This is a genomic window from Kocuria rhizosphaericola, from assembly GCF_044462205.1.
GTDB lineage: Bacteria > Actinomycetota > Actinomycetes > Actinomycetales > Micrococcaceae > Kocuria > Kocuria rhizosphaericola.
On record NZ_JBISWK010000024.1, the window covers coordinates 1 to 54971 of the forward strand.

Consider the following 54971-nt stretch of genomic DNA (forward strand, 5'->3'; position numbering starts at 1 on the left):
TGTCGATGTCGAACGCAGTGGTCCAGGCCGTCGCGCCTGCCGTGCCGATCCCCCTGTCCACCGTCTTCTGGTCCGAGGTCGCGGGCACCGCGATGCTGCTGCTGCTCGGCTGCGGCGTCGTCGCCAATGCCGTGCTGCCGAGGACCAAGGGGCTCGGCGGCGGGTTCCTGATGATCAACTTCGGCTGGGGCCTGGGCGTGTTCGCCGGTGTCTACGTGGCCTACCAGTCCGGCGCCCACATCAATCCCGCCGTGACCGTGGGCCTGTGGGCCAGCGGGGCCGAGGAGTACGCCCCCGGTGTGGCCATCACCGTGGTCAGCACGCTCGTCTACTTCGCCGGCGAGCTCGTCGGCGGCATCCTGGGCGCCGTCGTGGCGTTCCTGGCCTACAAGAAGCACTTCGACGAGGAGATCGAGGAGGAGGTCCTCGGGGCGACGAAGCTCGCCGTGTTCTCGACCGGGCCGGCGGTGCGCTCCTACGGCTGGAACGTGGTCACCGAGGTGGTCGGCACCTTCGTCCTCGTCGCGGTGATCCTGCTGTTCGGCAACACCCCGTCCCAGCTCGGCCCGCTGGCCGTGGCCCTGCTCGTGGTCGGCATCGGCGCGAGTCTCGGCGGGCCCACGGGCTACGCCATCAACCCGGCCCGTGACCTCGGGCCCCGCATCGCCCACGCCCTGCTGCCGATCCGCGGCAAGGGCTCCAGCGACTGGGCCTACGCCTGGGTCCCGATCGTCGGCCCGGTCCTCGGCGCCCTGCTCGCCGGCGGCTTCTACCAGCTCTACTCCAACCCGCCGGCCTGAGGCCCGCACCCGCCCACCACCGCCCGACCCGTGCACGACACCACCACGAAGCGAGGTACCACCCATGAGCACCGACCAGAAGTACGTCATGGCCATCGACCAGGGCACCACGAGCTCCCGCGCCATCATCTTCGACAAGCAGGGCAACATCGTCAGCACCGGCCAGCTGGAGCACGAGCAGATCTTCCCGCGCGCCGGGTGGGTCGAGCACGACCCCCTGGAGATCTGGGTCAACGTCCGCAAGGTCGTCGCGGAGGCGGAGGCCAGCTCGGAGGTCAACGCCCGGGACATCGCCGCCGTCGGCATCACCAACCAGCGCGAGACCACCGTGGTGTGGGACCGCACCACGGGCAAGCCGGTCCACAACGCGATCGTCTGGCAGGACACCCGCACCCAGGCGCTCGTCGACGAGCTCGCCGGGGACGAGGGCACGGACCGGTACAAGGACCGGGTGGGCCTGCCGCTGGCGAGCTACTTCGCCGGTCCCAAGGTCACCTGGATCCTCGACAACGTCGAGGGCGCCCGCGAGGCCGCCGAGCGCGGCGACCTGCTCATGGGCACCACCGACTCCTGGCTCGTGTGGAACATGACCGGCGGGGTCGACGGGGGCGTGCACGTCACCGACGTCACCAACGCCTCCCGCACGATGCTGATGAACCTCGAGACGCTGGACTGGAACCCGGAGATCTGCGCCGACATGCGCATCCCCATGTCGATGCTGCCGGAGATCCGCTCCTCCTCCGAGGTCTACGGCAAGGGGCGCACCCGCGGCTTCCTCAAGGACGTGCCGATCTCCGGGATCCTCGGGGACCAGCAGGCCGCCATGTTCGGGCAGGCCTGCTTCGAGAAGGGCATGGGCAAGAACACCTACGGCACCGGCAGCTTCGTGCTCATGAACGTCGGCACGGAGGTGGTCCGCTCGGAGAACGGGCTGCTGAGCACCGTCTGCTACAAGATCGGCGACCAGGACGCGGTCTATGCCCTCGAGGGCTCCATCGCCGTGACCGGGTCCCTGATCCAGTGGCTGCGCGACAACCTCGGGATCATCGCCTCCGCGCCGGAGGTCGAGCCGCTGGCCGCGTCGGTGGAGGACAACGGCGGGGCCTACTTCGTGCCGGCCTTCAGCGGCCTGTTCGCCCCGCACTGGCGCCCGGACGCCCGCGGCGCCCTCGTCGGCCTGACCCGCTACGTGACCAAGGCCCACATCGCCCGGGCGGCCCTCGAGGCGACGGCCTACCAGTCCCGCGAGGTCGTCGAGGCGATGAACGCGGACGCCGGGGTGGACATCACCGAGCTCAAGGTGGACGGCGGCATGACCGCCAACGAGCTGCTCATGCAGTTCCAGGCCGACCAGCTGGGCGTGCCGGTCGTGCGCCCGGCGGTCACCGAGACCACGGCCCTCGGCGCGGCCTACGCGGCCGGCATCGCGGTGGGCTTCTGGTCCGGCACCGACGAGGTCACCGCGAACTGGGCGGAGGACACCCGGTGGGAGCCGGCGATGGAGGAGGATCGGCGCGGCAGGCTCTACCGCAACTGGCAGAAGGCCGTGACCAAGTCCTTCGACTGGGTCGACGAGGACGTCGACTGACGCCGTCCCCTCCGCGGGGACGGAGCGCCGCCCGGGCTCCCCGGGCGGCGCTCCGTAGCACGGGGCCCGGACAGGCACGGGAGCAGGGGCCAGGAGCAGGGACCGGCGTGCGCGGACCGGGGCGCGGAACGGCCCGCGCACACGCTATAGTGGAACGTCGGCCGGCAAGGCCCGTGCTCCCGCACGCCCGGCGCACCGCCTCAACCACGGTGCACGGCGCGCGGTCACGGCGCTTGCAGGACAGGAGGATTGCGGCTGATCCTCACCTCTCCGGCGGGACCGATCCCGTCCTCGGAGGCCGGACCGAACAGAACACGCTCCCCCCGCACCGGAGACCGGACGGGGGAGAGCACCGCATTGTGAAAGGTAAACGTGGCTAACAACACGCGTGCGCGCCGCCAGGTGCGCAAGTCCCGCGCCCTCGGGATCGCCCTGACCCCGAAGGCCGAGAAGTACTTCGAGCGCCGTCCCTACGGCCCCGGTGAGCACGGCCGTGCCCGCCGGAAGGCCGACTCGGACTACGCCGTCCGGCTGCGCGAGAAGCAGCGTCTGCGGGCGCAGTACAACATCCGCGAGAAGCAGATGCACATCGCCTACGTCGAGGCCAAGCGCCAGGAGGGCCAGACCGGTGAGAACCTGGTCGCCCTGCTGGAGTCCCGCCTGGACGCCCTGGTCCTGCGCTCCGGCTTCGCCCGGACCATGGCCCAGGCCCGCCAGATGGTCGTGCACCGCCACATCCTGGTGGACGGCGAGCGGGTGGACCGCCCCTCCTACCAGGTCAAGGAGGGTCAGCTGATCCACGTGCACGCCAAGTCGGAGAAGATGGTGCCCTTCCAGGTCGCCGCCGCAGGCGCGCACCAGGCCGTGCTGCCCGACACCCCGGGCTACCTCGACGTGCAGATCGAGAAGCTGCAGGCCAAGCTGGTGCGCAAGCCCAAGCGCGCCGAGGTCCCCGTGACCTGCGAGGAGCAGCTCGTGGTGGAGTACTACGCCCGCATGGCCTGATCCTGCGGGCTCCTGCCCCCGGGACACCCCGGAGGCAGGGCCTTCCCTGCGAAGAGCCCGCGGCGCCTGCGCCGCGGGCTCTTCCGTTCGGTACAGTTGATCCCCGGGCACCGCGCCGGTGCCCGTCCCCGCACGCCCGGGCGGTTCCGCCGCCCCGGCACCGTCGACCCGACCAGCAAGGAGCGCGCCGCCCCATGACCGGTGGAGAAATCGCAGGACTGCTCGCCGCGGGGGTGTTCGCCGTGCTGGTGCTCCTGCTCGCGGTGCCGATCCTCAAGCTCGGCAAGGTCTTCGACGAGCTGCGGCTGACGATCCGCTCGCTCAACAACGAGACCGTCCCCCTCATCGACGAGGTCACCCGCACCGTCTCGACCACCAACTCGCAGCTCGAGAAGGTGGACGGCATCACGACCAACGTCTCCGACGCCTCCGCGAACGTCTCCGCGCTGTCCTCCCTGGTGGCCTCCACCGTGGGCCAGCCGCTGATCAAGGTCGCCGCGTTCTCCCACGGCGTGCGCCGGGCGTTCACGGGCGACACGCCCACGGAGGGCTCCCACCGCGCCGACCGCTTCGGGGACGCGGACGGGCAGGCCCCCGGGACCCCGGGGGAGGACCGGCCATGAGCTTCTGGGGCCGGCTCGCCCTCGTGGCCGCCGGCGGGGTGCTCGGCGCCGCCGCCACACGGTTCGCCCGGTCACCCGGCCAGGACCTCTCCGTGCGCGAGGCCTCCGGCCCCGCCCGCACCCCCCGCGCCGGGGACTGGCGCTCCCGGCTCTACCGTTTCGCGGCCACCGTGCGGGCGGGCATGGACGAGCGGGAGGCCGAGCTGCGGGAGTCCTTCGGCGTGGCCGCGCCCCGGCCGTCGGCCCCCCGACTGGCCGCCCGGGACGCCGCCCCGCCGGTGCTCGACGGCACCGCGGCCGAGGCCGCGACGGACCCCACCGACCCCACGACACCCCCCTCGACCCACCGCGAAGGAAAGCACCGGTAATGCTGTCTCAGGAAATCACCAAGCGCTGGCTGGACTACTTCGAAGGCCAGGGCCACACCGTGGTGCCCTCCGCCTCGCTGATCTCCGCCCAGCCCGGTGCCATGTTCACGATCGCGGGCATGGTCCCGTTCATCCCGTACTTCCTCGGCCAGGAGACCGCCCCCTACCGGCGCGCCACGTCCATCCAGAAGTGCATCCGCACCCTCGACATCGACGAGGTGGGCAAGACCGCCCGGCACGGCACGTTCTTCCAGATGGCCGGCAACTTCTCCTTCGGGGACTACTTCAAGGAGAAGGCCATCCCCATGGCCTGGGAGCTGCTCACCGGGCCCGTGGACGAGGGCCGCTTCGGACTGGACCCGGACCGGCTGTGGATCACCGTCTACCAGGACGACGAGGAGTCCTACACGCTCTGGAAGGACACGGTGGGCGTGCCCGCCGAGCGGATCCAGCGGATGGGCCGGGACGAGAACTACTGGGACACCGGCCAGCCCGGTCCCGCGGGCCCCGACTCCGAGATCTTCTACGACCGCGGCCCCCGATACGGCCGGGAGGGCGGGCCGGCCGTCGACGACGACCGGTACATCGAGATCTGGAACCTCGTCTTCATGCAGTACCAGCGCGGAGAGGGCCCGGGCAAGGACTACGAGATCCTGGGCGACCTGCCCGAGAAGAGCATCGACACCGGCCTCGGCGTGGAGCGCCTGGCCATGCTCCTGCAGGGCGTCGAGAACTTCTACGAGACCGACCAGGTCCGGCCCGTCCTCGACCGGGCGGCCGAGCTCTCCGGGAAGCGCTATCGCGGCTCGGAGAAGCCGGAGGAGGAGGGCTACGACGACGACGTGCGGATGCGCGTGGTCGCCGACCACGTCCGCTCCTCGCTGATGCTCATCGCGGACGGCGTGAGCCCGTCCAACGAGGGCCGCGGGTACATCCTGCGCCGCCTGCTGCGCCGTGCGATCCGCGCGATGCGCCTGATGGGAGTCACCGAGCCCTGCCTGCCCGTGCTGCTGCCCGCGTCCCGGGACGCCATGCGCGGCGTCTACCCCTACGTGGCCGAGGACTTCGAACGGATCTCCCGGATCGCCTACGCCGAGGAGCGGGCGTTCCTGAAGACCATCGAGTCCGGGACCACCCGGCTCAACGAGGCGGTGGCCGGCGCCAGGCGGCAGGGGCGGACCGTGTCCGGTGCGGAGGCCTTCGCGCTGCACGACACCTACGGCTTCCCCATCGACCTCACCCTCGAGATGGCCGCCGAGGCCGGGGTCGCGGTCGACGAGACGGCGTTCCGCGGTCTCATGGAGGAGCAGCGCCACCGCGCGCAGCAGGACGCCCGCGCCAAGAAGGGCGCCCACGCCGACCTGTCGGTGTTCCGCCGGCTCGTCGACGAGGGCGGCTCGGTGTTCACCGGCTACACCCGGCTGGGCCACGAGACGGTGCTGCGCGCCCTGCTGCAGGACGGCGTGACCGTCCCCGCCGCGCCGGCGGGGACGCACGTCGAGGTCGTCCTGGACGAGACGCCGTTCTACGCCGAGGCCGGCGGCCAGGCCGCCGACCGGGGCACGATCGCCGGCGACGGCTTCGTGCTCGAGGTCACCGACGTCCAGCAGCCCGTGAAGGGGCTGTCCGTGCACCAGGCGGTCGTGCGCGAGGGCGAGGCCCTCTCCGGGGCCACGGTGCTCGCCCAGGTGGACGTCGCGCGGCGCCGGGCCGCCGAGGCCGCCCACACCGGCACCCACATCGTCCACGCGGCCCTGCACGACATCCTCGGGCCCGAGGCCGTCCAGCGCGGCTCCTTCAACAAGGAGGGCTACCTGCGCTTCGACTTCGCGTGGGGCGAGGGACTCGGCGAGGCCCAGCGCCAGGAGATCGAGGAGGTCTCCAACGCGGCGATCCACGCCAACCACGAGGTGGTCACCCAGGAGATGGCCCTCGCCGAGGCGAAGGCCATGGGCGCCATGTCCCTGTTCGGCGAGAAGTACGGGGACCGGGTGCGCGTGGTCGAGCTGAACGGCCCGTGGTCCCGGGAGCTGTGCGGTGGCACGCACGTGGGCGGCACCGCCCAGATCGGCTCGCTCACCCTGCTGACCGAGCAGTCCGTGGGCTCGGGCAACCGCCGCGTCGAGGCGCTCGTGGGCCTGGACTCGTTCCGGCACCTCGCCGCCGAGCGCACCCTCGTGAACCAGCTCACCGGCATGCTCAAGGTGCAGTCCACCGCGGAGCTGCCCGAGCGCCTCGCGGGCACCCTCGAGAAGCTGAAGACGGCCGAGAAGGAGCTCGCGGTCCTGCGCCGGGAGAAGCTCCAGGCGCAGGCCGGCTCCCTGCTCGACGGGGTGCGCCAGGTCGGACCGGTCAAGGTCCTCGCCCACGACATGGGCGAGGTCGCCGGGGCCGACGACGTCCGCTCGCTCGCGCTCGACCTGCGCGGCCGGATGACGGCCGAGCCGTTCGTCGTCGCCGTCACCGGCACCGCCAAGGGCCGGCCCCTGGTCCTCGTGGCCACCACGGAGGGCGCCCGCGACTCCGGGGTGCAGGCCGGCAGGCTCGTGCGCACCGCCGCCAAGGTCCTCGGCGGCGGCGGCGGCGGCAAGGACGACATCGCCCAGGGCGGAGGTCAGGACCCCGCCCAGGTCGGGGCCGCCCTGGACGCCGTGCTGTCCGACGTCGCCCGGGCGACGGGCGGCGCCGCCGCGTGAGCGACGCCTTCGCCCGGGGACGGCGGATGGGGGTCGACGTCGGCCTCGTCCGCGTCGGGGTCGCCCTGTGCGACCCCGACGGCATCCTCGCCACGCCGCTGACCACGCTGCGGCGCGACCCCCGGAAGGGCTTCGACGTGAAGCTGCTGGCCGGGCTGGTCCAGGAGCACGACGTCGTCGCCGTCTACGTCGGTCTGCCCCGCAGCCTCGACGGCGGGGAGAACGCCTCGACCGCGATGGCGCGCGACTACGCGGAGGCCCTCGTGCGGCGGCTGCGGGTGAAGGGCCGTGAGGTGCCGGTGCGCCTGGTCGACGAGCGCCTCAGCACGGTGGACGCCCACCGGGTGCTCCTGGAGGCCGGGGTCTCCCGCCGCGACCACATGGACAAGGTCGACCAGGTGGCCGCGGCCACCATCCTGCAGAGCGCCGTGGACCGGGCCAGGGCGACCGGCGCCGAGCCCGGCGCGCCGGTGGACCCGACGGTCCCCGGCGCCGCGGATCCCGCCGTCCCGCATAATGGGGGGGACCTCGACGGGCACGGTACCGTTGTGGCGCACGGCGGGCAGCCATCCACCGAGGCCGCGAACACGGCCGCGGACGCCGCCGGGGACACCGCCGGAGCGCCCGACCGGGCGCGGACGGCACCGTTGACGACCACCGATCCGGACGGAGAGCATTCGTGAGCGACGATCCGTACGACCAGTCGGCGTCCCGCCGACCCGAGGCGCCCCGCGAGTCGTCCGGCGGCGCCGGCGGTCTGGGCAGCCTGCTGGACGCCCCGTCGTCGCGGGAGTCCTCCTCGGGCCTGCGCGGCGTCTTCGAGCACGAGGAGCTCACCCCCGAGCAGGTCAAGCGGCGGCAGCGCCGCGGCCGCGTGTCCCTGACCACGGCCATCGCCCTGTTCCTGCTCGCCGCGCTGATCACCGTGTCCGTGCTCGGCTCCACCTTCGGGTGGTTCGAGGTCCGCGACTACCGCGGCGACGGCGAGGACCCCGTGACCTTCTCCGTGGCCGAGGGCGCCACCACCGGGCAGATCGCGGTGGCCCTCCAGGAGCGGGGGATCGTGGCGGACGCCGAGACGTTCGTGGACACCTACCAGGAGGAGCACGCCGAGCAGTTCATCCAGCCCGGCGAGTACGAGCTGCGCACGGAGATGAGCTCCGAGGCCGCCGTGGACGCGCTCATGGAGGAGGAGGAGGCCACCCACTACGCGGCGGTCAACCGGACCCTGCGGATGTCCGACGTGTTCGGCGTCCTCAGCGAGTCCACGGGCATCCCCGTCTCCGAGTTCGAGGCCTACGAGCGAGACACGGCGGCGTTCGGGATCCCCGGCCGCTTCCCGACCCTCGAGGGCTGGCTGCACCCGGGCGAGTACCGGTTCCCGCTGGACGCCACGGCGGAGGAGATCCTGCGCGCCATGGTGGACCGCACCCGGACGACCCTCGAGGACAACGGCGTCACCGGCGAGGACAGGATCTTCGAGGTGCTCACCATCGGCTCGATCATCGAGTTCGAGGTCCAGCCCGAGCACTACGACGTGGTGGCCGGCGCGATCCAGAACCGCCTCGACAACCCCGAGGGCGAGACCTCCGGGTTCATCCAGTCCGACGCGTCCGTGACCTACGGCCTCGACCGCCGCAGCTACGACTTCTCCGAGGAGGAGCGCCGCGACGAGTCCAACCGGTACAACACCTTCGCCAACCCGGGGCTGCCGGTGGGGCCGATCGGGTCCCCGGGCGACGCCGCCATCGCGGCGGCCGCCGACCCGCAGGACAACGACTACTACTTCTGGGTGACCGTGAACCTGGAGACGGGCGAGACGAAGTTCTCCGAGACCTACGCCCAGCACCTCGAGTACGTGGAGGAGTACAACCAGTGGTGCAGCGAGAACGAGGGCCGGTGCGGGTGAGCCCCGCCCGCGCCGCCGTGGTGGGCCACCCCATCGGGCACTCGAGGTCCCCGGACCTGCACCGCGCCGCGTACGCCGTGCTGGGCGAGGACGTGCACTACGACGCCCACGACCTGGTCGAGGAGCAGCTGCCGCCGTTCGTCGACGACCGCCGCGGCGACCCGGCCTGGCGCGGGCTGTCGGTGACGATGCCCCTGAAGTCGGTCGCCGCCGCGTGCGCCGACGAGCTGACGGGCCTCGGGGACGCGGTCGGCGCGGTCAACACCCTGCTCTTCCGCCCCGACGGGACGGTGCTGGGCCACAACACCGACGTCACGGGCATCGTCGGCGCGGTGCTCGCGGCGGGCGCGGTGCCGGACTCACCCCGGGCCGCCGTCCTGGGCGGGGGAGGCACGGCCACGGCCGCGGTCGCCGCCGCGCAGCTGCTCGGGGCCGCCTCCGTGGACGTCTTCGTGCGAGCCGCCGCCCGCGCCGGGCGCGCCGTCGAGGCGGGGCGCCGGCTCGGGATCCCCGTGCGCCTGCGGGCGTGGGACGAGGCGCCGGACCGCCTGGCCGGCTACGACGTGGTCGTCTCGACCCTCCCGCCGCACGGCGCGGACGAGCTGGCCGCGCAGCTGGAGGCCGGTTCCCCGGAGACCACGGGCGTCCTCCTGGACGCCGCCTACGACCCGTGGCCGTCGAAGGTCGCGGGGGCCTGGGCCCGGGCCGGGGGAGCGGTGGCCCCGGGACTCGATATGCTGATCTTCCAGGCGGTGGACCAGATCCGTCTGTTCACCGGCCGCGATCCGGGCACACCCCTGCCCCGCGAGCAGGACGTGATCGCCGCGATGTGCACGGCGGTGGGGCGGCCCATCCTCGCAGCCCCGTCCCTGCCCCGCCCCTGAGACCTGTCGGCGGCCGCGCCCTCCGGGCCCTGCCGCCGAGACCCCGAAACGGAAAGAGTTGTTATGTTGCGTTGGCTCACGGCCGGCGAGTCACACGGCGAGGCGCTCGTCGGGATCATCGAGGGCGTCCCGGCGGGGGTGAACCTGACCAGCCAGGACGTCCGCGACGCCCTGGCCCGCCGCCGGCTCGGCTACGGCCGCGGCGCGCGGATGAAGTTCGAGCAGGACCAGGTGCGCCTGCTCGGCGGCGTGCGCCACGGCGTGACCCAGGGCGGGCCGGTGGCGATCGAGATCGCCAACACCGAGTGGCCCAAGTGGCGCGAGGTGATGTCCGCGGACCCTGTGGACGCGGAGGTGCTCGAGGGCCGCGCCCGCAACGCCCCCCTGACCCGTCCCCGCCCCGGCCACGCCGACCTCACCGGCATGCAGAAGTACGGCTTCGACGAGGCCCGGCCCGTGCTGGAGCGGGCCAGTGCCCGGGAGACCGCCACGCGCGTGGCCCTCGGCGCCGTCGCCGCGAAGATCCTCGAGGCCCTGGACGTGCACCTCGTCTCCCACACGACGGCCGTGGGCGCCGTGAGCGCGCCGGTGGACGCCCCGCGCCCGCTGCCCTCCGACGTCCCCGGCCTCGACGCCGACCCCCTGCGCTGCTTCGACCCCGCCACGGCGGAGTCCATGGTGGCGGCGGTGGACGCCGCGCACAAGGACGGGGAGACCCTCGGGGGCGTCGTCGAGGTCCTCGCCTACGGTCTGCCCCCGGGACTCGGCTCGTACGTGCACTGGGACCGCCGGCTGGACTCCCGCCTGGCCGGGGCCCTGATGGGCATCCAGGCCATCAAGGGCGTCGAGGTCGGGGACGGCTTCCTGACCGCGGCCCGGCCGGGGTCCGAGGCCCACGACGAGATCTCCCGCGGCGCCGACGGCGTCGTGCGGCGCGTGAGCAACCGGGCGGGCGGGATCGAGGGCGGCATGTCCATCGGGGACGTCCTGCGCGTGCGCGCGGCCATGAAGCCCATCGCCACCGTGCCCAGGGCCCTGCGCACCGTCGACGTCGCCACCGGCGAGGCCGCCCGGGCCCACCACCAGCGCTCGGACGTCTGCGCCGTGCCCGCCGCGGGCGTGGTCGCCGAGGCGATGGTGGCCCTCGTGCTCGCCGACGCCGTGACGGAGAAGTTCGGCGGGGACTCGATCGCAGAGACCGCCCGCAACAAGGACGCCTACCTCGCCGCCATCCCGGAGACCCTGCACTCCTCCGGCGAGCTCGGGGCGTTCGAGGACGACGCCGCCGCGGCGCGCGGCGACCACATGGGCGACCCGCTCGTGGCGCCCGCCGAGACCGGGGAGGGCCAGGCGTGAACGCGCAGTTCCCCGCCCCGGCCGACGCCGCCGCGGTCCCGCAGCGGCCCGTGGTGCTCATCGGCCCCATGGCCGCCGGCAAGTCCTTCCTGGCCCTGCACATGTCCAAGTTCTACGGCTACGACTTCGTGGACGCCGACCAGGTCATCGTCTCCCGGTACGGCGTGATCTCGAGAATCTTCGCCGAGCACGGCGAGAAGTACTTCCGCGACCTCGAGGCGGACACCGTCGCCGAGATCCTGCGGGACCCCGACCACGCCAACGCGATCTTCTCCGTGGGGGGCGGCGCCCCCATGACCCCGTCCACCCGGGAGCTCCTGCGCCACGAGCTGGTCGCCTACCTCGAGGTGGACACCGAGACCGTGCTGCCCCGGATCAGCGGCAACCGGACCCGGCCCATGCTCCAACCGGACCCGGAGCGGCGCTGGCTGGAGCTCTACGAGTCCCGGCGCGCCTGCTACGAGGAGCTCGCCGACATCACGCTCGACGGCACCCACAACCGCCCTGTCGCGGAGATCGGCGCCGACCTCGAGGCGGAGCTCACCCGCCTGCGGTCCCCGCGGGCGGCCGGCGGCACCACCGAGAGCACCCAGGAGGTCCAGGCATGAGCGAGTCCGCTCCCCGCACCGTCACGACCATCTCCGTCACCGGGGACCGTCCGGCCGAGAACTACGACGTCCTCGTGGGCCACGGCCTGCTGGGGGAGGTCCCCCGCGTGCTCGGCGACCGGGTCCAGCGCGTGCTGGTCATCCACCCGAGGGCGCTGCGCAGCACCGGCGACGTGGTCATGGAGGAGCTGCGCGGCCAGGGGTACCAGGCGTTCACCGCCGAGATCCCGGACGCCGAGGAGGGCAAGCACGTCCAGGTGGCGTCCTTCTGCTGGCAGGTCCTCGGCCAGAACGACTTCACCCGCTCGGACGCGATCGTCTCCGTGGGCGGGGGCGCGGTCTCCGACCTCGCGGGCTTCGTGGCCGCGACCTGGCTGCGCGGCGTGCGCGTGGTGCACGTGCCCACCACGTTGCTCGGCATGGTGGACGCCGCCGTGGGCGGCAAGACGGGGATCAACACCGCCGAGGGCAAGAACCTCGTGGGTGCCTTCCACCCGCCCGCGGCCGTGCTGTGCGACCTCGACACGCTGAAGACGCTGCCGGAGAACGAGCTGCTCACCGGCATGGCGGAGGTCGTCAAGTGCGGCTTCATCGCCGACGAGCGGATCCTCGAGCTCATCGAGGCCCATCCGGAGGCGGTGCGCGACTCGCAGTCCGAGGTGGTGCGCGAGCTCGTGGAGCGCGGCATCCGGGTCAAGGCCGAGATCGTCTCCGGCGACCTGCGCGAGGCCGGCCGCCGCGAGGTCCTCAACTACGGGCACACCCTCGGGCACGCGATCGAGCACAACGAGCGCTACCAGTGGCGCCACGGCGCCGCGGTGTCGGTGGGGATGGTCTTCGCCGCGGAGCTCGCGCGCACCGCCGGCAGCCTCGCCGACGACGTCGTCGAGCGCCACCGCGACGTCCTGGGCTCCCTGGGCCTGCCGACCGCGTACCGGTGGGACCAGTGGCCGCGGCTGCTCGAGGTCATGAAGCGGGACAAGAAGACCCGCGGGAACCTGCTGCGCTTCGTCGTCCTCGACGCCGTGGGCAGGCCCCGCGTCCTCGAGGTCCCCGACCCCGCGATCCTCTTCGCGACCTACCAGGAGATCGCCGAGGGCGCGCCCAGCTAGACTGGTCCGCGGTCCGGGACGACACCCGCCTTCCGCGCCGACCTGCCGACTTCGCAGACAGACAGAGAGAGAACCTGTGGCTACCACGAACGACATCAAGAACGGCACCGTCCTGAAGCTGGAGGGCAACCTCTGGAACGTCATCGAGTTCCAGCACGTCAAGCCGGGCAAGGGCGGGGCGTTCGTGCGCACCAAGATGCGCAACATCACCTCCGGCAAGGTGGTCGACAAGACCTTCAACGCCGGCGCCAAGATCGAGACCGCCACGGTGGACCGCAGCGAGTACCAGTACCTGTACCAGGACGGCGCCGACTACGTCTTCATGGACAACAAGACCTACGACCAGATCACCGTCCCCGGTGAGGTCGTGGGCGACGCCGCCAACTTCATGCTCGAGAACCTCAACGCGACCATCGCGCTGCACGAGGGCGCCCCGCTCTACATCGAGCTGCCCGCGTCCGTGGTCCTCGAGATCACCTACACCGAGCCGGGCCTGCAGGGCGACCGCTCCACGGGCGGCACCAAGCCCGCCACCGTGGAGACCGGCTACCAGATCCAGGTGCCGCTGTTCCTCGAGCAGGGCACCAAGGTCAAGGTCGACACCCGCACGGGTGACTACCTGGGCCGCGTCAACGAGTGAGCGCCCGGGGCAAGGCGCGCCGGCGCGCCGTGGAGATCCTCTTCGAGGCCGAGCAGCGGCACGAGGACGCCCGCGAGGTCATGGAGCGGCGCCGGATGCACAGCGACTCGCTCGTCTCCCCGTACGCCGAGGAGCTCGTGCTCGGCGTCACGATGCGCCGCGGTGAGCTCGACGAGTACCTCGAGACGTACTCCCAGGGCTGGACCCTCGAGCGGATGCCGGCCGTGGACCGCAACGTGCTGCGCGTGGGCGCCTGGGAGCTGCTGTTCAACGACGACGTCCCGGACGGGGTCGCCGTGGCGGAGGCCGTGAACCTCGCCAAGGAGCTCGCGGGGGACGACTCCCCGCGCTTCGTCAACGGCCTGCTGGGCCGGCTGCAGAAGATGAAGCCGACCCTGCTGGGCTGAGCGGCCCGCCACCCGGAGCGCTATCATCGCGGGACCACGACCGGCCGTTCCGGGGAGGTCCGCGTGACAGCTCCCGCGCTGCGCCTGCAGGGCGTCTCGAAGCACTACGGGCCCGTGTGCGCGGTCGACCGCGTCTCCTTCGAGGTGCGCCCGGGGGAGCTCTACGCGCTGCTGGGGCTCAACGGGGCCGGCAAGACCACCGTGATGCGGATGGTCCTCGGCATGGTCCGCCCCGCGGCCGGCTCCGTCACGGTGCTCGGGCGCGGGCGCGGCGACCGGTCCGTCTGGGCCGAGGTCGGCTACCTCGTGGAGGCCGCCTCCGCCTATCCGGAGCTGACCGTGCGCGAGAACCTGGAGGTCGCCCGCAGGCTGCACCGGGTGCGGTCGCCGGGCGCGGTCGAGGACGCCGTGGAGCTCTTCGGACTGCGCGAGCACGCCGACCGCCGCGCCCGCGTCCTCTCCCTGGGCAACCTGCAGCGGCTGGCCCTGGCCCGGGCCGTGCTGCACCGGCCGTCCCTGCTGGTCCTGGACGAGCCGGTCAACGGCCTGGACCCGGCCGGTGTCGTCGAGGTGCGCACCCTGCTCGAGCGCCTCGCCCGTGAGCACGGGACCGCCGTGCTGCTCTCCAGCCACATCCTCGGCGAGGTCGCCCGCGTCGCCACCCGGATCGGGGTCCTGCACCGGGGCGGGCTGCTCGACGAGTTCGCCACGGCGGCCCTGCCCGACCGGGTCCGCCGCCACCTGGAGCTCACCACGCGCGACGACGCCCGCGCGGTGCGGGTGCTGGCCGCCGCCGGCTTCGCGTCCCGCCGCGGGCCCCGTGGCGTCGTGCTCGAGGAGGACCGCGCCACGGACCGGCCGGACACCGTGGCCGCCGCCCTGGTGCACGGCGGCGTGCCGCCCACGGGCCTCACGGTGGTCCACGAGGACCTCGAGGCCTACTTCCTGCGCCTGGTCGACGCGCAGCCCCCGGAGGCGCAGGAGCGGTCCGGTGCCCGGTGAGCTGGCGGCCGCGGTGCAGGCGGAGGCGCTGAAGCTGCGCCGCTCCCGGGTGCCGTGGGCGACCGTCGGGGCCGTCCTCCTCGCCGGTGCGGTCGGGGCGTTCTTCATGTTCGTGCTGCAGGACGCCGACCGGGCCCGGTCGCTGGGGCTGCTGGGGACCAAGGCCCAGCTCACGGGCGGCACCGCGGACTGGCCCGGGTACTTCTCCCTCACCGCGCAGACCGTCTCGGTGGGCGGGCTCATCATCTTCGGGACCGCCGCGATCTGGCTCTTCGGCCGGGAGTTCTCCGACCGTACCGCTGCCGACCTGCTGGCCCTGCCCACCTCCCGCACCGCCGTGGTGCTGGCCAAGCTGCTCCTGCTGCTGGCCTGGTGCGCCGCGCTCACCGTGCTCCTCGTGGCGCTCGTGCTCGTCCTCGGCGCGGCCCTCGGCCTGCCCGGGTGGTCGGGCGGGGCCGCCCTGCGCGGCGCCGGCGGCGTCCTCGGCACAGGTCTGCTGACGGCGGGCCTGGCCGTGCCGTACGGGCTGGCCGCGAGCGTGGGGCGGGGCTACCTGCCCGCCGTGGCTGTCCTGTTCCTCACCGTCCTCGTGGCGCAGGTGCTCGCCGCCGTCGGCCACGGCGCATGGTTCCCCTGGGCGGTGCCCGCCCTCCTCGCCGGCACCGCGGGACCGGCCCCCGCGGACACCGGCTGGGGCGGACCCCTGGGCGTCGTGCTCGTCGCCCTCGGCTCGGCGGCGGCCACCGCGGCGTGGTGGGAGCGGGCCGACCACAGCGCCTGACCCGGGCGGGGCCGCCCGGGGTGGCGGACGTCACGTGCGGCCCGGCGCGGGAGGGCCGCTGTGCTAGGTTGGGGCGAGCAAGCAACCTTTAAGTCCGTCCTGTGAGGCGGGGAAGGAGGCGGCACCCATGATCGACGACACCTCCACGGCCGGCCCCTCGACGGGACCCGCAGCCGCGCGCGTCATCCTCTCGGCAGCCGACATCGACCGCGCGCTGACGCGCATCGCCCACGAGATCCTCGAGGCCAACAAGGGCAGCTCGGACCTCGTCCTGCTCGGCATCCCGCGCCGCGGCTATCCGCTGGCCCAGCGGATCGCCGCCAAGATCGCCGCGACCGACCCCGGCTTCGACGCCGCCGCGAGCCTCGGCCAGCTCGACGTCACGATGTTCCGCGACGACCTGCGCAAGAACCCCGCCCGCGCCCCCCAGCCGACCCGCATCCCCGTGCAGGGCATCGACGGGCGCACCGTGGTCCTCGTCGACGACGTCCTGTACTCCGGGCGCACCGTGCGCGCCGCCCTCGACGCCCTCGTCGACGTCGGGCGCCCCCGCGTGGTCCGCCTCGCCGTCCTCGTCGACCGCGGCCACCGGGAGCTGCCCATCCGCGCCGACCACGTGGGCAAGAACCTGCCCACCTCCTCCCAGGAGAAGGTCCGGGTCCGCCTGGCCGAGACCGACCCGGAGCCGCGACCCGCCGAGAACGCCGACTGCGTGGTCATCGAGACCACCGCCCCGGGGGCCGGCGCATGAGGCACCTGCTGTCCACGAAGGACCTCTCCTACGACGCCGCCCTGACGGTCCTGGACACCGCGGACCAGATGGCCGCCGTGGGCCAGCGCTCCGTCAAGAAGCTCCCCGCCCTGCGTGGCCGCACCGTGGTCAACCTCTTCTTCGAGGACTCGACCCGCACCCGCATCTCGTTCGAGACGGCCGCCAAGCGGCTGTCCGCGGACGTCATCAACTTCTCCGCCAAGGGGTCCTCGGTCTCGAAGGGGGAATCGCTCAAGGACACCGCCCAGACCCTCGCGGCGATGAGCGCCGACGCCGTGGTGATCCGGCACTCCGCCTCCGGCTCCCCGCAGCAGCTCGCCGAGTCCGGCTGGATCGACGCCCCCGTGGTCAACGCCGGCGACGGCACCCACGAGCACCCCACCCAGGCCCTGCTCGACGCCATGACGCTGCGTCAGCACCGCGCCCGCACCGAGGGCCGCGAGAGCACCCGCGGACTCGACCTCGAGGGCATGCACGTGGTGATCGTCGGCGACGTCCTGCACTCCCGGGTGGCCCGCTCCGACCTGTGGCTGTTCACCACCCTGGGCGCCCGCGTCACGTTCGTGGCCCCGCCCACCCTGTTGCCCGTGGGCATCGCGGACTGGCCGTGCCGGGTGGTCTTCTCGCTCGACGAGGCGCTGGAGCCCGCCCCGGACGCCGTGATGATGCTGCGCGTGCAGCGCGAGCGCATGCACGCCGCCTTCTTCCCGACCGCCCAGGAGTACGCCCGGGAGTGGGGGCTGACCCCCGAGCGGGTCGCGGCCCTCGACGACGCCGGGGCGACCACGGCGATCATGCACCCCGGACCCATGAACCGCGGGCTGGAGATCTCCTCGGCGGCGGCGGACTCCCCGCGCTCCACGGTCCTGGACCAGGTGCGCAACGGCGTCTCCGTGCGGATGTCGGTGCTCTACCTGTTGCTGTCCGGCGACGACCTCGACCCCACCTCGACCCCGCACCCCCAGGAGCGCTGACCTCTCGTGACCTCGTACCTCATCCAGGGCGCCCAGCTGCTCGGCGAGCAGACCGCCGACATCCTCGTCGAGGACGGCGTGATCCGGCGCATCGGCCCCGACCTCGCCGCGGAGGCGGGCGGCGCACGCCTCGTGGACGCCTCCGGGCTCGTGGCCCTGCCCGGTCTCGTGGACATCCACACGCACCTGCGCGAGCCGGGCCGGGAGGACGCCGAGACCGTCGAGACGGGCACTCGGGCGGCCGCGCTCGGCGGCTACACCGCTGTCTTCGCGATGGCGAACTCCGATCCCGTGGCGGACACGGCCGGTGTCGTGGAGCAGGTCCACGAGCTGGGCCGCACCGCGGGCTGGGTCGACGTCCGTCCCGTGGGCGCCGTGACCGTGGGCCTCAAGGGCGAGCGGCTGTCCGAGATCATGGCGATGGCCGAGTCCCGCGCCGGCGTGCGGATGTTCTCCGACGACGGCATGTGCGTGCACGACCCCGTGCTGATGCGGCGGGCTCTCGAGTACGTCAAGGGCTTCGACGGCGTCGTGGCCCAGCACGCCCAGGAGCCGCGGCTGACCGAGGGCGCCCAGATGAACGAGGGCTCCGTGTCCGCCGAGCTCGGGCTGACGGGCTGGCCCGCCGTCGCGGAGGAGGCCGTCATCGCCCGCGACGTCCTGCTCGCCGAGCACGTCGGTTCCCGCGTGCACATCTGCCACCTCTCCACCCGGGGCTCCGTGGACATCGTCCGCTGGGCCAAGCAGCGCGGCATCGACGTGACCGCCGAGGCCACCCCGCACCACCTGCTGCTCACCGACGAGCGGGTCCGCAGCTTCGACCCGGTGTACAAGGTCAACCCGCCGCTGCGCACGGACGAGGACGTGCAGGCCCTGCGCGAGGCCGTGGCCGACGGCACCATCGACGTGATCGGCACCGACCACGCGCCGCACCCGGCCGAGGACAAGGAGTGCGAGTGGTCGTGCGCGGCCAACGGGATGACCGGGCTCGAGACCGCGCTGTCCGTGGTCCAGCTGAGCCTCGTCGACACCGGCCTCCTGACCTGGCGCGACGTCGCCCGGATCACCTCCGCGACCCCTGCCCGGATCGGCCGCCTCGCCACTCAGGGCCGGCCGCTCGCCGAGGGCGAGCCGGCGAACATCACCCTGTGGGACCCGGCGGCGACCACCGTGGTGGACCCCGCCCGGCACGCGTCCAAGGGCCGCAACAGCCCCTACCGCGGCATGGAGCTGCCCGGCGCCGTCCGGGCCACCTTCTTCCGCGGCCACCCCACCGTCCTCGACGGGAAGCTCCACGCCCCCGCCCCGGCGCCCGCCGCCTGACCGCTCCGACCCCTTCCACCGCCCGGAGGCCCCCGTCCCATGGACCAGCTCACCACCGTGCTCGTCACGGTCATCCTCATCGCCGTGATCTTCGCCCTGCTCCGCCGGGGCTGGACCACGCGCGTGCGACGCCAGTCGGGGATCGCCGCGCCGGCCGAGCCGCCCGCGGGGATCGAGGAGCGCGAGCCCCGGCTCGTGGTCCCGGGCATGTACGTGAGCACCACGGAGACCGGCGCCCCGCTCGAGCGGATCGCCGCCCACGGGCTGGGCGTCCGCGCCCGGGCGACGGCCCTGGTCCTCGACGACGGCGTGCTGTTCGACCGGCAGGGCGCCCCGGCCCTGTTCGTCCCCGCCGCGGACGTCGTGGCCGTGGGAACCAGCTCCGGGATGGTCGGCAAGTTCGTGGAGAAGGACGGGCTCGCCGTGCTCACCTGGTCGCTGGGCTCCACCGTGGTGGACACCGGCTTCCGCACCCAGCGGGCCGAGGACAAGCAGCGCCTCCTGGCCGCCGTGGAGGCGATCGTCCCGGCACCGCACTCCTGACCCGCCGGCGGCACCCCGCCGCCGCCACGCCTTCCCGACCCGCAGACCTGAACGTGAGGACGACCTTGACCTCGATCACCACTGAATCCGCCGTGCTCGTGCTGGAGGACGGCCGCGTCTTCCGCGGCCGCGCCTACGGCGCGCTCGGCACCGCCCTCGGCGAGGCCGTGTTCTCCACCGGCATGACCGGCTACCAGGAGACCATCACCGACCCCTCCTACGCCGGCCAGCTCGTCGTGCAGACCGCCCCGCACATCGGCAACACCGGCGTCAACGCCGCCGACGCCGAGTCCCGCCGGATCTGGGTGTCCGGCTACGTCGTGCGCGACGCGGCCCGCCGCCCGTCCAACTGGCGCTCCGAGGGCTCCCTCGACGAGCAGCTGGCCGCGCAGGGAGTCGTCGGCATCCAGGACGTCGACACCCGGGCCATCACCCGCCACCTGCGGGACCGCGGCGCGATGCGCGGCGGGATCTTCTCCGGGGACGCCGCGCTGCGCCCCGACGCCGAGCTCGTGGCCGAGGTCGGCGCCGCCGAGCGGATGGAGGGACGCCGGCTCGCCGAGACCGTCTCCGCCGCGGAGGCCTACGTCGTCGAGCCCGCCGAGCACGGCTGGACCGGCGAGGTGCTGCACGACCTCGTGGCGGTGGACCTGGGCATCAAGTCGATGACCCCGCACCGCTTCGCCGAGCGCGGGGTGCGCGTGCACGTGGTGCCCGCCGACACCGGCTTCGAGCAGATCAGGGCCCTGGCCCCGCGCGGCGTGTTCTTCTCCAACGGCCCCGGCGACCCCGCCACCGCCGAGCGGCAGATCGAGACGCTGCGCGAGGTGCTGCGCGCCGGCATCCCGTTCTTCGGCATCTGCTTCGGCAACCAGCTGCTCGGCCGGGCTTTGGGCTTCGGCACCTACAAGCTCGTCTTCGGCCACCGGGGGATCAACCAGCCGGTGCTGGACCGGAAGACCGCGCGCGTGGAGATCACCGCCCACAACCACGGCTTCGCCGTCGACGCGCCCCTGGACGGCCCGGTCGAGGCGCCCCTGGGGGAGTTCGGACGCGTCGAGGTCAGCCACGTGTGCCTCAACGACGACGTGGTGGAGGGGCTCAACTGCCTCGACCTGCCCGCGTTCTCGGTGCAGTACCACCCGGAGGCCGCCGCCGGCCCGCACGACGCCTCCTACCTCTTCGGCCGGTTCATCGAGCTGATGGACAGCCACCGGGACGGCCGCGCCGACCCGACCATCGACAACGCCGTCCCCGGCGGCGCCCAGAGCGCACAGGACGCACAGGAAGAAGGGCAGAACTGACATGCCGCGCAGGACAGATCTCACCAGCGTTCTGGTCATCGGCTCCGGGCCGATCGTCATCGGGCAGGCCGCGGAGTTCGACTACTCGGGCACGCAGGCCCTCCGGGTGCTCAAGGAGGAGGGCCTGCGGGTGATCCTCGTGAACTCCAACCCGGCGACCATCATGACCGACCCCGAGTTCGCCGACGCGACCTACGTGGAGCCCATCACCCCCGAGGTGGTGGAGAAGATCATCGCCAAGGAGCGCCCCGACGCCCTGCTGCCCACCCTGGGCGGTCAGACCGCGCTCAACACGGCGATCGCCCTCGACGGCAACGGCGTGCTCGAGAAGTACAGCGTGGAGCTGATCGGCGCCAACGTCGAGGCCATCAACCTCGGCGAGGACCGCGAGAAGTTCAAGGGCGTGGTGGAGCGCTGCGGCGCCGAGTCCGCCCGCTCGGTCATCGTGCACTCCATGCCCGAGGCCCTGGCCGCGGCCGAGGAGCTGGGCTACCCCATGGTGGTCCGCCCGTCCTTCACGATGGGCGGCCTGGGCTCGGGGATGGCCTACGACGAGGAGGACCTGCACCGCATCGCCGGCGCCGGCATCCAGTACAGCCCGACCTCCGAGGTGCTCCTCGAGGAGTCCATCCTCGGCTGGAAGGAGTACGAGCTGGAGATGATGCGCGACAAGCACGACAACGTCGTGGTCGTGTGCTCCATCGAGAACTTCGACCCGGTCGGGGTGCACACCGGGGACTCGATCACCGTGGCCCCGGCCATGACGCTGACCGACCGCGAGTACCAGAACCTGCGGGACATCGCGATCGCCGTGATCCGCGAGGTCGGCGTCGACACCGGCGGGTGCAACATCCAGTTCGCGATCGAGCCGGACACCGGCCGCGTCGTCGTCATCGAGATGAACCCGCGGGTCTCCCGCTCCTCGGCCCTCGCCTCGAAGGCCACCGGCTTCCCGATCGCCAAGATCGCCACGAAGCTGTCGCTGGGCTACACCCTCGACGAGATCCCCAACGACATCACCCGCAAGACCCCGGCGTCCTTCGAGCCGACGCTGGACTACGTCGTCGTGAAGATCCCGCGCTTCGCGTTCGAGAAGTTCCCGGCCGCGGACCCCACGCTGACCACCACCATGAAGTCCGTGGGCGAGGCCATGGCGATCGGGCGCAACTTCACCGAGGCGCTGCAGAAGGCCATGCGCTCCCTCGAGCAGAAGGACTCCAGCTTCTCGTTCGTGCGCCCCGAGCTCGACGACGACGCCCTGGCGCGGCTCGTCGACGCCACGCGCACGCCCACCACGGAGCGCATCCGGCAGGTCCAGCAGGCCCTGCTGGCCGGCGCGTCCGTGGAACGGCTCTACGAGGCCACGGGCATCGACCCCTGGTACCTCGACCAGCTGGTGCTGCTCAACGAGGTCGCCGACGTCGTGCGCCAGGACGGCGACCTCACGGTCCGCACCCTGCGCCTGGCCAAGCGGCACGGCTTCTCCGACGCGCAGATCGGCGAGCTCGCCCACCTGGCCGAGGACGTGGTGCGCGGCGTGCGCCACGCGCTGGGCATCCGCCCGGTGTTCAAGACCGTCGACACGTGCGCGGCGGAGTTCGAGGCGTTCACCCCCTACCACTACTCCTCCTACGACGAGGAGAACGAGGTGGGCCGGCACGAGCGTCCCTCGATCATGATCCTGGGCTCCGGGCCGAACCGGATCGGGCAGGGGATCGAGTTCGACTACTCCTGCGTGCACGCGTCCATGGTGCTGCGCGAGGCCGGGTACGAGACCGTCATGGTCAACTGCAACCCGGAGACCGTCTCCACCGACTACGACGTCTCCACGCGGCTGTACTTCGAGCCGCTGACCTTCGAGGACGTCATGGAGGTCGTCGAGACCGAGCGGCGCACCGGCGGGCTGCTCGGGGTGTTCGTGCAGCTGGGCGGACAGACCCCGCTCAAGCTCGCCGCCCAGCTCAAGGCCGCGGGGGTGCCGATCCTCGGCACCACCCCGGAGGCCATCGACCTCGCCGAGGACCGCGGGGAGTTCGCCCGCGTGCTCGGCGAGGCCGGCCTGCGCCAGCCGAAGAACGGCACGGCGTCCACCTTCGCGGACGCCAAGCGGATCGCGGACGACATCGGCTACCCGGTGCTCGTGCGCCCCTCGTACGTGCTCGGCGGCCGCGGCATGGAGATCGTCTACGACGAGCCCGCCCTGGCCCGCTACCTGCAGAACGCCACCGAGGTCTCGTCCTCGCGGCCCGCGCTGATCGACAAGTTCCTCGAGGACGCCATCGAGATCGACGTGGACGCCCTCTACGACGGCCGGGAGCTCTACGTGGGCGGGGTCATGGAGCACCTCGAGGAGGCCGGCATCCACTCCGGCGACTCCGCGTGCACCCTGCCCTCCATCACCCTCGGCCCGGACGTGGTCGAGCGCGTGCGCGAGGCCACCCTGGCCATCGCCTGCGGCGTGGGCGTGTGCGGGCTCATCAACATCCAGTTCGCCGTGGCCTCCGACATCCTCTACGTCATCGAGGCCAACCCGCGGGCCTCCCGCACCGTGCCGTTCGTCTCCAAGGCCACGGGCGTGCAGCTGGCCAAGGCCGCGGCCCTGATCGGCACCGGCACGACCATCGCCCAGCTGCGGGCCCAGGGGCACCTGCCCCAGCGGATCGACGGGAGCACGCTGCCGGCCTCGGCCCCGGTGGCCGTGAAGGAGGCCGTCCTGCCCTTCGCGCGGTTCCGCACCGCCGAGGGGGCCGTGGTCGACTCCCTGCTCGGCCCGGAGATGCGCTCCACCGGCGAGGTCATGGGCCTGGACAAGTACTTCGACACCGCCTTCGCCAAGGCCCAGGCCGCGGCGAACGTCTCCCTGCCCACGTCCGGGCGGATGTTCGTCTCGGTGGCCAACAAGGACAAGCGCTCCTCGATCGCCTACGTGCGGATGTTCCGCGACCTGGGCTTCGAGATCCTCGCCACGGGCGGGACCGCCGACGTGCTGCGCCGCAACGGCATCGAGTCCACCGTGGTCCGCAAGATCCGGGAGACGGCCCCCGGTGAGCGGACCATCGTGGACCTCATCGCGGACGGGGAGATCGACCTGATCTTCAACACGCCGGCCGGCGGTGCCGCCCGCGGGGACGGCTACGAGATCCGCGCCGCGGCCACCAGCGTGGGCGTGCCGCTGATGACCACGGTCTCCGTGCTGGGCGCCGCGTTGCAGGCCGTCACCGCGCTGCGCTCCTACACGTGGGACGTGACGAGCCTGCAGGAGCACGAGCAGCGCCTGGAGGCGCTCCTGCGCGCCGACGAGCCCGAGGTCGTGCGTGCCTGAGCCCGCCGCCCCGGCGCCCTCCGCGCCCGGCCGCACGCCCTTCGGCGCGCGGCTGGGCGCGGTGATGGACGAGCACGGCCCCCTGTGCGTGGGCGTCGACCCGCACCCGGGCCTGCTGGACGCGTGGGGCCTGCCCCGCTCCGCCGAGGGCCTGCGCCGGTTCACGCTGACGGTCCTGGAGGCGGCCGCCGGCCACGCCGCCGCGCTCAAACCCCAGGTGGCGCTGTACGAGCCGTACGGCGCCGCCGGGTTCGCCGTGCTCGAGGAGCTGCTCGCGCAGGCGCGGCAGGCGGGCCTGCTGACCGTCGCCGACGCCAAGCGCGGAGACATCGGCTCCACGATGGAGGCCTACGCGGCCGCGTGGCTGGGGGAGGGGTCCCCGCTCGCGGCGGACGCCGTGACGCTGAGCCCGTACCTCGGCTTCGAGTCGCTGCGCCCGGCCCTGGACCTGGCCGCCCGCACCGGCCGCGGCACGTTCGTGCTGGCGCTCACCTCCAATCCCGAGGGCCGCTCCGTCCAGCACGTCGGGGGCCAGGAGTCGGTGGCGGGATCCGTGTGCGCCGCGGCCGCGGCCGAGAACGCCCGGCTCCTCGGGGCCGGGGGCGGGCCCGCCGCCCGGGCCGGCCTGGGCTCCTGCGGACTCGTGGTGGGCGCCACGGTCGGCAACGCCCTGACCGAGCTGGGCATCGACCTCACGGCCGTGCGCGGCCCGCTGCTCGCCCCCGGCTACGGCGCGCAGGGCGCCCGCGCCGAGGAGCTCCCGGCCGTGTTCGGCGCCGCGGCCGGCCAGGTGCTCGCGGCCTCGAGCCGGGCCATCCTGCGCCGCGGACCGGACGCCGCGGCGCTGCGGGAGGCCGTCCGCCGCTCCGCCGGGGAGCTGGCGGTCGCGCTGGGCTGAGCCCCGGATCCCTCCCCGCGGACGCTCCGCCCCGGTCCCCGGCGACGACACCCCTGGTCACGCCCCGGTCGTGTCGCGTGGCAGAGCATCGATCTTCATGTAGTTTCTTTAGCAAACGGGCTGTCCGTCCTCTCGTGGGACGGGGGCTGCAGTCCGTGGCGACGAGGAGGAACCACATGGCACTGCGTCCGTTGACCGATGAGGAGCGAGCCGCCGCGCGGGAGAAGGCAACCAGGGCACGGACGGCGCGCGCCGACGTGAAGAAGGGGCTGCGCGAACGCCGCCTGACGGTCGCCGAGATCCTCGACCGCGCGGACCGGGACGAGGCCGTGAGCCGGCTGAAGGTCTCGGACCTGCTCGAGGCCACCCCCGGCATCGGCAAGGTCCGTTCCGCGGCCATCATGGACGAGATCGGCATCGCCCGCACCCGGCGGCTGCGCGGGCTCGGCGTGCACCAGCGCAAGGCGCTCATCGAGCACCTCGACCGCTGAGGCCCGCGGGCGGGGCGCGGGGGCCCGGGCGCGATCCGATAGATTGGGGGAAACACCCCAGTCCCAGGAGGATGCCCGTGAGCCCCGACGCGCCCCGCGCCGCGCGCCCGTCCCTGACCGTGCTCGCCGGACCCACGGCCGTGGGCAAGGGCACGGTCTCGACCTACGTCCGGGACCACTACCCCCAGGTGTGGCTGTCCGTGTCCGCGACCACCCGGGACCCCCGCCCGGGGGAGATCGACGGCACCCACTACTTCTTCGTCTCCGACGAGGAGTTCGACGCGATGGCCCGCGACGGCCAGCTGCTGGAGTGGGCCGTGGTGCACAACTCGCACCGCTACGGCACGCTGCGCTCCACCGTGGAGCAGGCCCTCGAGCGCGGGCGCAGCGTCCTGCTCGAGATCGACCTGCAGGGCGCCCGCCAGATCCGCAACACCATGCCGGAGGCCAACTTCGTGTTCCTCGCCCCGCCCAGCTGGGACGAGATGGTCGCCCGGCTCGTCGGCCGGGGCACCGAGACGGCCGCGGAACAGCGGGTCCGGCTGGAAACCGCTAAACTGGAGCTCGCGGCAGAGCCGGAGTTCGACCACACCGTGATCAACGACCGGGTCGAGCGCGCCGCCGCCGAACTCGTGCAGCTCATGGGGGTCGACCCCGAGCAGGCATCCTGATACCCGTCCACCCCGTCTGGAGCAATCGCTTGTCTACCCACACCGAAGGCATCATCAACCCGCCGATCGACGCCCTGCTGAAGAAGTCCGACTCCAAGTACGGGCTCGTGATCTTCGGCGCCCGCCGGGCCCGGCAGATCAATGCCTACTACTCGCAGCTGCACGAGGGCCTGTTCGAGTACGTCGGTCCCCTCGTGGACACCCAGCTCAACGAGAAGCCGCTGTCGATCTCGTTCCGCGAGATCGACGAGGGCCTCATCGAGGGCCGCCCGGTCGAGCACGCCGGGTTCGCCGAGAACGGTCAGCTCACCACGGAGGCCGACCTCGCCGCCGACGTCTTCGGCGCCGACTTCTTCGCCCAGGGCACCGAGGAGAGCGCCGTGGACTTCTCCGCGGACGCCGCCTTCTCCGGCGGCACCTCGGTGGACTTCTCCTCGGGCTCCGAGGCCCCGGCCGAGCCGCTGGGCGACCTGCCCGGCAGCGGCGAGGACAACACCGCCGACGGCGCCGGCGACGCCGCGGACGCCGCTCCGGAGGAGCCGGGGCGGGAGCCCGGGGACCTCCGGGACCTGTGAGCCGGCCGGCACCCCAGCGACGGGGCGCGGCGGCATGAGGATCGTCCTCGGCGTCGGCGGGGGCATCGCCGCGTACAAGGCGGCGCTGCTGCTGCGGCTGTTCACCGAGAGCGGCCACACGGTGGTGCCCGTCCCCACCGAGGCCGCACTGCGCTTCGTGGGCGCCCCCACCTGGGAGGCGCTCTCGGGCCAGCGGGTCAGCACGGACGTCTTCGACCGGGTCGAGGAGGTCAACCACGTCCACCAGGGCCAGGCCGCCGATCTCGTCGTCGTCGCCCCGGCGACCGCCGACCTGCTGGCGCGAGCCGCCCACGGGCACGCCGACGACCTGCTGACCACCACGCTGCTCGCCACCCGCGCCCCGGTGCTGTTCGCCCCGGCGATGCACACCGAGATGTGGCTCAACCCCGCCGTGCAGGCCAACGTCGCGGTGCTGCGCGCCCACGGGCACACCGTCCTGGAACCGGCCGACGGACGGCTCACCGGACCCGACTCCGGCCCCGGCCGGCTGCCCGAGCCCGAGGTCGTCCGTGACGCCGCGCTGGCCCTTGCCGGCCGCGGTGACACCTCCGGCGGCCCGCTGGCCGGCACGCGGGTGCTCGTGAGCGCGGGCGGCACCCGCGAGCCCCTCGACCCCGTCCGGTTCCTGGGCAACCGCTCCTCCGGCAAGCAGGGCGTGGCGATCGCCGCCGCCGCCCGGGACGCCGGCGCCGCGGTGACGCTCGTGGCCGCGCACCTGGAGACCCCGGTGCCCGCCGGTGTCGAGGTCGTGCACGCCGGCACCGCCGAGCTGCTGCGCCGGGCCTGCGTGCGCGCCGCGGTGCGCGCCGACGTCGTGGTGATGGCCGCCGCGGTGGCCGACTACCGCCCGGCCCGGATCGCCGACGCCAAGCTGAAGAAGGCCGAGGACGGGTCCAACCCCGTGATCGAGCTGGTGCGCAACCCCGACGTCCTGCGGGAGCTCGTGGACCTGCGCAACACCGCCCGGCGCCGTCAGCTCCTCGTCGGCTTCGCCGCCGAGACCGGTGACGCCGAGACCGACCCGCTGACGTTCGGGCGACAGAAGCTCGTGCGCAAGGGGTGCGACCTGCTGGCCGTGAACCACGTGGGGGAGAACCTGGTGTTCGGCCAGGACACCACCGCCCTGACCGTGCTCAGCGCCGACGGCACCCCCGAGCAGCTCCTGGAGGGGTCCAAGGCGGACGTGGCCCGCGGGCTCGTGGCGCGGATCGCGCAGGAACTGGCCGGCGCCCGCGCCTGAACCGGCCGCGTCCGTCCCTCTGCCGACCGCGTTCGCCGCCGGTCCCGACGGGCCCGAGCCGGGGCGGCGCTGCGCCGTCCGGGCCGCCCGGTAGTGTGGTCTCCCGTGAGCGAGACGACCCAGCACCTGAGACTGTTCACCTCCGAGTCCGTCACGGAGGGACACCCCGACAAGATCTGCGACCAGATCAGCGACTCCATCCTGGACGATCTGCTGCGCCAGGACCCCGAGTCCTCCGTGGCGGTCGAGACCATGGTGACCACGGGGCTGGTCCACGTCGCCGGCGAGGTGAAGACCCGCGGGTACGTGGAGATCCCCAACGTGGTGCGCAAGACCCTGCTGGACATCGGCTACAACTCCTCGGTGCACGGCTTCGACGGCGAGTTCTGCGGGGTGTCGATCAGCGTGGGGGAGCAGTCCCCGGAGATCTACGAGGGCGTGTTCCAGTCCCTCGAGGTCCGCGAGGGCACCGCCCGCGACGCCCGCGACGCCCAGGGCGCCGGGGACCAGGGCATCATGTTCGGATACGCGTCCGACGAGACCGAGGTGCTGATGCCGGCGCCGATCTTCATCGCCCACCGCCTCTCCGAGCAGCTCACCCGCGTCCGCAAGACCGCCGTGCTGCCGGGCCTGCGCCCCGACGGCAAGACGCAGGTCACCCTCGGCTACGACGGCCACCGGCCGGTGGCCGTGGACACCGTGGTGGTCTCCTCCCAGCACGTCGAGGGCTACGACCTCGACCAGCTCGCCTCCGACCTGCGGCAGAGCGTGATCACCCCCGTGCTCGAGGACACCGGGCTGGACCTGTCCGGGACCCAGATCATCATCAACCCGGCCGGCAACTTCGTGCGCGGCGGCCCCGTCGGGGACGCCGGCCTGACCGGGCGCAAGATCATCGTGGACACCTACGGCGGCATGGCCCGCCACGGCGGAGGCGCCTTCTCCGGCAAGGACCCCTCGAAGGTCGACCGCTCCGCGGCCTACGCGATGCGCTGGGTGGCCAAGAACGTGGTGGCGGCCGGCCTGGCCGACCGCGTGGAGGTCCAGGTCGCATACGCGATCGGGCGCGCCGCCCCCGTGGGCCTCTACGTCGAGACCTTCGGCACCGAGAAGGTCGACCCCGTGCGGATCGAGCGCGCCATCGACGAGGTCTTCGACCTGCGGCCGCTGGCCATCATCGAGGACCTCGACCTCAAGCGCCCCATCTACGCGCGGACCGCCGCGCACGGGCACTTCGGCCGCCCCGAGCCCGAGTTCACCTGGGAGCGCACCGACCGCGTCGCGGACCTGCGGTCGGCCGCCGGGATCTGACCGTGGACCCGGAGGACCCCGGGGCAGCCGCGGAGGGCCCGCGGCAGCTGTCGCTCCTCTCGGGTTTCCCGCCCCTGCCGCCGCGTGCGGACGCGAAGGGCGTGGGCGCGGTCCGGCCGGCCGAGCACGACCCCGTGGCCCGGGTGCTGCTGGACACCCACGTCCCGCACCTGGACCGGCCGTTCGACTACCTCGTGCCGGCCGAGCTGGCCCAGGCGGCCGTGCCGGGCGCCCGCGTCAAGGTCGGCTTCGGGGGCCAGGAGCTGACGGGCTACGTGCTCGAGCGCACCGCCGACTCCGAGGTCATGCACCGGATCCAGCCCCTGCGCCGGGTGATGTCCCCGCTGCCGGTGCTTGCCCCCGAGATCGCGAGGCTGGCCGAGGACGTCGCCGCCCGCTCGGCCGGCACCGCCGCGGACGTCGTCCGGGTGGCCGTCCCGCCCCGGGTCGCCCGCGTCGAGAAGGAGGTCGAGCAGCGGCTGGCCGAGGCGCCGGGCCACTCCACCGGTCTGTCCCCGCAGGCCCCGGGCCCCTCCCACGACGCCGCGCTGGCGGACTACGCCGGTGGGCCGGCGTTCCTGGCGGAGCTGGCGGCCGGGGCCTCCCCGCGGGCCGTGGCCGAGGTGCTGCCCGCCCATCCCGCCCACGACTGGACGGACGTGCTGGCCGCGGCGATCGGCGCGGCCTGGCGGGCCGGGCGCGGAGCGGTCGCCGTCGTGGCGGACCAGAAGGCGCTGGCGCGGCTGGAGCGCTCGGTCGTGGACGAGATCGGCGGTGAGCACCTCGTGCGCCTGCACGCCGAGGACGGCCCCACGCCCCGCTACCGGGCGTTCCTCGCCGCGGCCACCGGCCAGGTCCGGGTGGTCCTGGGCACCCGCTCCGCCGCCTACGCCCCCGTGGACGACCTCGGCCTCGTGGCCTGCTTCGACGACGGCGACGAGAACCTCGTCGAGCAGCGCGCCCCCTACCAGCACGTCCGGGACGTGCTGCTGCTGCGGGCCGGGCGCAGCGGGTGCGCGGCCCTGTTCGCCGGGCACGCCGTCAGCCCCGAGGCCCAGCGGCTCGTCGTCTCCGGGTGGGCGCGCCGGATCGCCCCCGCCCGGGACGTGCTGCGCCTCCACACGCCCCGGATCGTGTCCACCGCCGACTCCTTCCACGCAGCCCGGGACCCTCTCGCCTCCCGGGCGCGGCTGCCCGAGACCGCCTACCGCGCCGCCCGCGAGGCCCTCGAGCGCGGCCCCGTCCTGGTCCAGGTCGCCCGCGCCGGCTACGCCCCGCACCTCGCGTGCAAGCGCTGCCGGGAGCCGGCCCGCTGCACCGCCTGCGAGGGGCCTCTCGGGGTCGTGTCCCGGCGCGGGGTGCCCCGGTGCGGGTGGTGCGGACGCTCGGCGCACTCCTGGGCCTGCGCCGCGTGCGGGTCCCCGCGGATGCGCCTGGTCACCGTGGGAGCGCTGCGCACCGCGGAGGAGCTCGGGAGGGCGTTCCCGCAGGTGCCCGTCGTGGCGTCCTCGGGCGACGCGGTGCGCGCGGACGTCGCCGGGACCCCCGCCCTCGTCGTGGCCACCCCCGGCGCCGAACCGGTCGCGGAGGGCGGCTACGCCGCGGCCCTGCTGCTGGACGGCAACCAGATGCTCATGCGCCCCGCCCTGCGCGCCGCGGAGCAGACGCTGCGCCGTTGGTTCAACGCCGCCGCGCTGGTGCGCCGGGCCCGGGACGGCGGGATCGTGGTGGTCACCGCGGAGCACGAGGCCGCCGTGGGCGCGCTCGTGCGGTGGGACCCGGCCGGCTACGCCGAGCGCGAGCTGGTGGAGCGCCAGTCCCTGGGCCTGCCCCCGGCGGTGCGCTCGGCGGCCGTGACGGGCCCGGCCGCGGCGGTCGCGGCGTTCCTGGCCGACCTCGAGCTGCCGCCCGCGGTGCGGGTCATCGGGCCCACGCCCCTGGAGGACCACGAGCCCGGCCCGGAGGGGGAACCGGCCCCGCACCGGGCGCTGCTGTTCTTCGGCTACGGCGTGGCCGGCGAGGTCACCCGCCGGCTGCGGGCCGCCCGGTCGAAGGCCTCCGCGCTGCGCAAGCACCCTCCGGTGCACGTGCGCTGCGACGTCACCGACCTGCTCTGAGTCCCGCGCGCCCCCTCGCATCCGTGCAGAGCCGCACCCGCCCAGGACGGGTGGGTGTTGGCGCGCGGGCCGCGGTGTGGTTGGTTGGTGTCCTGGGGCCGCACCGCGGCCGGAATTCGGAGGCCACCGTGGGCGAAGAGGTCAGTTCCCGCAGCTACACGCGCGAGCAGCGCCAGCGCTACCGGGCGAAGGTCCGGGAGAACCTCGACGTGTTCGAGCAGATGCTCGCCCGCGCGTCGTTCGAGTTCGACCGCCCCATGACGGGCCTGGAGATCGAGCTCAACCTCGTCGACGGGCGGTTCGACCCGCACTTCCACAACGACGAGGTGCTCGCCGCGATCGCGGACCCCGGGTACCAGACCGAGCTGGCGCGGTACAACATCGAGCTCAACGTCCCCCCGCGCCCGCTGCCCGGGCGGGCCGCCCTCGACCTCGAGGAGGACCTGCGCGCCTCGCTCAACGCCGCGGACGCCGCGGCCCGCGGAGTCGGCTCGAGGATCGTGACGATCGGGATCCTGCCCACCCTGCGGCCCGAGCACTACGAGCAGGAGTGGATCAGCGACAACAACCGCTACACGGCGCTCAACGACTCGATCTTCGTGGCCCGCGGGGAGGACATCCGCCTCGAGATCGACGGACCCGGCGGCGAGCGGCTCGACACCTGGTGCGACTCGATCGCCCCCGAGTCGGCCTGCACGAGCGTGCAGCTGCACCTGCAGGTCGCCCCGGCCGAGTTCGCCGCGCACTGGAACGCCGCCCAGGCCCTGGCCGCCCCGCAGATCGCCCTGGGCGCGAACAGTCCGTACTTCTACGGCCGGCGGCTGCACGCGGAGACGCGGATCGCGCTGTTCGCCCAGGCCACGGACACCCGCCCGGTCGAGCTGAAGAACCAGGGGGTGCGCCCGCGGGTGTTCTTCGGCGAGCGCTGGATCACCTCGATCTTCGACCTGTTCGAGGAGAACGTCCGCTGGTTCCCGGCGCTGCTGGCCGAGTGCTCCGAGGAGGACCCGGCGGCGAAGCTGCGGGCCGGGCTGGCCCCGGACCTCTCGGAGCTGCGGCTGCACAACGGGACGGTCTACCGCTGGAACCGGCCGATCTACGACGTGGTCGGCGGCCGCCCGCACCTGCGGGTCGAGAACCGGGTGCTGCCCGCGGGCCCGACGATCACGGACGTGATGGCCAACGCCGCGTTCTACTACGGGGCCGCGCGGGTGCTGGCCCGGCAGGAGCGGCCGGTGTGGACCCGGATGAGCTTCCCGGCCTGCGCCGAGAACTTCTCCCGCGCCGCCCGGCACGGCCTCGACGCCCGGTTCTACTGGCCGGGCTTCGGGGAGGTCAGCGCCGACGAGCTCGTGCTGCGCCACCTCCTCCCGCTGGCGCACCAGGGTCTCGAGGAGTGGGGGGTGGCCCCGGAGGTGCGCGAGCGCTACCTGGGCATCATCGAGGGCCGGTGCGTCTCGGGGGTCAACGGCGCGGTGTGGCAGACCCGGGCGGTCGAGCACTTCGAGCGCCACGGCGTCGACCGGCCCACCGCCCTGCGCCGGATGCTGCAGACCTATGTCGAGCACATGGACGGCAACGAGCCGGTGCACACCTGGCCTGTCCCGTAGACCGCTCCCCGGCCGGTCCGAGGCTCCGGGGTCCGGCCCCGGCAGCAGCAGGGCCAGCGCCAGGCCGAGACCCAGGGTGGTGCCGAGGGGGCGGTCGGCGGCCCAGCCCAGGTGGTGCGTGAGGCCGGCCGCGGCACGGGGAGCGACCACGGCGACCATGACCCGGGCGCTGGGACCGATGGCCCAGGGCCGCGGCGACGGCGCTGGGGAAGGTGCCTTCGTCCGTCGTGGCCGTGGCCGTGGCCGTGGCGGTTCGGCTGCTGCGGGCGGTGCAGCGGCGTCGTCTACGGGCAGGTCTTCCTGGGCGGCGTCCACGCCTGGATCGTGACATGAGGAGAAAAGACGTGGGGGCCGACCGGGAACGGTCGGCCCAGATCTTGGCCGACAAGAGCAACCCGCTGTCGAACACCCTGCGCACCGAAGCAGGGGAGCCCTACGACTTCGCCGCGATCCAGCAGGGCCTCAAAGACCGCGGCGTGGCCATCTCACGGACGAAACGGCACGGCCACAGGACGGCAGACACCCGCGTGCGCCCCGACGAGAAACTGCTCCGAGCCCTGGGGGACGTGTTCGGAGGGGACCCGAGACACCTCGTGCAGGAGGACGGCCCCCTGCCGCAACAGGTGGAGCAGGAACGGCACACGGTGCGAGCCCTCCGGCGAGCCGAGGTTCGCAACTCCGCAGCGCGGGCTCTCGTTCAGATCGACCCCGACGGGCTTCGAGCGATCCTCGAGGTCATCGACACGAATGGAGCGGCCACCATGGACGATCCGACACAGCAGGCGGACTGCAGGCACATTCCGTCCGAGTCGCCACACGCGCCCCGAGTCACCCGTCCTTCGGCGGCCGCTTCGTGAGCCATGGGTTGTGGCACCCGGCCCTTGCACGGCGGGGTGCTGAGGCGGACAAGGAGCAGCGCGCACCCGCGGGGTGCATCGGCCGGTGAGGACACCCGGGATGAGCGAGAAGAGGGCCAATGTCCTACGGCTGTCGAGCCGACGGTCTGCGGGCTAGTGTGAAGTGCGTCTCGTTGCAGCCTGCCCCAGGAGTCCACGATGTCCGCTCAAAATCATCCCTTGTCACGGCGCACGGTGCTCGGCGGTCTCGCCGCTGCCGGGGCAGTTCCGCTCCTGACGCCGGCCGCCGCGGCTTCGGCTGCGGGGTCCAGGGCGCCGTTGCGCTCCGACGCGCGGACCAAGGTCGTCCTTCTGGGCACCAGTGGTGGGCCGGGCTGGGGCACCACCGAGCCGCCGCGGAGGGGTATCGCCAGCGCGCTGGTCGTCGGTGACCGCTACTACCTGGTCGACACCGGCGAGGGCGTCGGATTCCGGCTGATGGACGCCAAGCTCGGGAACTGGCAGGCCAGGGCCGCACTGAGCGACCTGCGCGCGATCTTCCTCACCCACCTGCACTCGGACCACATCAACGACCTGTCGAACATCCTCAGCCTGGGCGCCTACAACGGTCTGGTGGCCGCGGACCGCCCCGTCCCGGTGTGGGGACCCGGCAACCGCGGGATCCTGCCGCCGAAGACCGGCACCCACCCGATGCCACCCATCACCGCCCCCGACAATCCCACCCCGGGCACCGAAGAGATGATCGGGATGCTCGTGCGCGCCTTCGCCACGGACTTCAACGACCGAGCCATCGACGGTGGCATGCCTGCCCCGCAGGACATGTTCGCCGGCCACGACATCGCCCTGCCGGAGCGGCTCGTCGACGACCCGAACGGCGATCCGCACCCGCGGATGAAGCCGGTGGTCTTCTACGAGGACGACCGGGTGGAGGTCTCCGCGACCCTCGTCCAGCATGCTCCGATCTTCCCGTCCTTCGCCTTCCGCTTCGACACCGATGACGGCAGCGTCGTCTTCTCCGGGGACACCGGGCCCAGCGAGAACCTCATTCGGATGGCACGGGGCGCCGACGTGCTGGTGCACGAGGTGATCGCCACCGAATGGGCGGCCCAGCGCTATCCGGAACCCCGTAGTCCCGAGGACGAGGCCGCGTTCCAGCACCTCATCAAGTCCCACACTCCCGTCGAAGAGGTCGGCGCCATCGCGGAGAAGGCCGGTGTCCCGACCCTCGTGCTCAACCACTTCGTGCCCGGCAGCTGGCCGTTCGAGAAGTGGCAGGCGGCGCACCAGGGCTACAGCGGCCGGCTGGTCGTCGGGGCCGACCTGGACGAGATCGGGCTATAGGGCATGCCCCCTGATGAGCAGCACGTATGTCTTCCCGGCGCCCATGAGGGGCGAGTCGCGTCCCAGAAGTGAGGGCAAAACTGTTGTTGCTTGATGTCCGTACGGAGTCGACGACCGGTATCCTGCCGCTGTCGCAGTGGAGTACGCACGGGTCTCGACGGCCAACCAGGACCTCGACCGGCAGATCGGTGCCCTCCGGCAGGTCGGCATCGCCCCGGAACGGATCCATGTGGACAAGCTGGCCTACGCGGCTCATCTGCGCGAGACCGGGCACACGATCGTCGAGGTCGTGGCCGAGACCGGGATCACCCGCACCACTCTCTACCGTCACGTCCCGCCCCGGTCTCCGGAGTCGGCGGCCGCTGGGCCGGTCAGTGTCGCCGAGTCCGATCCCGGTGCGACGACCTGATCTGGCCCCGGTGACGGCCAGGAAATGCCCTCCTGCACCGTTTCCGGGACGGTCACGCTTCTGGCAGGTTGCTATATGGGTGTGATGCGGGACACCCGGGCTTGTTGCTCCTAATCTGGTGGGAGGGGGCGAGAGCCATGAATTGGACGATGGAACAGATCGCTGAGATAAGCGCAGGCCGGCCGACCTACCGGGACACAGCGCAGGGCACTGCGCTCACCTGGGTCCGTACCGGGCAGGAGACTGGTGGCGAGTACAGCCTGCTGTATGCGGAGTACGAGCCGGGCATCAAGGTCTTCCCGCACTACCACACGCTCTATTCCGAGACCCTGCACATGTTCGAGGGAGTTCTCACGGGCAGAATCGGCGATCGGGACGTCCGGGTGGAGTCCGGTGAAGAGGCCGTGGTGCCGCCGAACACGGTGCACCAGTGGCTCGGCGCCGGGGACCGGACGCTGCGCTTCGTCCTGGAGGTCCGCCCGGCCCACCCGGGGTTCGAGAAGTGGCTGGTGACGCTGCAGAACATGGCCAGCGATGGGTTGACCCATCCGGACGGGCGGCCCAAGAAGCTGTCCCACGGGGCCCTGATCCTGGTCGAGTCCGACATCCACCCCGCCGGGGGCGCCCGGCTCATGGCCCCACTCCTGCGGGTGCTGGCGGCCAGAGCGCGTCGCAAGGGCATCGACCGGCAGCTGGAGGAACGCTACTACCTCCCCAGCTGAGCGATTCGACAGCTGAGCGTCGGGCACTGCCAGGATGGGACCACGATCGTCACGGGTCGGGGCTCGTCGGCGACAACAGACTTTTCGACCCTGGTCCGAGGACCTGGTTCCATCACGGCTACCGAGTCCGGGCTGGAGCCAGTCAGGACCTCGTCTCGAACGGGCCGGGTCGATCTGCTCCACCGCCCCTGGGAGCCCGGGCCTGGCCGGCCGGACCGATCACCGAGACAACAGCGTTCCCGACACGGGCCGGGTCGAACACGGTCATGGCCGAGATGCTCCGGGGCCGCGCCGCCCTCACTGCGTTCCCCTGACGGGCTCCTCCATCCGGGCGGCTGAGGCGCCCCGATGATGTGGCGGTATCCCGCGGCAAGGATCGACCACGGGTTCCCCCTGTATATTGGGACCGTGAACTTCTGCCGCCACCACCAAGAGCAACGCCAACGCGTGCTGCTTGTTGAGCGGCGACGGCGCTAGCTCCTCAGCGTTCCCGCTCAACACCATTCCGGCGTGGTGTAGCGGCAACACGGCTGACTTTGGATCAGCAATCCGAGGTTCGATCCCTCGCGCCGGAGCTCGCAAAGCCCTCAGGTCCCACTTCACTCGTTGAGTTCCCAGGCAATTCTTTCCGCTGGCGTTCCACGAACAATCCTGGCTCGGAAGCCGTGTCTATGTCGCGGACTGGGTCAGAGGAGATCTCTCGGGATTGGCTGATCCCTGAGCCCCAAAGGGCGTGGGGCCAAGTCGGTGCAGTAACTGGCCCAGATGTACCGCAGGTCATGGGATGCGAGACGTCTCGTCCGAGAAATTTGCGCCCGCATGTTTCAGCGGTTCGGCCTGTCTCGTAGCTATGTGCTTTATCTGTACCCCTAGAATCAGGTACTCAACGTCAGTTGCGAGACAGATGGGGTGGACATGGGGAAGCTGATCGGGTACGCGAGAGTATCGACGCGGCAGCAGGACTCGGACCGTCAAGTGTCTGACCTGTGGGCCGTCGGTGTGCGGCGTGATGACCTCTACGTCGATCATGGAGTGTCTGGAGGGCGTGCCTCACGTCCGGCCTTCGACAAGGCGGTGGCCGCCCTAGAAGAGGGCGACACGTTGGTGATCACCACGCTGGACCGGTTGGGTCGCTCGACGCAGAACATGCTGGTCTTCGCCGAGGCGCTGCGGGGGAGAGGTGCCGGGTTGCGGGTGCTCAACCTCGGTGGGGGAGACGTGGATACCGCTACCCCGATGGGGTCAATGGTCTTCACCGTGATGGCTGCTCTGGCGCAGATGGAGTTGGAGATTAAACGGGAGCGGATCATCGATTCGGTGTCCAAGCGCCGGGCTGCCGGCAAGGACCTTGGCGGACGCCGGCAGACCTTCACCGACTCACAGACCCGCAACGCCCTGCGACTCATCGACAGTGGGGAGTCGGCCACTCAGGTCGCCCGCGACCTCGGGATGTCCAGGGCGACCCTCTATCGCCGCATTCGAGAACTGCCGACGCTCACTTTCTGAGTCATGCTTTTCCTGCCTGCCCGTAGCGCGCATGACGCGTGGAGCCCTTCTCTCGGTGGAGTGGCAGGGCAGTGCTGATCGCTGTGCCGTCGGAGTCAGGCATCGTGGCGGGCGCGGCGGCTTATGGTGCCTATTTCTGACCTCGGATGGCTGGTGCAGGAGAGCTTTCAAGGCTAAGCTCAAAATAGAAAATGTCTGACAATCTGCAGTGTGGCCGTTGGCTGCTGCTGCATCTAGGACAGGACAAGGTATGGATCTGAAGACCGTGGGCTCCCCAACCGATGCCCAGTACGGCGGGAACCGCAACCTGTCTCCTGTGACGAGCATGTCGCGCAGGGACGGCGTCCTCCGCGAAATACGCCGAGCCGTGGTGCGGGGGGACCTGCGCCCCGGCGACAAGCTGACGGAAGTCACCCTGTCGTCGACGCTGGGGGTGAGTCGTCCCACCATCCGCGAGGCGCTGAACCAATTGTCCCAGGAAGGGCTGCTGGTCCAGGAGCCCTATCGGGGGCTGCGAGTGGCCAATCTGGAGCCTGCCCAGCTCCTGGACATCGCCAAGGCCAGGCACGCCCTGGACATGCTGGCGGTGGACGCCATCCTCGAGGACACCAGTGGCCGGCGGATGGCTGCTGTCCAGGACGCCTGGAGGGAGTTCGAGCGGTGGGAGAACGACCCTGATCCGCTGACTCTCCATGAAGCCCATGTGGCGTTTCATCGCGGGATCTGGGTGGCGTCGGAGAACTCGATGCTGCTGCGGTTCTGGCCCGTGACGGAAGCCCATCTGACCATCGCCCTGGCGCAGGACCAGGCGGTCCGGTCGGATCCCGCCCGCGCCAGCCTGGTGCATCACTACTTGATCGAGGCCCTGTCGCGACGGGACCGCTCGGAGATCGAGGCGGCCTTCAAGAAGCACACGATCGACAGCGCATGTGAACTGATCGCCATCATGGAACAGGAGAACTGAGGATGAAGAAGGTGCTCGTGGTCGGGGCCACCGGGTTGATCGGCCAGACGGTAGCCGACACCCTGGCACAAGAGCATGAGGTGGTGCGCTCCTCCCGCAACGACGGTGAACGCGCGGACATGTCGGACCCCGCGTCGGTGCGCGCACTCTTCGAGCGCGTGGGCCCTGTGGACGCCGTGGTCAGCTGCGCCGGGGCGGTGCCGTTCAAGCCGCTCACAGGACTGGCTGCGGCGGATTACGAAGCCGCGGTGCAGGAGAAGGTCTTGGGGCAGGTCAATCTCGTGACCGAGGGGCTCGCCCACGTCCGTGACGGTGGGTCGTTCACTCTCATCTCCGGTGTCTTGTCCCGGGAGCCCATTGCCACCGGGGCCGCGGCGTCCTTGGCTAATGGGGCTGTGGAGTCCTTCGTGATGGCCGCGGCCACGGAGCTGCCGCGGGGCATCAGGATCAATGTCGTCAGCCCCAGTGTCTTGGCCGAGGCGGAGGCATACCACCCCTTCTTCCCCGGTTACCCGCAGGTGCCGGCTGCGGAGGTGGCCCGGGCCTACGTCCGTTCGGTCGCTGGAGTGGAGACGGGCAAGACGTTCTACGTCTGAGGAACGCGTTCGACGGGAAGGCCTCCCCCTGCCTTGGCAGGGGGAGGCTTTCCCGTCGAGGGCCGACCACACCCGGTCGGGTGTGTCCCACCCCGGGGGTGGGCGGTCGTGTCAGCGGACGTAGTCCGCGCCGGTGATGTCGACGGTGGCCCCGGTGGTGTGTCGGGACCGGCCGGAGGCCAAGAAGGCGATGACCTCGGCCACATCGGTCGGCGGGGTCATTTCTCGGAGGGGGAGGCTGTTGAGCTGGTCTTGTTCCTCGGACAGGTGTGCACTGATTCCGGTGCCGACCCATCCGGGCGCCACAGCGTAGGCCAGGATGCTGTCGCCCGCAAAGCCGCGGGCGATCCCTTTGGTGAGAGCCAGTAGCCCGCCTTTGGCGGCCCCGTAGGCGAGGTGTTCGGCGTCGTCACCGCGGTGCGAGGACCGGCTGGCGACATTGACGATGGCCCCGCCACCGTGTTCCTGGAAGTGCAGGATGGCGGCCCGGCACAGATCGGCCGGCGCCTGCAGGTTCAGCGCCAGGTTGGCGTCCCAGCCCCGATTCCAGTCCTGGTTGTCGGTGAGTGGAGAGGCCAGCCAGGCGCCGGCGTTGTTGACCAGCACGTCGATGCGTCCACGCCACGCGAGGGCCTGCTGCCAGATGTCGTGGCGGTGCTGCGCGTCGGCCAGGTCTCCTTGGACAAGGTGGATTCGCCCACCCAGTTCTGCCCGGATCTGCCGAGCCTCGGTGGCCGCTCGGGCGTAGTGGAGCACCACGTGGGCGCCTTCCCGGTGCATGACTTCCACGGTGGCTCGCCCGATTCCGCCGGACCCGCCGGTGACCAGCACGGTCTTGCCCTCGAGCATGGGCCGCGGCTGTGGTGGAGTGCTCATGCCACCGCCTGCGCGCCGGTGATCTCCACGATGGACCCGCAGATGAAGGGCACTTCGTCGGAGGCGAGGAACGCCACCAGGGCGGCGACCTCTTCGGGTCGGCCGATGCGGCCGAGGGGGACTTCCGCGTCGAGCTCAGCGACGGTCCGGCCGCTGCGAGCCAGGCCGGCCTCGAGCATGGGGGTGCGGATCTCACCCGGGGCGACCGCGTTGACGCGAACTCCGTGCGGTGCGCAGTCCCGTGCCAGGCTCTTGGTGAAGGACGCGACGGCGGCCTTGGAGACGTTGTAGGCCAGGTGCCCGGGGGCGGGGGTCAGGCCCCACTGGGAAGCGGTGTTGACCACGGAGCCGCGCCGGGCGCGGACCATGGCGGGCAGCACGGCGCGACACATGTGGAACATCGCGTCAACGTTGATCGAAAAGCTCAAGTCCCAGTCCTCGGGGGACAGGGAAAGCAGATCGCCGCGCCGGTTGATGCCCGCGTTGTTGATGAGAACCTCGACACCGCCCCGACGGCCGACGACCTCCTCGACCGCGGCGGCGCACGTCGCCGGCTCGAGGAGGTCGAAGACAGAGGCCTCCGCGGCGGCGCCAGAGGCGTGGAGCTCGTCCACGAGGCGCTGCGCGGCGTCCGCGTCTACGTCACACACCACCACATGCGATCCCTCCGCGGCCAGCCGACGGCTGATGGCGGAGCCGATGCCTCCGGCGGCGCCGGTCACCACGGAGGTCATGCCCTCGAAGCGATGCGCATTTCCTGGCCGTTCCATCACTGGCCGAGCGAGAACACCGTCCGGTGCCAGTCCCGCACCGACTCCCCGGTGATGTCGAACATGACGTGCTTGACCACGGTGTACTCCTCGAAGGAGTAGGTCGACATGTCCTTGCCGAAGCCGGACTGCTTCATGCCACCGTGGGGCATCTCGCTGATGATCGAGATGTGGTCGTTGATCCACACGCAGCCCGAGCGGATCTCCCGGCTGGCCCGCATGGCGCGGTAGACGTCCCGGGTCCAGGCCGAGGCGGCGAGTCCGTAGGGGGTGTCGTTGGCCAGGGCGATGGCTTCCTCGTCGGTGTCGAAGGGCATCACGGCCAGGACCGGTCCGAAGACCTCGTCCTGCACGATCTCGCTGTCGGCCGGGGCATCGGCGACCAGGGTCGGCCGGAAGTAGGACCCCTCGGTCGGCAGGCCCTCGGGCACGCCGCCGCCGATGACCCGGGCGTAGTCGCGGGCCCGGTCGACCATGGCAGTGACCTTCTCCCGGTGCTCCATCGAGATCAGCGGGCCCATGTCGGTGGCCGGGTCCTCCGTGGCCCCGAGCCGCACCCCTGCATAGAGCGCGGCCACACCCTGCACGAACTCCTCGTAGACCGACCGGTGCACGATCGCGCGGGTAGCCGCGGTGCAGTCCTGGCCGGCGTTGATGAGGCTGCCGGCGACCGCCCCGTGTACGGCGGCCTCCAGGTCCGCGTCGTCGAACACGACGAAGGGGGCCTTGCCGCCGAGTTCGAGGTGGACCCGCTTGGCCGTGGTTGCCGCGGCGTCGAGCACGGTGCGTCCCACCCCGGTGGAGCCGGTGAAGGAGAGCATGTCCACCTCGGGGTGGCGCAGCAGCCGCGCACCGACCGTGCGGCCACCGCCGCACACGACGTTGAACACACCGTCCGGAAGGCCGGCTTCGGTGGCGATCTCGGCGAAGAGCAGCGTGGTCAGCGGGGTGTTCTCGGCCGGCTTGAGCACTACCGTGTTCCCGGCGGCGATCGCCGGGAGGACCTTCCACGCGGCCATCTGCAGCGGGTAATTCCATGGGGCGATGGAGCCGATGACGCCGATCGCCTCGCGCCGGATCTGCGAGGTGTGGTCCGGGGAGTACTCCGCGGCGGCCTTGCCCTCGAGGTTGCGCGCGGCCCCGGCGAAGAAGGCCACGTTGTCGATCGTGCCGGGAACGTCGAACTCCCGGGTCAGGCGGATCGGCTTACCCCCCTGGCGGCTCTCGAGCACGGCGAATTCCTCGGCCCGCTCCTCGAGCAGCGCGGCGAAGCGGGTCAGCACCGCCGAGCGCTCCACGGGCGCCGCGGCGGACCAGCCCGGGAACGCGGTCCGCGCCGCCTCCACGGCCGCGTCCACGTCGGCGTCCCCGGCGACCGCGACGGTCGCCACGACCGTTCCGTCGGCGGGATTGATGACGTCGGAAGTCTCACCTGTGGCGCTGGGCGTCATCCGCCCGTTGATGTAGAGACCGGCGGACACCGGCGTCTCGGACGTCGCCGCACCCTGCAGGGTGGAGGCGGTGATGGTGGTCTCGCTCATGATCAGTCCTTTGCTGCTGTGGGGACGAGGGGAGAGGCGGCTGCGCCGGGGGCCCAGATGTCCCCGACGCTGTAGCCGCAGTGGAAGGGGTCCGAGGCGTCCAGCACCCATCGGCTGTGGCCGGTCACCCAGCCGCGGCCCGTGATGGTGGGCAGCACCGCCGGGCGTCCGCCGGTGGTGGTTGTGCCGACCAGGCGGCCGACGAACTCGGTGCCGATGATGCTGCGGTGCCGGAAGGGCTCGTCGAGCCCCAGCAGGCCCCGGGCATGCAGGGCGGCCATCCGGGCGGATGTGCCGGTGCCGCACGGGGAGCGGTCCAGGACACCCGTCCAGCTCTGTGGGTCGTCGGCCCGCACCGGTCCGTTGGTGAGCACCACGGTGTTGCGGGAGGGCTCGCCGGCAACGGGGTCGCCGCTGTGCAGCATCACCAGGTTCACCCCGCGGATGCCGGGGTGCTCCGGGTGGACCACGTCGATCTGCTCGGTGGCCGCCAGCTTGATCAAAGCGCCGGCCCGGGCCAGCTCTCTGCCCCGGGACGGGTCCAGGACCAGGCCCAGATCGGCGACCCGTGCCTGGGCGAAGAACTGTCCGCCGAAGACGATGTCCACCGGCACCGTGCCCAGCTCCGGGACCTCCAGAGGCACGTCGAGCTCCACCGCGAAGGACGGGACGTTGGCCACGGTGACGGAGCGGACCTTGCCGCCGGCCACCTGCGCGGTGGCGTGCACCGTGCCCACGGCCGTGTCGATGGCGACCTCGACCACGGGTCCGGGGCGTTCGATGATGCCGGTCTCGATCGCGGCGGTGACCGCGCAGATGGTGTTCGACCCCGACATGGGGGTGAAACCGCCCTGCTCCAGCACCACGATCCCGAAGTCCGATCCCGGGTTGACCGGGGGCAGGAGGATCACGGCGCACATCGCGGGGTAGCCGCGCGGTTCCTGCAGTACCAGCCGGCGCAGCCCGTCGAGGTGCTGCCGGCAGTACTGCAGACGCTCAGCCATGGTGTCGCCCTGGACGAAGCGCGCGGCCGAGGTGAGGATCCGGCCCGGTTCGCCCTCCGCGTGCACCTCGACCGTGTCCAGGCTGAGGATCTCGCTCATGCCGTGGCGGGCTTCAGGACGCCGGCGGTCTCGAGGATCTCGGCGAACTGCTTCTTCTTCTCCTCCGACAGCGGCTGGATCGGCCGGCGCGGCGGTCCGGCGGGCACCCCGAGCAGCTCCAGGCCGGCCTTGAGCCCGGCCGGGTAGTTCACCGACTCCAGGAAGGCGCTGATCGCCCGCAGGGTCTTCCACTGCTCCCGCGCGGCGACCATGTCACCCCGCTCGGCCAGGGTGTTCCAGAACTCCACGGCGAGTTCGGGCACGACCCCGGCCGCGCCCCACACGGAGGCCTCCGCGCCGCTGGCGATGCCGAAGAAGGTCAGGGTGTCCCAGCCGTTGAAGGCCTTGATCTTGTCGGAGTAGTTGGTCAGCAGATCCCCCAGCGCGATGGCGTCGTCGGAGGTGGACTTGAGGTAGTCGATGCCGTCGATCTCCCCCAGCGCGGCGATCTGCTCGGCCTCGAGGGGAATGCCCGTGGCCCCGGGCACGTGGTAGTAGACGATCGACAGGTTCACCGAGGCGGCGACGTCGGAGAGGAACGCAACCAGGGCGTCGAAGTCCAGCGGGTCGTAGAACGGCGGGACGAGCATCAGCGCGTCAGCACCCACGGACTCGGCGTGCTGGGCCAGGGAGATCGCCCGCTCGGTGGACAGCGCCCCGATGCCGGCGACCACGGGGATGCGTCCCGCAGCGGCCTCCACGTAGAGCTCGATGACGCGCCGGTACTCGGCGTCGGTCAGGGTCGGGAACTCCCCGGAGGTGCCGGTGGGCACGATGCCGTGGATGCCCGCCTCGACGAGACGATCCACGTGGCGACGCAGGGCGTCCTCGTCGACGGCGGAGGCGTCGGCGGTGAAGGGGGTGGTCACGGCGGCGAGGATGCCGCGCAGTTCGACGTTCTTGCGGTGGCTCATGATGAGTGTCCTTTCGAGGGAGGGGTGTCAGGCGGCGGAGCGGACTGCTCGCCGCTGGCCGGTGAATCGCTCGGCGGCGAAGGGGTCGAGGGCGGAGGGCATCCGGTCGTGGAGGATGAGCTCGGTCAGGGCCGAGGCGGTGCCCGGGGCCAAGGTGACGCCCATCATCCCGTGGCCGGTGGAGACGTAGGCGTTGGACATCGGGCCCAGCCGGCCGATGATCGGCAGGCCGTCCGGGGTCATGGGTCGCATGCCGGCACGGGCCGTGACGGCCTCGGTCGGCGGTTCCCAGCCGCGGAAGTAGGAGCGCGGGGCGCGCAGGATGGCATCGACACGGACCTGGTTGATGTTCTCGTCCAGCCCGCCGAACTCCATGGTCCCGGCCAGGCGCAGCCGGTGCTCGAAGGGGGTCACCGCGACCTTGGCGTCGGAGAGGTTCACGGCGCTGCGCAGGCCGAACTTCGGGACCTCCACGCTGTATCCCTTGCCCGGGCGCACCGGTAGCAGGAGGCCGAAGAGCTTGGAGACCTGCCCGGTCCAGGCCCCGGCGGCCAGGACCACGGCGTCACCGGTCCAGCGACGGTCCCCGGAGCGGACCGCGGTGATGCGCTCCCCGGAGGTCTCGACCTCGTCGATCGGGGCGTTCTCCACGACGGTCACGCCCATCTCGACGATGCGCTTGGCCAGCGCACGGGTCAGGGCCCCGGGGTCGAGATGGCGTTCGTGGGGATAGTAGATGCCGCCGATCACCGCGTCGGACAGCAGGGGCTCCTGCTCGCGGACCTCGTCCCCGCGCAGTACGCGCGGGTCCCGGTCGAAGGCCCGGGCCAGATCCAGGTTGTCCAGGTGGTGCTCGAGGTTCTCCTCTTCCTTGAAGGCCATGAGCAGCCCGGCGGTGTGCATCTCGAAGTCCATGCCGTCGGCGCGGTACTCGTCGAAGACCTCCAGCGTTTCCTTCGCCAGGGTCAGATGCCCCTCGAAGCCGGCCCGCTGGGCCTTGGCGTTGGAGTGGCGCCACATGCCGGTCATGAACTTCAGGAACGCCGGCTCCAGGGAGGGCTTGATGTAGAGCGGGCTGTCCGGGCGCAGCATCCACTTCATGGACTTGAGGATCACCCCGGGACCCGGCACGGGCGCGGATTCCGCCGGGCAGACCCACCCCGCGTTGACCTCCGAGGTGCCCAGTCCGGTCCCGCGGGCGTCCACGAGGGTGACTTCGGCGCCTTCTCTCGCCAGGTGGTAGGCGGTGGTCAGTCCGACCACGCCACCTCCGATGACCACAATGTGCATGTCGTTCCTTCCTGCTTGGGGCGCCGCCGGAAGCGGATGCCACCCCCAAGTCACTGGTGGCCTCAGGGCCTCGAGCGGTTGGGGATGCTGTGACTCCAGGGACGGACGAGGGATCTCGCGCGGCGCGCCACTGCTTGGGGCGGGCCGGTGACCGCATCCCCAGTGTGTTTAATTGTCAGGCAATCTTGCACTGAGTTGAGCTTAGGCCTGTGGTCTGCGCCACGTCTACCCCTGCGCGGGAATTGGTGCGGTTCCGATTCCGATGTGGTCCATTGCTGTTCCTGGGGCGGCACCCGCGGCCGCCAGGCTCCAGGTCCTAATGCCGCAGCCTGGTCAACACAAGCGGACGGTGTACTCCTCGAGGTCGATCATCTTCCGGGTGCCCAGGCCGGTCTCTCGGATCCACAGCACCATCGCCTGTGGCATCACCACCTCAACCACCCCCTGGTGATAGACCGTCTCGCCCCAGCAGGCTCGGACGGTGCGCCCGGGGCGCAGCCATCCCATGCCCGGAACGGTTCGGCAACGATCGTCCGTGACGGGGATCGGACCACAGGGAGCAGGCGAAGCCGACCGTGGGGCTCCTCTCCTGGCTGCGGACTCTGCGGTGGTGGGCGCACGGCCTGCGGAAGCGGCCGGTTCGGGCATCATGCGACGCACCCGTTGCTGCGCTGGAGGATGACCTTCCCCCCGGTGGTGCCGACGATGTTCCAGGCCCACTGGAGAGCTTCGGCACGGTTGGTGGAGCACAGGACGGCGCGCCCGTCGCCGGGGGGCTTCACCTCCCACCCTCGGTGGGGCCGATAGAGGACGACACGGTCGTCGGATGTGGGCATGGTGCACCTCCGCGTGAGCACTGGGACGGTTGTTGAACGAAGCGGGGATAGGAGGCCAGAGTGACGGATGGGTACGGGTGATTCCGGACCTCGGTCACGGATAGATGCCGCGGACCTGATGGGCGTGAGCGACCTTCTCCACGGCGGTCACGGTGGCGGCCTCCCGAAGGGTGAGACGGGTCCTGCATTGCGTCTCCAACAGGTCGTTCCAAGCCATCAGCATGCGCTGTTCCAGGCGGTGGTTGACCTCGCCCTCAGTCCACCAGTAGGACTGGTTGCCCTGGACCCACTCGAAGTAGGAGACGATCACTCCGCCGGCGTTGGCCAGGATGTCCGGGACCACCAACACCCCGTTGGCGGACAAGATCTCGTCGGCCGCACCGGTGGTGGGCCCATTGGCCCCTTCCACAATCACCTTGGCCTGCACCGGACCGGCGTTGTGCTCGTTGCGGACGCCTTCAACGGCGGCCGGCACCAGGAGATCCACGTCGAGGCCCAGCAGTTGCTCGGGCGGAAAGGACTCCGCCCCGCTGAAGCCGACGACGGATCCGGTGGCGGCCACGTGCTGGTCCAGTGCGCGTACGTCGAGCCCATCGGGATGGTGGACGGCCCCGTACTGGTCGGAGACGGCGAGGACCTCCACTCCGGCTTCGGCCAGGATCAGTGCGGCCCCGGCTCCGACCTTGCCGAAGCCCTGCACTGCGGCGGTGGCTCCGGCACGGGCGATACCCAGGTGGGCCAGAGCGGCCAGGGCGATGTGCACCACGCCCTGGGAGGTAGCAGAGGAACGGCCCAGCGACCCGCCCACCGATACGGGCTTGCCGGTGACCACCCCGGGCGCGGTGTGGCCGACGGATACGGAGTAGGTGTCCATCATCCAGGCCATCGTCTGTTCGTCGGTGCCGATGTCCGGGGCGGGGATGTCCCGCTCCGGACCGATGATCGGCAGAATCTCTGTGGTGTAGCGGCGGGTGACCCGCTCCAGCTCGTCCCGGGAGTAGTGGCGGGGGTCGATCGTGATCCCACCCTTGGCCCCGCCATAGGGGACGTCAACCAGGGAGCACTTCCAGGTCATCCACATCGCCAGGGCGCGGACCTCGTCGAGGGTCACCGCCGGGCTGTATCGGATTCCGCCCTTGGCCGGGCCGCGGGCGAAGTTGTGCTGCACCCGATGGCCGGTCAGCACCTCCACGGACCCGTCGTCGCGGCGCAGGGGAACTTGCACCGTGATCTCCCTGCGGGGCTGGGCCAGCATCCGATGGATCCCGTCGTCGAGGCCGAGCGTAGCCACGGCCGAGCGCAACTGGCTGTGCGCATTGCCCAGTGGTCCTTCCGCGGCACTGGCTGCCACCTCGTGACGGGGAGGAGCAGTGTCGAGAGTCATCTGAGGTCCTTGTCGAATGCGTGGACTGCGTCGTGGTCCATGGGCGGGAGAGGGGAGGGCAAAGGCGAGCATGCTCAGGCGGTGGCCCTGAGCATGCTCGCCTTTCGATGCCGGCCACTGGGTCCGGTGGCCGGCTCCTACGACCGCTCACCGGGGACACCAACCGATCGGGCCAGTGCCCCGGTGCGGGCCTATGCGGCTCGTGCGTGGCGGTCAGCCACGTCGAGGGCCGCGTCCAGGATCTCCAGACCGCGGCGGGCGTCTGCCTCGCTGATGTTCAGCGGGGGCACCACGTGGATGCGGTTGAAGTTGGCGAACGGCAGCAGGCCGGCGGCCTTCAGCGCGGCCACGAGCTCGGTCATCGCGGGCGAAGAACCGCCGTAGGGCGCCAGCGGCTCCTTGGTGGTGCGGTCCTTGACGAGCTCCACGGCCCAGAAGCACCCGGTGCCGCGCACGTCGCCCACCGAGGGGTGGCGCTGGGCGATCTCGCGCAGCCCGGGGCCGAAGACGTTCTCGCCCAACCACGCGGCGTGCTTGATCATGCCCTCGTCGCGCATGGCGTTGATCGCCGCCACCGCTGCCGCACACGCGAGCGGATGGCCCGAGTAGGTCAGTCCGCCGGGGTAGGGACGGTCCCGGAAGGTGTCGTGGATGGCCTCCGAGATCGCCACCCCGCCCAGGGGCACGTAGCCGGAGTTCACGCCCTTGGCGAAGGTGATCAGGTCCGGGACCACGTTCCAGTGCTCCACGGCGAACCACTTCCCGGAGCGCCCGAAGCCGGCCATGACCTCGTCGGCGATGTAGACGATGCCGTACTTGCGGGTCAGCTCCCGGACGCCCTCCAGATAGCCGGCCGGGGGGAGGTAGATCCCGGCGGTGCCGGGGATCGACTCGAGGATCAGGGCGGCGATGTTCTGCGCGCCCTCGAGCACGATCATGTCCTCGAGGTGGCGCAGCGCCCGCTCGGTCTCCTCCGCCTCGGTGCTGGCGTCGAAGTAGGAGCGGTAGCGGTAGGCGGGCATGAAGTGCACCACCCCGGAGTCGGAGTAGTCACTGGCGAACCGGCGGGGGTCCCCGGTGACGTTCACGGCCAGCTGCGTGCCGCCGTGATAGCTGCGGTAGGCGGAGAGCACCTTGTGCCGGCCCGTGTGCAGGCGGGCCATGCGGATGGCGTGTTCCACGGCGTCGGCCCCGCCGTTGGTGAAGAACACGTGGTTCAGGTCCCCCGGGGCCAGCTCGGCGATCAGCCGGGCCGCCTCGGAGCGGGCCGCGTTCGCGTGCGGCGGGGCGATGGTGCACAGGGTCTGGGCCTGCTCGACGATGGCGGCGACCACCTTGGGGTGCTGGTGGCCGATGTTGGTGTTCACCAGCTGGGAGGAGAAGTCCAGCAGCCGGTTGCCCTCGCCGTCCCAGACGTAGGAGCCCTCGGCCTTGAGCACCGTCATGGGGTCGAGGGACCCCTGGGCGGACCAGGAGTGGAACACGTGGGCGCGGTCCAGGTCGTAGGCCCGGCGACCGGCCTCGATCTCCTCGGCGGTGAGGGCCGCGGTCTCGGTGGTGGTGTCGGTCACGGTGAGCTCCTTAGGCGTCGTTGGTCGGGAAGCCGAGATTGAGGCCGCCGTGGCTGGGATCCAGCCACCGGCTCGTCACGACCTTGCCGCGGGTGAAGAAGTGCACGCCCTCGGCGCCGTGGGCGTGGGTGTCGCCGAACAGCGAGTTCTTCCACCCGCCGAAGGAGTAGTAGGCCATCGGCACGGGGATCGGGACGTTGATCCCGACCATGCCCACCTGGATCTCGTTCTCGAAGCGGCGGGCGGCCCCGCCGTCGTTGGTGAAGATCGCGGTGCCGTTGCCGTAGGGGTTGCTGTTGATCAGTTCCACGCCCTCGTCGTAGCTGGGCACCCGCACCGTGGAGAGCACAGGACCGAAGATCTCGTCGGTGTAGATCGACATGTCCTCGGTGACGTGGTCGAACAGGGTGGGGTTGAGGAAGAAGCCCTCCCCCTCGGCGTCCGGGTCGACCTGGCGGCCGTCGACCACCAGGGTGGCCCCGGCCTGCTCGCCGGCGTCGATATAGCCCGCCACCTTGTCCCGGTGGACGGCGGTGACCAGCGGGCCCATGTCGGCCCCGCGGGTGCCGTCACCGATGCGCAGCGTACGGGTCCGCTCGGCGATCTTCGCCACCAGCTCATCGGCGATGGACTCCACGGCCACGATCGCCGAGATCGCCATGCAGCGCTCACCGGCCGCGCCGTAGCCGGCGTTGACGGCCGCGTCGGCGGCCAGATCGAGGTCGGCGTCGGGCAGCACCAGCATGTGGTTCTTGGCCCCGCCCAGGGCCTGGACGCGCTTGCCGTTGGCGGTGCCGCGCTCATAGACGTACCGGGCGATCGGGGTGGAACCCACGAAGGACACGGAGGCGACGTCCGGGCTGTCCAGCAGCGCGTCCACGGCCTCCTTGTCCCCGTGGACCACGTTGAACACACCGTCCGGCAGGCCCGCTTCCTTCCACAGCTCGGCCATCCAGATCGCGGCGGTGGGGACCTTCTCGCTGGGCTTGAGCACCACGGTGTTGCCGGCGGCGATGGCCACGGGGAAGAACCACATCGGCACCATGGCCGGGAAGTTGAACGGGGAGATGATCGCCGCCACCCCCAGAGGCTGGCGGATCGAGTGCACGTCCACCTTGGTGGAGGCGTTCTCCGTGTAGCCGCCCTTGAGCAGCTGCGGGATGCCGCAGGCGAACTCGACCACGTCCTGGCCGCGGGAGACCTCACCGAGGGCGTCGTCGAGGACCTTGCCGTGCTCGGCGGTGATGATCTCCGCCAGTTCGCCCTTGCGGGCATTGAGCAGCTCACGGAAGGCGAAGACGACCTGGGTGCGGCGGGCGAGAGAGGTGTCCCGCCACTTCGGGAAGGCCTCCGCGGCTGCGGTGACCGCCTCGTCGACGGTGCTGGTGGGGGCCAGGGCTACGCGCGAGGTGACCCGGCCGGTGGCGGGGTTGGTGACGTCCGCGAAACGGGCGCCCGAGCCGGGGGCGGCGAGCTCGCCGTTGATCCAATGGCTGACGGTGCGGGTGGTGGTCTGCGTGGCAGTCTGCATCGAATGGTCCTTTCGTGCGGGCGGTCGGCACAACGGAAATCCTGCACCGTTGTCTGACATTCAGCTTGACTGGGACTGTTTGGTAATGCCAGGGACAAAGTGTCCTAAAACAGGTCCGGAACTTTACACTGTGTCAGTGCAAGCCTCAGATGCCCCTGACATGGATGGCCCGACGAAGCAGAGCGGAACTTCTGGGACCACGCTGCCGGTGGCGTCGGGAACCTCTGTGCCCGCGGGGCCGGACTCCGGCCGTGCCGCGGCGATCGCCCCGGTGACGCTGCGGACCCTGCTGGAGCTGGTTGAGATCCGTGCCGGTGCCCCCGAGATCCTCTGCGGGGCGAACGTCATGGACGCCCCGGTGCGGTGGGTCCACATCGCCGATACCGAACGGGTGGGCTCCCTGCTGGAGGGCGGCGAGCTGGTGCTGACCACCGGTCAGACCTTCCGTGGTTCCACCGAGGCAACAGATCGGTTCCTGGACGAGCTGGAGGCGGCCGGGGCCGTCGGTGCGGTGATCGAACTCGTCGATGCGGCCGGGCAGCCGGCGACCGGGGCGATCGAAGTCCTCCGGGCCGCCGCGCGGGGCCGCTCTCTGCCCGTGGTGCTGCTGACCCGCTCCGTCCGCTTCGTCCGGATCACCCAGGTCGCGCACCGGATGCTGGTGGGTGAACAGCTCGCCCGGGTAGAGCGGGCGCGGCGCGTCCACGAGGTCTTCACCCAGCTCAGCCTCGAGAGCGCCAGCGAGCAGCAGATCGTCGACCGCACGGCCGAGCTCCTGGGAGCTCCCGTCGTGCTGGAAGACGTCGCCCACCGGGTGCTGGCCTTCCACGCCGCTCAGGTCGGCTCCGGGGCACTGCTGCTCGACTGGGCCGAGCGTGCCCGACGGGTCGGGTACCAGGAGGAGACCGGGCGCCGGGCCGGCGCGGAAGACTGGCTCCAGACCCCGGTGGGCGTCCGGGGCCGACGGTGGGGCCGGCTGATCGTCCCCACAGCCCTGACCGACGACGCCGACGCCGCCCAGGTGCTGGAGCGCGCCGGGCAGGCGCTGACCCTCGCGCGCATGGCGGGACGCGACGAGCGGGAGCTGCTGCACCAAGCCCAGGCCGGCCTCCTGCACGAGCTGCGCCAGCCCCATGCCCTCACCGAGCACGAAGCCCTGACACGTGCGGCCGCCCTCGGCCTGGAGCCTGCGGCCTATTACGTCCCGGTGGTGATGCGCTTGGACCGCTCGCCCGAGGAGGATCCGACCGGGCTGCAACTGCGCGGGAGGGCACTGCTGGAGGACCTGGCCGCCGTCGTCCGTCAGGCCCGTCGCTCCATGCTGGCGGCGAGCATGCAGTCGGGCTCCCTCGGCGTGCTGCTCGCAGTGCCGGCCCGCCAGCTCGCCGAGCCACTGGTGGAACGCATCTGTGCCCAGCTGGTCGAAGTCCACGCGCAGCACGCCGCATGGACGGTCGGCATGGCCCCCAGTCGGGGGACTCTGCTGGAGGCCGCCTCCGGCCTGGACGAGGCGGCACAGGTCGCCGACATCGCCGCCACCCTGGAGATCCGTCCGCGCCCCTACTACCGCTTCGCTGATGTCCGACTGCGGGGTCTGCTGTCCCTGCTGGGAGCGGACCCCCGAGTCAAGGCCTTCGCCGAGGCCGAGCTCGCGCCCCTGCTCGAGGGGCAGGATGCCGCAGGCCTGGAGCTGCTGGAGCTCTACCTGCGCCACGGTGGCAACAAGTCCGCCCTGGCCCGGACCGGTTACCTGAGCCGTCCAGCCCTCTACACGCGACTGGCCAGACTGCAGGACCAGCTGGGCGTGTCCCTGGACGACGCCGAATCCCGCACCGCGCTGCATGTCGCGCTGCTCTGGTACCGGCTCCGGGAAGCCGACGTCGACACCACTGCGTGAGAACGGCCGGCCGCTAAGAACGGCCACTCCACCTGCCCTCAGATCGTGCTCCGAGGACGATTGGGGTGGCGATCACCTGTTCCACGCGACCCCACGGTCAAGACGCATCTGAAACTCACCGCCCAGTCCAGTGGGCTTAGTCCTCAAGCGGGTGAGCCCGAAGTTTTTAACGCGAACTTAACGGTTTTCTTGCCGCCAGGGGTAGACGTGTCGTGCCTCACATGCTTAGCTTCCCTGCAACACACATTGCCTGACAATCCGACAGCCAGGCGATCTATCTCTCCTGTAGCAGGCGTCCTGAGGCGGGAGAGAAGCCGCAGACCCCGCCCACGCCACCATCCAGGGCCGGGCTGACGGATTTACACCCAGGGGACACGCGAGAGATACCTCCCGGGGACATGGAACTCCCTTCACGCAGACGGAGCAGCACATGGAAACAGCACTCGGCACGATCTATGACCTCATCTGGAACCCACTCGTGTACGTCACGCTCATCACCGGCACCGTTTACACGATCGCCACCCGCGCCGTGCAGGTTCGGCAGTTTCCGGCGATGCTCAAGTTCCTCTTCGCACGCGCGGAGTCGAAGGACGGCACGACCTCCTTCCAGGCCTTCGCCATGGCCCTCGGGGGTCGTGTCGGGGTGGGCAACATTGCCGGTGTGGCCACCGCGATCGCCTTCGGCGGGCCCGGGGCCTTGTTCTGGATGATCGCCACCGCCCTGCTCACCGCCTCCAGCGCCTTCATCGAAGCCACGCTCGGGCAGATCTACAAGGTCAAGGTCGACGGGGAATACCGCGGCGGCATCCCCTGGTACATCGAGAAGGGCCTGGGCCTGAAGTGGCTCGGGGTCGCCGCTGCCACCGTGGCCGTGCTGTGCTACACCACGCTGATCCCCGGGGTGCAGTCCTCGACCATCGTCACCTCCCTGGACACCGCCTTCGGTATCCCGACCTGGATCTCCGGACTGGTCCTGGTGGCGCTCACCGCCCTCGTCGTCTTCGGCGGCACCAAGCGCATCGCCCACTTCGCCGAGTTCGTGGTGCCGTTCATGGCCGCCGCCTACGTCCTGCTCGCCGTCGTGGTGCTGGTCCTGAACTTCGGGGCCATCCCCGAGGTCGTGCGCATGGTCTTCTCCTCGGCGTTCGGGATGGACGCCGTCTACGGCGGCATGATCGGTGCGGCCGTGTCCTGGGGCGTCCGCCGCTCCCTGTACTCCAACGTCGCCGGCGTCGGTGAGGGCGGCTTCGCCGGTGCCTCGGCTTCCGTCACGCATCCGGCCAAGCAGGGCCTGGTGCAGGCGTTCTCCGTGTACGTCGACACCGTCCTGGTCTGCACGGCGACCGGTGTGATGATCCTGTCCACCGGTGCCTACAACATCCTGCCCGAGGGCCGGGCCGCGCTTACCGAGAATCTTCCGGGGGTGGAGCCGGGAGCGGCCTTCACCCAGACGGCTGTCGACACGATCGCTCCCGGGCTGGGCCTTGGTGGCGGCATCGTGGCCGTGGCGATCTTCTTCTTCGCCTTCACCTCGATCCTGTCGTACTTCTACTACGGCGTGACGAACATCGTGTACCTCACCGGCAGCTCACGTGGCGTCCTGGCCCGCATCGTCCAGGTCGCGGTCCTCGGCGCGGTCTACCTCGGCACGGTGCGGTCCACCGAGCTGGTGTGGATGATGGGCGACATCGGCTACGGCCTCATCGCCTGGTTCAACATGGTCGCCATCGCCCTGCTCTTGCCGATCGCACTCAAGGCGCTGCGGGACTTCGAGCGCCAGCAGAAGCAGGGACTGAACCCGCTCTTCGACCCCGCCGCTGCCGGGATCAAGGGAGCCACCTTCTGGGAGTCCGCCGACGCCCCCGTCACCGCATCCATCAACCGGCTCTGACGGCTCCATCCCGCCGGCGGC

General features: G+C 71.6%; 50 protein-coding genes and 1 tRNA gene. 40 read left to right on the forward strand and 11 right to left on the reverse strand.

What is annotated here, in order from left to right:
- Positions 1-5: 5 nt before the first annotated feature.
- From ACH9D2_RS02040 to ACH9D2_RS02225, 38 genes are all read left to right on the forward strand, one after another.
- A complete protein-coding gene (locus tag ACH9D2_RS02040) occupies positions 6-800 on the forward strand; it encodes an MIP/aquaporin family protein (protein WP_396361140.1) in 795 nt (264 codons plus the stop codon).
- 64 nt (positions 801-864) lie between these two features.
- Entirely contained in the window at positions 865-2388 is a 1524-nt protein-coding gene (gene glpK / locus ACH9D2_RS02045; RefSeq protein WP_396361094.1) for a glycerol kinase GlpK, read from the forward strand.
- Positions 2389-2760: 372 nt separating this feature from the next.
- Positions 2761-3393, forward strand: a complete 633-nt coding sequence (rpsD, locus tag ACH9D2_RS02050) for a 30S ribosomal protein S4 (protein ID WP_017832285.1) — start codon at positions 2761-2763, stop codon at positions 3391-3393.
- Positions 3394-3587: 194 nt separating this feature from the next.
- Positions 3588-4016, forward strand: coding sequence for a DUF948 domain-containing protein (locus ACH9D2_RS02055; RefSeq protein WP_396361095.1), 429 nt, complete (start codon positions 3588-3590; stop codon positions 4014-4016).
- The gene (locus ACH9D2_RS02060) at positions 4013-4384 is read left to right on the forward strand and encodes a hypothetical protein (RefSeq protein ID WP_396361096.1); all 372 of its coding nucleotides are present in this window, start codon (positions 4013-4015) and stop codon (positions 4382-4384) included. Before ACH9D2_RS02055 ends, ACH9D2_RS02060 begins: the two co-directional genes overlap by 4 nt.
- Positions 4384-7080 carry an alanine--tRNA ligase gene (gene alaS, locus ACH9D2_RS02065; protein ID WP_396361097.1) on the forward strand — a complete coding sequence of 899 codons (2697 nt, stop codon included), beginning with the start codon at positions 4384-4386 and terminating at the stop codon, positions 7078-7080. The genes ACH9D2_RS02060 and alaS overlap by 1 nt, the downstream gene beginning before the upstream one ends.
- Positions 7077-7763, forward strand: coding sequence for a Holliday junction resolvase RuvX (gene ruvX / locus ACH9D2_RS02070; RefSeq protein WP_396361098.1), 687 nt, complete (start codon positions 7077-7079; stop codon positions 7761-7763). The genes alaS and ruvX overlap by 4 nt, the downstream gene beginning before the upstream one ends.
- Entirely contained in the window at positions 7760-8989 is a 1230-nt protein-coding gene (locus ACH9D2_RS02075) for an endolytic transglycosylase MltG (protein ID WP_396361099.1), read from the forward strand. The genes ruvX and ACH9D2_RS02075 overlap by 4 nt, the downstream gene beginning before the upstream one ends.
- A complete protein-coding gene (locus ACH9D2_RS02080) occupies positions 8980-9873 on the forward strand; it encodes a shikimate dehydrogenase (RefSeq protein ID WP_396361141.1) in 894 nt (297 codons plus the stop codon). The genes ACH9D2_RS02075 and ACH9D2_RS02080 overlap by 10 nt, the downstream gene beginning before the upstream one ends.
- 63 nt (positions 9874-9936) lie before the next feature.
- Entirely contained in the window at positions 9937-11229 is a 1293-nt protein-coding gene (gene aroC, locus ACH9D2_RS02085) for a chorismate synthase (RefSeq protein ID WP_396361100.1), read from the forward strand.
- Positions 11226-11837 carry a shikimate kinase gene (locus tag ACH9D2_RS02090; protein WP_396361101.1) on the forward strand — a complete coding sequence of 204 codons (612 nt, stop codon included), beginning with the start codon at positions 11226-11228 and terminating at the stop codon, positions 11835-11837. Before aroC ends, ACH9D2_RS02090 begins: the two co-directional genes overlap by 4 nt.
- Positions 11834-12949, forward strand: a complete 1116-nt coding sequence (aroB, locus tag ACH9D2_RS02095; RefSeq protein WP_396361102.1) for a 3-dehydroquinate synthase — start codon at positions 11834-11836, stop codon at positions 12947-12949. Before ACH9D2_RS02090 ends, aroB begins: the two co-directional genes overlap by 4 nt.
- A 76-nt stretch (positions 12950-13025) precedes the next feature.
- The gene (gene efp, locus ACH9D2_RS02100; RefSeq protein WP_133410212.1) at positions 13026-13589 is read left to right on the forward strand and encodes an elongation factor P; all 564 of its coding nucleotides are present in this window, start codon (positions 13026-13028) and stop codon (positions 13587-13589) included.
- Positions 13586-13996, forward strand: a complete 411-nt coding sequence (gene nusB / locus ACH9D2_RS02105) for a transcription antitermination factor NusB (protein WP_396361103.1) — start codon at positions 13586-13588, stop codon at positions 13994-13996. Before efp ends, nusB begins: the two co-directional genes overlap by 4 nt.
- Before the next feature lie 63 nt (positions 13997-14059).
- Positions 14060-14998, forward strand: a complete 939-nt coding sequence (locus tag ACH9D2_RS02110; protein WP_396361104.1) for an ATP-binding cassette domain-containing protein — start codon at positions 14060-14062, stop codon at positions 14996-14998.
- The gene (locus tag ACH9D2_RS02115; RefSeq protein WP_396361105.1) at positions 14988-15779 is read left to right on the forward strand and encodes an ABC transporter permease; all 792 of its coding nucleotides are present in this window, start codon (positions 14988-14990) and stop codon (positions 15777-15779) included. The genes ACH9D2_RS02110 and ACH9D2_RS02115 overlap by 11 nt, the downstream gene beginning before the upstream one ends.
- Before the next feature lie 127 nt (positions 15780-15906).
- A complete protein-coding gene (pyrR, locus tag ACH9D2_RS02120) occupies positions 15907-16530 on the forward strand; it encodes a bifunctional pyr operon transcriptional regulator/uracil phosphoribosyltransferase PyrR (protein WP_396361106.1) in 624 nt (207 codons plus the stop codon).
- Positions 16527-17525, forward strand: a complete 999-nt coding sequence (locus tag ACH9D2_RS02125) for an aspartate carbamoyltransferase catalytic subunit (protein ID WP_396361107.1) — start codon at positions 16527-16529, stop codon at positions 17523-17525. Before pyrR ends, ACH9D2_RS02125 begins: the two co-directional genes overlap by 4 nt.
- Positions 17526-17531: 6 nt before the next feature.
- On the forward strand, positions 17532-18848 hold the full coding sequence (locus tag ACH9D2_RS02130; protein WP_396361108.1) for a dihydroorotase: 1317 nt from the start codon (positions 17532-17534) through the stop codon (positions 18846-18848).
- A gap of 39 nt (positions 18849-18887) precedes the next feature.
- Positions 18888-19391 (forward strand): PH-like domain-containing protein, encoded by a 504-nt coding sequence (locus ACH9D2_RS02135; protein ID WP_396361109.1) that lies wholly within the window; start codon positions 18888-18890, stop codon positions 19389-19391.
- Between the two features lie 65 nt (positions 19392-19456).
- A complete protein-coding gene (gene carA / locus ACH9D2_RS02140; RefSeq protein ID WP_396361110.1) occupies positions 19457-20695 on the forward strand; it encodes a glutamine-hydrolyzing carbamoyl-phosphate synthase small subunit in 1239 nt (412 codons plus the stop codon).
- A gap of 1 nt (position 20696) precedes the next feature.
- Positions 20697-24017 carry a carbamoyl-phosphate synthase large subunit gene (gene carB, locus ACH9D2_RS02145; protein WP_396361111.1) on the forward strand — a complete coding sequence of 1107 codons (3321 nt, stop codon included), beginning with the start codon at positions 20697-20699 and terminating at the stop codon, positions 24015-24017.
- Positions 24010-24915, forward strand: a complete 906-nt coding sequence (pyrF, locus tag ACH9D2_RS02150) for an orotidine-5'-phosphate decarboxylase (protein ID WP_396361112.1) — start codon at positions 24010-24012, stop codon at positions 24913-24915. Before carB ends, pyrF begins: the two co-directional genes overlap by 8 nt.
- 176 nt (positions 24916-25091) lie before the next feature.
- Entirely contained in the window at positions 25092-25406 is a 315-nt protein-coding gene (mihF, locus tag ACH9D2_RS02155; RefSeq protein ID WP_396361113.1) for an integration host factor, actinobacterial type, read from the forward strand.
- 71 nt (positions 25407-25477) lie between these two features.
- On the forward strand, positions 25478-26077 hold the full coding sequence (gene gmk, locus ACH9D2_RS02160; protein ID WP_396361114.1) for a guanylate kinase: 600 nt from the start codon (positions 25478-25480) through the stop codon (positions 26075-26077).
- A 29-nt stretch (positions 26078-26106) separates the two neighbouring features.
- A complete protein-coding gene (gene rpoZ / locus ACH9D2_RS02165; protein WP_396361115.1) occupies positions 26107-26652 on the forward strand; it encodes a DNA-directed RNA polymerase subunit omega in 546 nt (181 codons plus the stop codon).
- 34 nt (positions 26653-26686) lie between these two features.
- Positions 26687-27913 carry a bifunctional phosphopantothenoylcysteine decarboxylase/phosphopantothenate--cysteine ligase CoaBC gene (gene coaBC, locus ACH9D2_RS02170; RefSeq protein ID WP_396361116.1) on the forward strand — a complete coding sequence of 409 codons (1227 nt, stop codon included), beginning with the start codon at positions 26687-26689 and terminating at the stop codon, positions 27911-27913.
- Positions 27914-28018: 105 nt separating this feature from the next.
- Positions 28019-29224 (forward strand): methionine adenosyltransferase, encoded by a 1206-nt coding sequence (metK, locus tag ACH9D2_RS02175; protein WP_396361117.1) that lies wholly within the window; start codon positions 28019-28021, stop codon positions 29222-29224.
- Positions 29225-29226: 2 nt separating this feature from the next.
- A complete protein-coding gene (locus tag ACH9D2_RS02180; RefSeq protein ID WP_396361118.1) occupies positions 29227-31341 on the forward strand; it encodes a primosomal protein N' family DNA-binding protein in 2115 nt (704 codons plus the stop codon).
- A 128-nt stretch (positions 31342-31469) separates the two neighbouring features.
- Positions 31470-32951, forward strand: coding sequence for a glutamate--cysteine ligase (locus tag ACH9D2_RS02185; protein ID WP_396361119.1), 1482 nt, complete (start codon positions 31470-31472; stop codon positions 32949-32951).
- A gap of 329 nt (positions 32952-33280) precedes the next feature.
- A complete protein-coding gene (locus ACH9D2_RS02190) occupies positions 33281-33808 on the forward strand; it encodes a hypothetical protein (RefSeq protein WP_396361120.1) in 528 nt (175 codons plus the stop codon).
- 219 nt (positions 33809-34027) lie between these two features.
- Positions 34028-35149, forward strand: coding sequence for an MBL fold metallo-hydrolase (locus tag ACH9D2_RS02195; RefSeq protein WP_396361121.1), 1122 nt, complete (start codon positions 34028-34030; stop codon positions 35147-35149).
- 136 nt (positions 35150-35285) lie between these two features.
- On the forward strand, positions 35286-35558 hold the full coding sequence (locus ACH9D2_RS02200; protein WP_396361122.1) for a helix-turn-helix domain-containing protein: 273 nt from the start codon (positions 35286-35288) through the stop codon (positions 35556-35558).
- A gap of 149 nt (positions 35559-35707) precedes the next feature.
- Positions 35708-36280, forward strand: a complete 573-nt coding sequence (locus ACH9D2_RS02205; RefSeq protein WP_396361123.1) for a cupin domain-containing protein — start codon at positions 35708-35710, stop codon at positions 36278-36280.
- 504 nt (positions 36281-36784) lie between these two features.
- A tRNA-Gln gene (locus tag ACH9D2_RS02210) sits at positions 36785-36855 on the forward strand.
- A 340-nt stretch (positions 36856-37195) separates the two neighbouring features.
- Positions 37196-37786 carry a recombinase family protein gene (locus tag ACH9D2_RS02215; RefSeq protein ID WP_396361124.1) on the forward strand — a complete coding sequence of 197 codons (591 nt, stop codon included), beginning with the start codon at positions 37196-37198 and terminating at the stop codon, positions 37784-37786.
- 250 nt (positions 37787-38036) lie between these two features.
- A complete protein-coding gene (locus ACH9D2_RS02220; protein WP_396361125.1) occupies positions 38037-38750 on the forward strand; it encodes a GntR family transcriptional regulator in 714 nt (237 codons plus the stop codon).
- A 2-nt stretch (positions 38751-38752) separates the two neighbouring features.
- A complete protein-coding gene (locus tag ACH9D2_RS02225; protein WP_396361126.1) occupies positions 38753-39346 on the forward strand; it encodes a short chain dehydrogenase in 594 nt (197 codons plus the stop codon).
- A gap of 111 nt (positions 39347-39457) precedes the next feature.
- On the opposite strand, the gene ACH9D2_RS02230 is transcribed toward ACH9D2_RS02225, so the two are convergent.
- From ACH9D2_RS02230 to ACH9D2_RS02280, 11 genes are all read right to left on the reverse strand, one after another.
- Positions 39458-40195 carry an SDR family oxidoreductase gene (locus ACH9D2_RS02230; RefSeq protein ID WP_396361127.1) on the reverse strand — a complete coding sequence of 246 codons (738 nt, stop codon included), beginning with the start codon at positions 40193-40195 and terminating at the stop codon, positions 39458-39460.
- Positions 40196-40218: 23 nt separating this feature from the next.
- A complete protein-coding gene (locus tag ACH9D2_RS02235; protein WP_396361128.1) occupies positions 40219-40956 on the reverse strand; it encodes a glucose 1-dehydrogenase in 738 nt (245 codons plus the stop codon).
- Positions 40957-40991: 35 nt separating this feature from the next.
- On the reverse strand, positions 40992-42533 hold the full coding sequence (locus ACH9D2_RS02240) for a gamma-aminobutyraldehyde dehydrogenase (protein WP_396361129.1): 1542 nt from the start codon (positions 42531-42533) through the stop codon (positions 40992-40994).
- A gap of 2 nt (positions 42534-42535) precedes the next feature.
- Positions 42536-43636: a proline racemase family protein gene (locus tag ACH9D2_RS02245; RefSeq protein ID WP_396361130.1), complete on the reverse strand. Its 1101-nt coding sequence runs from the start codon at positions 43634-43636 to the stop codon at positions 42536-42538.
- Positions 43633-44550: a dihydrodipicolinate synthase family protein gene (locus tag ACH9D2_RS02250; protein WP_396361131.1), complete on the reverse strand. Its 918-nt coding sequence runs from the start codon at positions 44548-44550 to the stop codon at positions 43633-43635. The genes ACH9D2_RS02245 and ACH9D2_RS02250 overlap by 4 nt, the downstream gene beginning before the upstream one ends.
- 27 nt (positions 44551-44577) lie before the next feature.
- Positions 44578-45840: an NAD(P)/FAD-dependent oxidoreductase gene (locus ACH9D2_RS02255; protein WP_396361132.1), complete on the reverse strand. Its 1263-nt coding sequence runs from the start codon at positions 45838-45840 to the stop codon at positions 44578-44580.
- A 333-nt stretch (positions 45841-46173) separates the two neighbouring features.
- On the reverse strand, positions 46174-46347 hold the full coding sequence (locus tag ACH9D2_RS02260; RefSeq protein ID WP_396361133.1) for a hypothetical protein: 174 nt from the start codon (positions 46345-46347) through the stop codon (positions 46174-46176).
- 140 nt (positions 46348-46487) lie between these two features.
- Positions 46488-46676 (reverse strand): DUF2188 domain-containing protein, encoded by a 189-nt coding sequence (locus ACH9D2_RS02265; protein WP_396361134.1) that lies wholly within the window; start codon positions 46674-46676, stop codon positions 46488-46490.
- Between the two features lie 94 nt (positions 46677-46770).
- Complete coding sequence (locus tag ACH9D2_RS02270; protein WP_396361135.1) at positions 46771-48060, reverse strand: Glu/Leu/Phe/Val dehydrogenase dimerization domain-containing protein; 1290 nt, start codon at positions 48058-48060, stop codon at positions 46771-46773.
- 191 nt (positions 48061-48251) lie between these two features.
- On the reverse strand, positions 48252-49631 hold the full coding sequence (locus ACH9D2_RS02275; protein ID WP_396361136.1) for an aspartate aminotransferase family protein: 1380 nt from the start codon (positions 49629-49631) through the stop codon (positions 48252-48254).
- A gap of 10 nt (positions 49632-49641) precedes the next feature.
- Positions 49642-51162 carry a CoA-acylating methylmalonate-semialdehyde dehydrogenase gene (locus tag ACH9D2_RS02280; RefSeq protein ID WP_396361137.1) on the reverse strand — a complete coding sequence of 507 codons (1521 nt, stop codon included), beginning with the start codon at positions 51160-51162 and terminating at the stop codon, positions 49642-49644.
- Positions 51163-51388: 226 nt separating this feature from the next.
- Between ACH9D2_RS02280 and ACH9D2_RS02285 the strand changes: the two genes are divergently transcribed.
- Both ACH9D2_RS02285 and ACH9D2_RS02290 read left to right on the forward strand, forming a co-directional pair.
- Positions 51389-53059 (forward strand): PucR family transcriptional regulator, encoded by a 1671-nt coding sequence (locus ACH9D2_RS02285; RefSeq protein ID WP_396361138.1) that lies wholly within the window; start codon positions 51389-51391, stop codon positions 53057-53059.
- A gap of 430 nt (positions 53060-53489) precedes the next feature.
- Positions 53490-54950 (forward strand): alanine/glycine:cation symporter family protein, encoded by a 1461-nt coding sequence (locus ACH9D2_RS02290; protein WP_396361139.1) that lies wholly within the window; start codon positions 53490-53492, stop codon positions 54948-54950.
- Positions 54951-54971 lie beyond the last annotated feature (21 nt).

Excerpts from the sequence above, each read along its gene's own strand:
- ACH9D2_RS02040 (WP_396361140.1), top strand. The coding sequence starts at position 6 with ATGTCGAACGCAGTGGTCCAGGCCGTCGCGCCTGCCGTGCCGATCCCC.
- glpK (WP_396361094.1), top strand. The coding sequence starts at position 865 with ATGAGCACCGACCAGAAGTACGTCATGGCCATCGACCAGGGCACCACG.
- ACH9D2_RS02055 (WP_396361095.1), top strand. The coding sequence starts at position 3,588 with ATGACCGGTGGAGAAATCGCAGGACTGCTCGCCGCGGGGGTGTTCGCC.
- ACH9D2_RS02060 (WP_396361096.1), top strand. The coding sequence starts at position 4,013 with ATGAGCTTCTGGGGCCGGCTCGCCCTCGTGGCCGCCGGCGGGGTGCTC.
- alaS (WP_396361097.1), top strand. The coding sequence starts at position 4,384 with ATGCTGTCTCAGGAAATCACCAAGCGCTGGCTGGACTACTTCGAAGGC.
- aroC (WP_396361100.1), top strand. The coding sequence starts at position 9,937 with ATGTTGCGTTGGCTCACGGCCGGCGAGTCACACGGCGAGGCGCTCGTC.
- aroB (WP_396361102.1), top strand. The coding sequence starts at position 11,834 with ATGAGCGAGTCCGCTCCCCGCACCGTCACGACCATCTCCGTCACCGGG.
- pyrR (WP_396361106.1), top strand. The coding sequence starts at position 15,907 with ATGATCGACGACACCTCCACGGCCGGCCCCTCGACGGGACCCGCAGCC.
- ACH9D2_RS02125 (WP_396361107.1), top strand. The coding sequence starts at position 16,527 with ATGAGGCACCTGCTGTCCACGAAGGACCTCTCCTACGACGCCGCCCTG.
- ACH9D2_RS02135 (WP_396361109.1), top strand. The coding sequence starts at position 18,888 with ATGGACCAGCTCACCACCGTGCTCGTCACGGTCATCCTCATCGCCGTG.
- carB (WP_396361111.1), top strand. The coding sequence starts at position 20,697 with ATGCCGCGCAGGACAGATCTCACCAGCGTTCTGGTCATCGGCTCCGGG.
- mihF (WP_396361113.1), top strand. The coding sequence starts at position 25,092 with ATGGCACTGCGTCCGTTGACCGATGAGGAGCGAGCCGCCGCGCGGGAG.
- gmk (WP_396361114.1), top strand. The coding sequence starts at position 25,478 with ATGCCCGTGAGCCCCGACGCGCCCCGCGCCGCGCGCCCGTCCCTGACC.
- coaBC (WP_396361116.1), top strand. The coding sequence starts at position 26,687 with ATGAGGATCGTCCTCGGCGTCGGCGGGGGCATCGCCGCGTACAAGGCG.
- ACH9D2_RS02190 (WP_396361120.1), top strand. The coding sequence starts at position 33,281 with ATGAGGAGAAAAGACGTGGGGGCCGACCGGGAACGGTCGGCCCAGATC.
- ACH9D2_RS02205 (WP_396361123.1), top strand. The coding sequence starts at position 35,708 with ATGGAACAGATCGCTGAGATAAGCGCAGGCCGGCCGACCTACCGGGAC.
- ACH9D2_RS02215 (WP_396361124.1), top strand. The coding sequence starts at position 37,196 with ATGGGGAAGCTGATCGGGTACGCGAGAGTATCGACGCGGCAGCAGGAC.
- ACH9D2_RS02220 (WP_396361125.1), top strand. The coding sequence starts at position 38,037 with ATGGATCTGAAGACCGTGGGCTCCCCAACCGATGCCCAGTACGGCGGG.
- ACH9D2_RS02225 (WP_396361126.1), top strand. The coding sequence starts at position 38,753 with ATGAAGAAGGTGCTCGTGGTCGGGGCCACCGGGTTGATCGGCCAGACG.
- ACH9D2_RS02230 (WP_396361127.1), bottom strand. The coding sequence starts at position 40,195 with ATGCTCGAGGGCAAGACCGTGCTGGTCACCGGCGGGTCCGGCGGAATC.
- ACH9D2_RS02235 (WP_396361128.1), bottom strand. The coding sequence starts at position 40,956 with ATGACCTCCGTGGTGACCGGCGCCGCCGGAGGCATCGGCTCCGCCATC.
- ACH9D2_RS02240 (WP_396361129.1), bottom strand. The coding sequence starts at position 42,533 with ATGAGCGAGACCACCATCACCGCCTCCACCCTGCAGGGTGCGGCGACG.
- ACH9D2_RS02245 (WP_396361130.1), bottom strand. The coding sequence starts at position 43,636 with ATGAGCGAGATCCTCAGCCTGGACACGGTCGAGGTGCACGCGGAGGGC.
- ACH9D2_RS02250 (WP_396361131.1), bottom strand. The coding sequence starts at position 44,550 with ATGAGCCACCGCAAGAACGTCGAACTGCGCGGCATCCTCGCCGCCGTG.
- ACH9D2_RS02255 (WP_396361132.1), bottom strand. The coding sequence starts at position 45,840 with ATGCACATTGTGGTCATCGGAGGTGGCGTGGTCGGACTGACCACCGCC.
- ACH9D2_RS02260 (WP_396361133.1), bottom strand. The coding sequence starts at position 46,347 with ATGGGATGGCTGCGCCCCGGGCGCACCGTCCGAGCCTGCTGGGGCGAG.
- ACH9D2_RS02265 (WP_396361134.1), bottom strand. The coding sequence starts at position 46,676 with ATGCCCACATCCGACGACCGTGTCGTCCTCTATCGGCCCCACCGAGGG.
- ACH9D2_RS02270 (WP_396361135.1), bottom strand. The coding sequence starts at position 48,060 with ATGACTCTCGACACTGCTCCTCCCCGTCACGAGGTGGCAGCCAGTGCC.
- ACH9D2_RS02280 (WP_396361137.1), bottom strand. The coding sequence starts at position 51,162 with ATGCAGACTGCCACGCAGACCACCACCCGCACCGTCAGCCATTGGATC.
- ACH9D2_RS02290 (WP_396361139.1), top strand. The coding sequence starts at position 53,490 with ATGGAAACAGCACTCGGCACGATCTATGACCTCATCTGGAACCCACTC.